Here is a 56654-nt window from a genome sequence, read left to right as displayed (position 1 = left end):
CGCGCTGCTCGCACCAGTTCGTCGATCAGTTTACCATCGAGGGCGCTATTACTGGCTCCGAGCAATCGCTTGACTTCTGTCTCGATTTCTGATGCGCTCGGCAAGGGGAAATCAACGACGGTTAAAACCTCGGTTAATTCGGAGGGAATGCTAATTTCTGGCGCGACGATAACGATATTTTTCGGTTGGGATTTAAGGCTGCGGGCAAAATTTCGTAATTTGCGAGAAATCGATACATCTTCGAGGAAACGATGGAAATCCCGCAAAATAAAAATGCCTGCGGCGGATTCAGGTAGTTTTTCTACCCATTCGAGGGCTTGCAAGGGATTGCGGCGACCAAAGCCTGTATTGTTGGGGTTATCGCGATAACCTTCGACAAAATCCCAGAGATAGAGGTTACGGGAACCGACTCGTTTGGCGGACTGCGCGATCGCAGCCTCTAAGCGTTCTTCTTCGGCTGTGGGAATGTAGAGTAAGGGATAACAGGCACGCAGCAGTAATTCAAACTCTTCGTTAAAATTCATCGCCGTTAGTTCTCCCAGTCTCCCTTATTTAACCCGATTGTTCGGGCGAAAATCGGTCTTTTAACGCTGCTAAACCTGCCCAGCGATTATCGATCTTGCCTTCATGTTCTGCGCGATCGACTTCAATCCCCCGACAGTTGTTGCCGCAAAGTTGTTGAGCGGGCATGGCAAGGCAAAACTGCTCGTAAAGCCAGCGATTTGGATCGAAATAACCTTGGGGCGGCAGGATTTCCGACAAGTCTTCTAAGGCGATTTCTCGTTCGGATGGTAACGAGTCGCCGTCCTCGTCCTCCAGCCAAATCAGTTCGCTGGTATTCAGCGCGAGACGGCGATTGTAATGTTGCAAGCAGCGATCGCAACACAAAGTTACAATCGTTTCCGCCTCGACTGTCACTTCTAAAAACGTCTTCCGGTGCGTCACGCTCAACTGTCCTCGCACCGGCGTTAGCGTCTCTAAATCGGGCAGAAATTCTTCAAACTGAAGGGTTTCCTTGCGATCTTTCGCGCTCTGGATTTGCGGAATATAAATCGCTTCCATTTTGCCTTTTATACCGTAGCGATAGGTTCCTCTGCTTCCTCCGCCAAGCTGACAACAAGACGGCGATGGGGTTCTACGCCGTGACTTTCAGCGATCAGATCGGCATATTCTTTAAACAAGTTATGCACCTGTCGCCGTTCTGCCGAAGAGAGGGACTCGAGGGTTTCCGGTTGTCCGGTCTCGCGGACGCGATCGGCAATTTCAACCACTAACGCTTGTAATTCGGTTTGCCGCTTCGCTCGGTAGCCATCCAGTTCGATGACAAATGCTTGTTGCAAGTCAGAAGAAACTGAAATATTTAAGAGCGTATTCGCTAGATACTGAATTGCGTCGATGGTTTTGCCGCGATCGCCAATTAGCGCGTTAATTCGTTCTGCGCTCCAAGCGCTTCCGTCAATTTCCAACCAAGGCTGCAATCCCTCAACGGTTTCCATATTTTTGACGGTGACGCTAGCCGGAAAACCCATGACTCCGAGCAGGCGTTCGAGCCATTGTTTCCCCCGTTGTTCTTGTTCGTTCATAGCCTAACCCGAAGTCTTTTCTTTCTTCTTAGAACGCTTGCTGCGCTCGAAGGGTAATTGATCCCGTCCGGCTTTGCGCTGTTCTTCTTTTTCCTGCTGGGCAACCAATTTTTGCAAGTTTTCTGGCAGTGGTTCCCGCATCAAAATAAAGGTTTGCACGGTTTGGAAAATATTCGCCACTACCATATACATCAGCACCCCTGCCGGTAGGGGGAAGAACAGAAACATCGCCGAGAAGATAATTGGTGTAATCTTGCCGATCGCTTGCTGCTGTTGTTGTTGCTCGTTGAGGGCGGCACTCGAGCTATCGGATTTATTCGTCAGATTTTGGCTGACATAGGTACTGAGTCCGAAGAAGATCACCATCCCGACAATATCCCAGTTAATACTACCGTCGGGAGCCGTTGCTCCTACTTGTCCGAGGGCTTTAATAAAGAGGAAGCCTTTGTTCGCTGCCAGTCCGTGAATCGTACCTTGTAAAGTCGCTTCGCCGGGGGCTAGGGCTTCGATAGTCCCGTCTGGCTGAACCTTAAGGCGTTCTTCGCCTTTAGTGACTTTCCAAACGGGTTTAACTTCCTCGTTCCCCTGCTGGGCGATTAAAGCTTCAAGGCTTTTACCCTCTGGCGTTTGGAATTCTGCTTGAGTTTTTTCGCCGACGACTAATTTGTTACCTGCGGGGAGGAGTGCGGTAACGGGATAGTGAAGGCCGTTATCGATATAGATGTTCTGGGGTTTTGTAGCGAAAACTTGGGGTTGAACCAGTTCGACTTGTTCTTTGGGAAAAATCTGTACGTCAACGGTGTAATTGATATCGGTAAATGGCGATCCCCGCAAGGTTGCGAAAAGGGCGAACAGGATCGGCATTTGCAGGAGAATTGGCAAGCATCCGGATAGCGGATTGCCGAATTCTTTGTAGATTTCTCCCATCTCCTGCTGGAGCTTCGCCGGATCGTCTTTATGGCGTTCTTGCACTTCTTTCACCCGCTTTTGCATTACGGGTTGAGCGATTTTCGTGCGTCTCATGCTGCGAATCGATTTCGCGCTGAGGGGATAGACGGCGAAGCGAATCGCAAGGGTGAGTGCGATGATGGCGAAGCCGTAGCTGGGAACGATCCTGTAGAAGAAGTCCAGGATCGGCAACATGATGTTTGTGGTAAGAAATCCGATACCAAAATCCATTGGTTTAGAAGTGAAGCCTCGGTACTAGGGGTGAACTGGGGGGGGTGAACTGGGGGGGTGAACTGGGTCGATGGTTTTAACTCGCGGCAATTGGGTGCTGAAAAGTGTTTTCTCGGCGAGGTTTAAAGCTCAAAGATTAACTCTTAATCTCTTCGAGGGAACGTCCGGTTTTATCAGCAGTGCGTTCGGCAATGTAGTCGTAGATTTCGCGATAGCGGGGAACTGCGCGCAATTCCAAACGACTTTTATCGCGCAGGGTGACAACCATATCGCCCCACAATCCGATCCCGCGCGGAACTTTAACGATTCTGACGATCTCTGAGTAAATGATATCGGTTCGATCGCGTCCCTGCCAGCCACCGGTAACGGAAATACGGCGATCGGTAATTTTATAGCGCAGCCATAGCGCCCGTACTATAGCTCCTACGGTCAGCGGCAAACAAATAACGGTAAAACCGAGCAGAATATTAACGATCAAGTCCCCAATATGGGGGCCGCCTTCATAAAAGGTTGTTTCTTTAATGCCCATCGATCGCCTCCGCTTGCGACAACAACTGTTCTAATTCTCGCAAAAAATGTTCATATTTGCACTCGGTGGCTCTGGGTTTCACCACAAAAATCATTTTCCAGCCTCGGGGAATTTGGGGGAGCAATTGCCGCAGAGCCGCTCGTAATTGACGTTTGACTCGGTTGCGAGCGACGGCTTTCTTGCTGATTTTTCGACTGATAGTAATACCAAACTGGCTCGCAGGAAGCTGCTGTCCTTCCTCTATCCCAGCGTTTCCACGGGCCGGAAGTGCTTTCAACTTCAAATGCGAGCTATGGCGGGAAAAGCCCTGTTGGTAAACGACCTGAAAATCCCGTCGATGAAGCCGATTTATTTTTGGCAATCCCACACTCAGTTAACGAGTTTTGATTAACTGAAGTGGATTAGACTGCCAAACGATGGCGACCTTTACGGCGACGGGCGCTAATAACCCGGCGACCGTTGGGGGTACGCATTCGAGCGCGGAACCCGGATGTTCTTTTGCGTTTGCGATTGGTGCCACCTAAAGTACGCTGAGTCACTGCCTCTCTCCTCGCGATCGTTAAAATAAAATAGAAAATTGTTGGCTAGCTTTTCAAAAAAAGCCACAGTCTTTTATTTTAACACAAAAGCGCGCTATCACACCATCTGCTAGCGAGTTATTGAATGCTGACAATCCAGGTGCCGAGGTAACGGGGGAGGGGAACGTCGCCGGGGGCAGCAGCGCGTCCTTCAAAGTAGTAGGTTCCGCCCCAGCGCGGATTGCGGACGTTGGAGAGGACAAGTTCGACGGATTTGCCAGCTTCGATTGGGTCGGCGAGGTAGATTAAGAGGACGCGATCGGGTTTGTTCCAAACGACTTCATCAATGGGAATCGATTGACCTTCAGCAACCACTTCAACGCTATCGACATCGAATTTACCGTCGTAGTAATCCGGATAGCTAATGGCGAAGGTTTTTACGCCGAGTTCCATTTTGTCGCTAGGGACGCGGAGGCGATAGCGATCGCGTTGGTCGCGGTTGCCGCCAAAATCCAGGTAGTATCCGAGTTGATTGGGACGCTCGACCCCACTAAAAATCGTCAATCCGGAGTTATTTTGGGCTAAAATCGGCGCGCTAAAGCCCGCTAAGAGGCAACCTGTCGCAGCGATCGCAGACACAAACCGAGAGGAGACTATTTTTGAGAAAAGCATAAATTTTAGTTCAGAACTGGAAATACTCGAATCACTATGTTACTAAACTTTAAGCGATTCCCAAGACGTAGAAATACTTAGCATTTGTTCCCTAGCGATTCCATTCCTTGCAATCCATAAAACAAGCTAAAGATCGCCGGTCGCGATCGCAAATCGAGATTAGATTAGGAGGCAGCTTAGGATGCAATTGAGTGTAACGCGCCGCGATTGGGGAGGGAAAGCAAGCCCCCAACATCGAAAAATTTTGCTAAAGGAGTCTTCATGAAAATAGCGATCGCGAAAGAAATTGAAGTCGGCGAACGCCGGGTTGCCTCGATCCCGGATACAATTGCGCGTTGGGTCAAACAAGGTTGGGAAATTTGGGTCGAGTCGGGCGCGGGAGACGGCTCGTTTTTTAGTAACGATGCTTATGAATCCGTCGGCGCTAAAATCATCGACGATCCCGCCCAACTCTGGGGCGAAGCCGACGTTATTCTGAAAGTCGCACCCCCTAAACCCGAAGAAATCGAACGCCTGAAACCAGGTGCAGTTTTGGTGGGATTCCTCAATCCCCTCGGCAATCCGGCGGCAATTCAACAGTTACAACAGCGCCAAATTACCGCCTTCGCAATGGAATCGATCCCGCGCACCAGTCGCGCCCAAAGCATGGATGCGCTTTCTTCGCAAGCCTCCCTAGCGGGATATAAAGCTGTTTTAATCGCCGCCGCAGCGCTCCCAAAATTTTTCCCGATGCTGACGACAGCAGCAGGAACAATTCGTCCGGCTAAGGTTTTCGTTATTGGTGCGGGCGTAGCGGGATTGAGTGCGATTGCGACGGCGCGGCGCTTGGGTGCAGTCGTCGAAGCGTTTGACATTCGCCCTGCCGTCAAAGAAGAAGTGCAAAGTTTGGGGGCTAAGTTTGTTGAGGCGAATCTGGAAGAAGACACCGTAGCAGCCGGAGGATACGCTAAAGAAATCTCCGAAGAATCCAAACGGCGTACCCAAGACGCGATCGCAACCCACGTCGCCAGTGCCGATGCGGTTATCTGTACTGCCCAAGTTCCCGGTAAAAAAGCGCCGATTATCGTCACTGAAGAAATGGTCTCCCAAATGAAGCCGGGAGCCGTCATTGTCGATATTGCTGCCGAACAGGGCGGTAACTGCGCCGTCACTGAAGCCGGAAAAGACATTCAATATAAAGGCGTTAGCATTATTGGCCCGATTAATCTTCCGGCTTCTATGTCCGTCCACGCCAGTCAAATGTATGCCAAAAATATCGCGACATTTTTAGCGTGTTTGGTGAAAGATGGGCAAATCGAGCTAGATTTCAACGATGATATTGTTGCCGAAACCTGCGTTACTTATGCTGGAGAGATTCGTAACGAACGGGTGAAATCTGCGCTGGAACAAACCGTCAATAGTTAACCGAGAAAGTCAAGTTCGAGACTAATGACCGTTCGCTAATAACTGATAGCTAATCACTAAAATCATGAGTGCCGAAACATTGCTAACTTGTTTGCTGGTCTTCGTGCTGGCAAGTTTCGTTGGTTTTGAGATCATTAATAAAGTCCCGCCGACCTTGCATACGCCCTTAATGTCTGGGGCCAATGCTATTTCTGGGATTGCAGTTCTCGGAGCAATTTTAGTCTCCGGGGCAACCAACTTCCATCTCCCTGTCATTTTGGGATTAATCGCCGTTATTTTAGCAACAATTAACGTTGTCGGCGGCTTTCTTGTGACCGACCGAATGTTGCTAATGTTTGCGAAAAAAGAGAGCAAGGCTTGACATTTTAACCACCCGATAGGGTGACTCCAAAACCTCACGATGAGCGGTTTGTGTACTATTCACTGTTGCAGCCCTCGAAATAACGGTGACTTGGTTTCCAAGACAACCGCTCGTCCTTCTCAAACAAAAACCGTTTTTCTAAGACGGGGTTTCACACTCAGGAGTTTTCGATGAACTGGAGCGAATTAATTCCAACCGGCATTCAAGCCAGTTATTTGATTGCCATCGGCTTGTTTATTGTCGGTTTGAAAAAGTTAGGTTCTCCGGCGACGGCGCGCTTTGGCAACCAATTAGCGGCAGCAGGGATGTTAGTCGCTATTGTTGCGACGATGCTCGATCGCCAAGTTTTGAGCTATGGAGGGATTCTCGGCGCGATCGCAGTTGGCAGCGCCATTGGGGCCGTTTCCGCCTACAAAGTCGCGATGACAGCTATGCCGCAGATGGTCGGCATTTTCAACGGTTTGGGCGGTGCGGCTTCGGCTTTAGTCGCGATCGCGGAATTCTGGCGAGTGCTATCGAGCGGACAACCCCTCTCCCTCACCTCCGAAATTGTCATTCTCCTCGGCATTCTCATTGGTTGCGTCACCCTCACCGGCAGTCTTGTCGCTTTCGCCAAACTGCAAGAACTCCTCCCCGGCGCGCCTATTTTATTTCCCTTCCAACAATCGATTAACGCGCTCTTACTCGCAAGTTTCCTTGGCGGTAGCATTTACTTCTGCCTCTATCCCGAAAATCTTGCTGTCTTCTTTGGCTTAGTTGCGATTTCCCTCGCCCTCGGTATCCTCTTCGTCATCCCCATCGGCGGCGGCGATATGCCCGTCGTGATCTCGCTACTCAACTCCTACTCCGGACTCGCTGCGGCGGCTGCCGGTTTTGTCGTCAACAATAATATGCTCATTGTTGCGGGCGCGTTGGTAGGCGCTTCGGGGATCATCCTCACCCAGATCATGTGCAAAGCGATGAACCGTTCGCTGACAAGCGTTCTGTTTGGCGGATTTGGGGGCGCAAGCGAAGTCGGCGGCGGCGGTTCTTCGGGAACTTCCGGCGGTTCGATGAAGAGTATCGATCCCGAAGAAGGTGCGATGATGCTGGGGTACGCGCGATCTGTTGCGATTGTCCCCGGTTACGGAATGGCAGTCGCTCAAGCACAGCACGCCGTCCGCGAACTCGCCGAAATGCTTGAAAAGTCGGGCGTTGAAGTGAAATACGCCATTCACCCCGTTGCCGGACGAATGCCGGGACATATGAACGTCTTGCTCGCCGAAGCTAACGTTCCCTACACCCAGCTTTACGACATGGATGATATCAACCCTCAGTTCGATCAAACTGATGTGGCGCTAGTGATTGGGGCGAACGATGTGGTGAACCCCGCCGCGCGTCACGATCGCGGCAGCCCGATTTATGGAATGCCAATTCTTGAAGTTGATAAAGCCAAGCATACCATTGTCATCAAACGCGGGACGGGAACTGGTTTTTCTGGCGTTCAAAATGAGTTATTTTTCCAAGACCGTACCATGATGTTATTTGGTAGCGCTCGAGACGTTGTTGCTCAATTAGTTAATGAAGTCAAACAACTCGAGTAGTTTTTGAGATGCAATCCGATCGATCCTAAAATACGCAAAAATTGGCGAACCACAGAGAGCCAAAATACATAAAGTAGGGACGTTACATTTAACGTCCCTATTCTCTTGGGTGTGGCTTTCGGCGATTTCAAATTTCAGGCTCAATTCCTAATGCTCTGAGTTGAGCCGCTAATCGTTCGGCGCGCTGGTGTTCTTGTTCGGCGCGCTGGTGTTCTTGTTCGGCGCGTTGGCGTTCTTGTTCGGCACGCTGTTCGAGTTCGAGAGTCGTTAAAAACTTCCGCCCGTCGGGACGATAAATTAAGAGCGTTTCCGGAGTCAAAACAAAGCGAATTCCCAACCTCGGACTCGTAAATCCGTCTATTTCTTCAATGAAATTCAACTCCCCTTGTTGGCGCAGCATTCCATCGAGTTCGTTAGAATCGGGGTCGTAGATGTAATATTCTTCTACCCCATAGTCCTCGTAAAATCGGAGCTTTTTCACCATCTCTTTGAGACGATTTCCGGGAGAAAGAATTTCAAAGACGACTTGCGGTGCAATGTTGTCTTCTTTCCACTGTTGATACGAACCGCGATCGCCTTTAGGTCTTCCGAAGATAACCATTACATCGGGAGCGAGGCGAATTTCGGGGGAACCTTCGACTGCGTACCAAAGTAAGTCGCCCGCCACAAAAATTTCGGGATTGTCGGCGAAGAGCAGTTCGAGATTTTCTTTAATTAAGACAATCCAGCGATATTGTTTCGTATTATCTGCCATTGGTCGGCCGTCGCTGTCGGGGTAGAGAATTTCGCGATCGAGGGAGAGAGTCATTTTAGTTATCAGCGCCTGATGGCGGAGCAGTGGGCAGTCGGGAAAATTTACGCCGAAACGAGCAGTGAGAAACTGGGTTTGAGTTTCAGCAAGAGTAATCCGTTTGTAGCCGATGCTTTTATCTTCAGTTATACTTATATGAGATTTTCGCGTTACTTTTTAATATTAATGCAGTTTTGAGATCGAGTGAACTCCTATGAATTTCAATAACGATCCAGAAAGGGAACTCAAACGTCTGGAACAAAACTTAAACAAGCGAGAACAAGATTTACGTTTACGGGAACTTGAAGCCGAAATCAACCAAAACGACTCATCTAAAAGGACGAAACCAAATTCACCTGCAGCACAATTGCAACGCTTGGGAAAGAAAACTGTTAATGTTGTTAAATTTATTTTCTTTACGATTGTTGGAGTTTCCCTGGTCTACGCTGTGCTGGTGGTGGGGGGTTTGCTCATCTATTTAGGGATTGGTAGCTTAATTGGTTGGATCGTTTACCAAATATTTTTTAAAGAATAATTTTCCTAGCACCTAAAATAGCGAACAGGATTCAATCAATGGAGGACGGACAACGTTTATCGCTCTCCCCATTGTTTTCTTTAACAACCGGTGTTTTCGAGTTTAAACGGTTAGCTTGTATTTTTGTACTATTTTAAAAACAAGAGTTCGATAAAAACCTGAAGCTCGATCGCGACCCTGAAGAAATGAGGCTTTCAACTTAAGATAAAATAGAGACTTGCGACTCCGTTGAACTCACAGTTTAAGGATATGTAGAACATGGGCTATGCAATCGAAGTCGATCGCGACAGCTACAGCACAGAAGTTCTGGAAAAGTCCTACAAAACGCCAGTCTTAGTCGATTTTTACGCGACTTGGTGCGGTCCTTGCCAGCTTTTAAAGCCAATTTTAGAAAAATTAGTGCAAGAGTACGATTTTATCCTCGCTAAGGTTGATATCGATCGCGAACCGGACTTGGCGGGACAATACGGAGTTGAAGGCGTACCTGACGTGCGCGTTGTTACCCAAGGAGAAACGATTCCGGGGTTTGTGGGCGCGCTTTCGGAAGGGCAGTTGCGGGAGTTTTTGGGACGGCTGAATTTAAAGTCGTCGTTGGAGTTGGGTTTGGAGGAAGCTAACGCTGCGATCGCCTCCAAATATCCTCAACGGGCGAAAGAAATTTTCGATGATTTATTCGCTCGCTATCCCGATAATACTCGCGTTATTTTAGCGGCAGCGCAGTTTTTGCTGCGCGTCAATCTCTTAGATGCAGCAGAACAGATGCTCTCTACTATTGGCGCGGATAAGGGCGAGGATTACGCCCGCGCCCAGTCGCTAAAAACCTTGATTCAATTCCAACAAATCGTACAGCAGCCCACCGAAAGCGAACTCGATCGCGCCTTTGCAGAAGCGGCACGTTTGACGCTGGCGGAGGATTACGAGGGAGCGTTGCAAGCGTTTCTTGCGATCGTGCAAGAAAGCCGCAAATATCGGGATGATGGGGCGCGGAAGGCGATGTTATCGATTTTTAATTTGTTGGGGAGCAATCACCTGTTAACTCGCAAGTACCAGCAGGAGTTAACGTTTGCGCTTTATTAAAGCGCGCTCGCGCAAGACTCACCAAAGCACATCAGTTTAAGGAGCAATTTCGGTAACGACTTGACCGCCGGTATTTCCCGCGACTTCAATCTGCTGGGTGTCGAGATTTCCCGTCGCTTTAGGACCTTCTAAATGCAACGGGGGATCGGCTTGATCGTAAATAACATTGCCTTCTGCAAACAGAAGTTTTTGCGGAATTTGCCAGATCAGTTGGTTGGCGTAAAGATTGGCTTTTTTGCGGAGATTAATCGCTTGCGTGCCGCCTTGCAAGCGCACGAGTTGGCGTTCGATGTCGATGAAGCCTTGATTCCCGGTAGCCGTAAATCCGGCTTGGTGGTGAAGAACGCGCGTCGGTTGGTTGGTTTGGACGGTACGATTTTTGAGGTTCCAACTGGCGCTGTTGGAAGCAATTTGCATTTTGGGTTCGAGGGATTTTAGCTCGACGTTACCCTCAACGGTTGCAATTTGCGTGGCGAGGTTGATTTGCCCTTTTTTCGCAACGAGGCGATCGCTAACATTTTTGCCTTGATAGCGATCGACGGCAATCGGGCGATCGCTGCTGACGACTTTAGTTGGAATTTCCCAGAGTAGCCGTTCGGCTTGCAATTGCAAGGCGGGATCTTTGGCGATCGCTTTGGCTTGTCCGAGCAGTTCTAAACGCTGAGAACGGCTTTGGTAGCGTCCTTCTGTGGCAGAAGCATTAATATTACCGTTACTACCGGTCAAATTTTTACGCGCGATCGCGACATCTTCCTCGGGCCGCCACTCGAACTCATCTGCTTTCATAACCGCCTGATTGCGAGGATCGATCGCCACAATTTGGTCTTTGAGCAGCACTTTTTTGCCGTTTTCTTCTAATTCGCCCAGCCGCGATCGCACCTGCAACACGATTTTGCCATCTTGATACAGGTTTCCCTTCACCCCTTCGAGATAGACGTATTTGCGCTCTTTGGAATATTTTGTTTTTGCCGCCTCTAATTTCCAGAGCGGTTGACCGTTCTTATCCTTCTGCTCCAGCGTTACATTTTCAGCAGTTAACCCTTCTTCGACGGGAGAAGCGGGCGAAGAGACTGCTGCTTGCTGCTGCGATTGGGGAGCGCGCTGGCATCCCAAAAATCCAACGCTCAACCCCAACAGCATACAGCCCAGCGCGCCGCTCGCTAACCTCATTCCTTTGATATCCTTCAGCATTCAAGCTCAAAATTGCCGTTTGCGATCGCCAGTTTAACCTGTTGACCCCGAACCTCCGGCGAAGTTCCGCGCCCGAATAGCCCTTATCGCTGGTTCTCTTCATTTAAAATTCGGATGCCGGGGAAGGTTCGGTAGTGAGGACTATGGGCGCTATGCTTTGGGTGTTTTTGAATATCTTCCTTGATTTGATCCAAGTCGATATAGCGATCCGCCACATTAATCAAGCTGTCGCTCGTCATCGAGCGCAAGCTTACCACTTCCACCCGCGCCCCGCGATAACTGACCGCATCGACAGCGTAAGCGAGATCGCCGTCGCCGCTGACGAGAACTGCCGTATCGTAAGCGCCCACTAAAGCCATCATATCGACCGCAATTTCGACATCCAAATTCGCTTTTTTCGAGCCATCGGGGAGTTGAACCAAGTCTTTAGCAATGACGCGATAGCCGTTGCGCCGCATCCACAATAGAAAGCCTTGCTGCTTTTCGTTGGTGCGATCGACTCCCGTGTAAAAGAAGGCTCGCAAAAGCCGCGATCCCGAGGTCAGGCGATACAGAAGTTTCGTGTAATCGATTTCTAGTCCGAGTTGTAAAGCTGCATAAAAGAGATTCGAGCCGTCAATAAAAATTGCGACTCGACCTCGGTTCTCCAAGACTTGTTCCGGCGGAAAAACCGGGTCGTCGCTAAAACTTTCTTCTAGCATGGCTATACCTCATTTATTATCTAAAAAATATGAAAAACAGGATGTTTTGAGAGATTTCGCTTCCGGAGGAATCACCTTACAGAAGGATAGTTCCTCTAAATAGCAAAGACGCTCAACTCGAAGCGGGAAGTTCCAGTTGGGGAAAAATCGGACGAGATTGACCGAGCGCTTGCCCTGGCGGTAAGATGCCCCATTGACTGTGATTCTGAAAAAGTTCTCTACTATTAACTAGATTTTTATTGTTAAAGTCAATCCCGAAGCCGAGTTGCTGGTAAACCGCATTGCTAAGGTTGGGAACAATCGGTGCCAGAAGATACGCTGATAATCTAACTGATTCTAAAACAGAATACAATATCTCTTCGACCTCGGCTTGTTTTTTTTGCTTATAGAGGCTCCAAGGCGCTTGCTCGTCAATGTATTTATTGCACCCTCGAATCAAAATAAAGATTTCTTCACACGCCTGTCTGAACGCCAGCGAGTCGTAAGCTTGTGAAACTCGCTCTCCCAATCCTAAACCCAGAGATTTAAGTATGCAATTTTCCGAAATTTCACTTCCCGATCGCTCTGGTACTTGCCCGCGACAATATTTTTTTGCCATACCGAGGGTTCGATTGAGTAAATTACCAAAGCTATCGGCTAAGTCCGCATTCAAAATATTAACAAATCGAACTTCATTGTAGTCGCCGTCTTGCCCTAGCTCGATTTCCTTAAGGAAATAATAACGAACTGCATCCGAGCCATAGCGCTTGACTAGCTCGAAGGGATCGACGGTGTTTCCCAGCGTTTTTCCCATTTTACGGCCATCTTTAGTTAGAAAACCGTGACCGAAAACTTTTTCAGGGGGGGAAATCCCTGCTGAGAGTAACATGGCAGGCCAATAGACCGCATGAAACCGCAAAATATCTTTGCCAATGAGATGTAAATTTATCGGCCACCCTTGAGATAAAGCGTTCTCTAAGGTCGGTTCGGCATCGGGTTCCAGGAGGGCGGTGACATATCCTAAAAGTGCGTCGAACCAAACATAAATAGTATGTTGGGGATCGGTCGGAACAGGGAAGCCCCAATCGAGATCGATACGAGAAATAGAGAAATCTTGCAGTCCTTGGCGGACGAATTTTAACACTTCATTGCGACGCGATTCCGGTTGAATAAAGCTGGGGCGATCGCGATAGAGGTCTTCTAGTTGTTGTTGGTAATTGGAGAGTTTGAAAAAGTAATTTTGTTCGTCGCGCCATTCAGCTTTTTGGTTGGTGTGGATTTGGCAGTTCCCCGTCTCTGTGAGTTCCCGCTTTTCTTTAAATTCTTCGCAGGCGACGCAGTACCAGCCTTGTTGTTGAGCTAGATAAATGTCGCCGCGCTCCCAAACGCGCATAAAAAATTCTTTGACGATGCGTTTGTGGTTATCGGCGGTGGTGCGGCTGAAGCGATCGTACTGAATTTCGAGCAAATTCCAAAGTTCTGCAAAGCGTGCAACAACGCGATCGCAATGTTCTTGCGGTGCTAATTGGTTCGCTTCGGCAGTGCGTTGAATCTTTTGCCCGTGTTCGTCAGTCCCGGTAATGAAGAGGACAGATAGCCCTTGGAGGCGTTTGAAGCGCGCGATCGCGTCGGCTGCTATTGTCGTATAAGCGCTCCCGATATGGGGAACATCATTGACATAATACAAAGGAGTCGTCAGCGCAAACGTTTCCGGGGGTTGATGAGAGGCGTTCATGAAATAATACTTAGATTTTTAATAATCTCTCTGGCGATCGCGATCGCGATTCTTGGAACTACGATCCCCAGAAATAGAGGCGTATATTTAATCGATAAACTTAACGGCTTGGCAAGTCGAGCGAGGCACTCTGTCTCAAGTTTTCCGCTCTACCGAGAGGCAGCCGTTTAAAGCGCTTCGTCGATTTTGGGAAGTTGAGAGACTCGATCTCGCTAACAATCTTGCACGTGCAAGTCAATTCTACAATCCCCTAGGATAACCTAAAAAGCTCTTGTAGAAAGACGCAATTCTATCCTTTCCCTCACCTCGATCGTGTTTTGCACCCCTAAGCTGTTCGTCATTTAAATTGCGATCTGGGACTGACGGGGAGAGAGGGAGAGATTGAGTTTACCCAATTTAAATGCGCCTTAGCTTAGCAATGGCTCGGGAATTCACCCATCTGCTTGCCTCCCCTTCCATCGCACCCGGCAACGTACAATGGAGCCATTGGGCAAGATTCCCAGAAATTGCCGCGCGATCGTCCAATTCAGCGAGAACTCAAATCAACCCGACTTCAATCGAATGTCCCGACCCGTTCGCCTGAATTTGAATTTTGGTCTTAAAACCGTGCCATTGGATCGCTGATAACTGATAACCGATGACTGATAACCGTAATGACTTATCTTTCCTTTTTGAAGCCGAGAAAAAGCAATCCCAACGCTCCTCTCTTCGTTTACCTGCCGGGAATGGACAGCACCGGGCAGTTATTGCACGCCCAGATTGGGAGTTTGGAATCCTGCTTTGACGTGCGTTGCGCTGCGATCCCCGCTGAAAATTTGCAAGACTGGGATGCCCTACAGAGGCAGGTGACGAATGCGATCGAAGCCGAACGGGGGCAAAGACAAGTTGTTTTATGCGGCGAGTCGTTTGGGGGGTGCTTGGCGATGAAAGTCGCGATCGCGCAACCCGAAGCCATTGATACTCTAATTCTAAGCAATCCCGCTTCGTCGTTTAGCCGCTATCCCCTCTACCATTGGGCGATTCCTTTGGTTGAATCCTTTCCGGAACCCCTGTATCGCGGAACAGCCGGAATCCTACTCCCCTTTTTAGCAGAGACGCGGCGAGTCGAACCTAAAAATAGCTCGGCGCTGCTAGCGGCAATGCAGTCGCTTCCCCCTAAAACCGTCAGTTGGCGTTTATCCCTATTGCGCGACTTTCAGATCGATCGCAAACAACTCCAGCGCTTTAACAAACCCGTCGTTTTAATTGCAGGAGCCGCCGATCGCTTATTACCTTCGGTCCAAGAAGCAAAGCGTTTAGCCGGACTGTTCCCCGATGCTCGGATTTGTATCCTACCCGACAGCGGTCATGCTTGCCTGCTCGAAAAGGAGATTAAACTCGATCGCATTCTCAAGCGCTACGGCACGCTCCCGCAGAACCTCTCATCTGAAGAATCATCTTTCTCTTCTACCCCAGCAGCTTAATAACTAATGATAAGTTCCTTTAGTTGTCTTCCCTCTGGGGTATAAGTCTAATGTCGTGTTACAAATCTTTATCATTGTACCGTTGTCGCTTATACTACCCAATGGACTTGTAAATAGAAGGAGCAAAAAGAACGATGTCGGAGGCAAAAATGCCGCTGACAGTCCCTAGAGAGTTTTTACAACCCCCGGGCGGTCTAAATCCAACGTTATTGATGCTAGTCGCTTCCATCGTCCTTTTGACGATTTCGACGTACGGCTACTGGCTGTGGGGTTGGCATCATTGGTGCAGTTTCTGGATGAACGTGCTGGCGCTTCACCTCGCTGGCTCTGTCATTCACGATGCTTCGCACAACGCAGCACATCGCAACAAAATTGTCAATGCGATTTTGGGACACGGCAGCGCACTAATTTTAGGGTTTGCATTCCCCGTATTTACGCGAGTTCACCTCCAGCATCACGCTAACGTTAACGATCCGGAGAACGATCCCGATCATTTTGTTTCCACTGGCGGTCCGTTATGGTTGATTGCACCCCGCTTCTTCTATCACGAAATTTTTTTCTTTAAGCGGCGTTTGTGGAGAAAATACGAGTTGCTCGAATGGTTTCTCAGCCGTTTGTTTTTAGTCGTTTTGGTTTATTGTTCGCTCCAGTACGGCTTTTATAATTACTTAATTAACTATTGGCTGTCAGCGGCGTTAGTTGTAGGGATAGCGTTAGGGTTGTTTTTTGATTATCTCCCTCACCGTCCTTTTCAAGAACGAAATCGCTGGAAAAACGCGCGAGTCTATGCCAGTCCGATTTTAAATATTGCCATTTTTGGTCAAAATTATCACTTGATCCATCACCTGTGGCCTTCTATTCCTTGGTACAAATATCAAGCGGCTTATCGGGCTACTAAACCGCTGTTAGAATCAAAAGGTAGCCATTTATCGCTAGGAATATTTCAAGGAAAAGATTTTTGGATTTTTCTTTATGATGTTTTTTTAGGCATTCGCTTTCACCCTAGGAAACCCAAAAATAATCCCTCAGATTCTTAGGGAATTCTGGATATTAAATCGAGCGGAGAAGCTTGACAGTACGGTGAACGGGAGCAGGTCAAACTTGCGCCGCGATCGCCCTCATCCCCCGGCCCCTTCTCTGCCCCCTCCTCATTCCCCCCGCAATTCTGGTGGGGATGACAGAGGATGCTTCGCTGTTTGTTGAACGGCGAAGGGGAGTAGCCTCAAAGTCGTCTCCCAAAGTTGGGAAAGGGATTTAGGGAGAGGGCGACAAAAGTGACTTGCTCCCACGGGGAACTCGAGTAGGGATATTCAATTGAATGTTCCTACCGATGAATAATTTTAAGGTCAATCCATTAAAATAGATTGCCGTCATTAGCCGTAAAATTAATTCATGGTGGGACGACCCTCCTAGCAGATCGGATCGCTCTTAAGCGTAGAGTTGAGATAGCAAAGGTCAAGCGCGTGGTATTTAACTAAGACTGAATTGACCGATCCTTAAACTCATGCTTACTGACCGTTCAAAATTTTTAAGATTTAATTTTTAATTTCGCGAAGCGATATTAGCCATGTCAGATTCCATGAAGTGGGCCAACGCCTTTTCGACTCGTCCTTCCCTAGAAGCGGCAGTCAATGAGGTTGTCGAAACCGCCCGAGAATCGCTCGCTTGCAAGCCCGATTTAGGAATTATCTTTATTTCTGCCGCCTTTGCTAGCGAATATCCCAGACTAATGCCACTTTTAGCAGAACAACTCCCCGAACCGATTCTAATTGGCTGCGGCGGGGGCGGTGCGATCGGCAGCGGGCCAGTCGGAGCGGAAGCGCAGGAAGTGGAACGCTCGCCTGCACTGAGTTTGACCCTTGCCCGCCTGCCGGAAGTTGAAATTACGACCTTTCATCTGTTAGAAGCCGATCTGCCGGACTTGGATGCGTCGCCCGATCGCTGGGCGGAGGCAATTGGGGTATTTCCCGAAGCTCAACCTAAGTTTATTTTGCTAGCGGATCCGTTCAGTTCCCAAATTAACAATCTGTTGCAAGGGATCGATTATGCCTATCCCGGTTCGGTGACGATTGGGGGACTGGCGAGTGCGGGGAGTAGTAATCTCGGGATGAGCTTATTTAGTAACAATCGCCATTATCAGGAAGGGACGATTGGCGTAGCCCTGAGTGGCAAGATTGTCATCGAAACCATTGTCGCTCAAGGTTGCCGTCCCATCGGTCAGCCCTATCGCATTATCCAAGGGGAACGCAACGTGCTGTTGCAACTGCAACCGGATAGCGAGCGATCGGCGACAACGGCTGCACAAACGCCGTTAGAGGCTTTGCAAAGCATTATCCAGACTTTGAACCCAGAGGATAGACAACTCGCCCAACACTCGCTGTTTATCGGGTTAGTGCGCGATGAATTCAAGCCAGATTTAGATCGGGGCGATTTTTTAATTCGGAACATCATCGGGATCGATCCTCGGCTTGGTGCGATCGCGATCGGCGATCGCGTGCGCCCCGGACAGCGCATCCAGTTCCACCTGCGCGACGCTCGTACCTCAGCCGAAGACTTAGAAATGTGGCTGCAAAAGCGTCAGGGCGATGCAGCGGGCGCGCTGCTCTTCTCCTGTTTGGGACGCGGCGAGGGACTTTACGGAAAGCCCAACTTTGAATCTCAACTCTTCGATCGCTATTTTAAAGACGTTCCTTTAGGCGGCTTTTTCTGCAACGGCGAAATCGGCCCGGTGGGTGAAAGTACGTTCTTGCACGGCTATACTTCGGTGTTTGGGATTTGCCACGAGATTGGGAATTACGCTTAGTTTGAATTAAGGGGCAAGGATACAATTAAGAGCGAAGCACCTGCAATTATTTAACGTCAGTTCGGGATAAGCCGAAAGCCTCATTCTTTCGTTCGCTCTAACCCCGATTCCTTCGTAAAATGAGTGTAAAAATAGCCTTAACCCGAACTCAGGTTATTTAGAACATCCCCAACTCTGGGCAGAAGTGCATAATCGGTTAATCGTTAATCTAGCCGATACCCTCGGTCCGCAGCTACGTCCGAAGTACCGCGTAGCAGTGGAAAAGCGAACTTACCTCGATCGCGTTGAATCGGTTTTTGTCGGCTTGCCCGATGTGACGATTTCTACCCCCATTCCCAAAATTGAAACTCCTAGCGAACCTCTTGGAGTCTTGGCGACAGCACCCGCAATTGCCGTGAGAACGCCGATGTCGGAAGAGGTGAGAGAATATTTTTTAGAAATTCGAGAAATTGCAACGGAAACTGTTATAGCGGCGATCGAGATTTTATCACCAAAAAACAAACGTTCCGGAGTCGGGCGAGAGAGTTATCTTCGCAAGCGTTGGGAAGTTTTGGGCAGTTTAACCCATTTCATCGAGATTGACTTGCTGCGAGAGGGAAAACCGATGGAATTAGTAGAAGAAAGACCGACGGGGGATTATAACATTCTCGTGAGTCGGAGCAATCGCCGTCCCTGGGCGGAATTGTATGTTTTTGGGGTGCGATCCCGAATTCCAGCCTTTGCCTTGCCCCTGTGCGCGGGCGATGAAGAACCCCTCGTCGATTTGCAAGCCGTATTGAGCGAAGTTTACCAGCGCGCGGGTTTCGATCTCGCGATCGACTATGCAGCAGAAGCAAACCCGCTACTACCGAAAGAAGATCGGATTTGGGCAGATGAAATACTACGACAGCAAGGAAGGCGTTAGCTTATTCTTTGCTCTCGCGTACTTATCCGAGTCAAGCAATTTGATGATTCTAATGCCGTTTGGCACTGCTGCGCGATCGCCCATAATTCTTCCGAGTCATTAACGTTTTGCGTTGCGTTTTGCAGCATTAAAATCGCTTGTTCTGCTGCTTGAAAGTCAGGAATTCCTCCCACCACAGCAACAATTTTTGGATGCGGAGTTATTTCCACTGTTTCCACCTTGCAAACCAAAGATTCGTGTAATTTTTCGCCGGGACGCAAGCCAATAATCTCAATGGGAATATCGACATGAGGAACAAATCCTGCCAGTTCGATCGCTTGTTCTGCTAGGTCGTAAATTCTCACCGGCTGCCCCATATCTAGGATCAATGTTTGCCCCGACTTCCCTACAGCTAAGCTTTGAATCACCAACTGCGAGGCTTCCGGTGCTGTCATGAAATAGCGCGTCATCTCTCGATCTGTCACCGTCACCGGACCGCCCCGCGCGATTTGTTCCTGGAAAATGGGAACGACGCTGCCGCGACTCCCTAAAACATTGCCGAATCGTACTACCAAAAAGCGAGTATTGCTCTGGTGCGCCTGCGCCTTAACCAGCAGTTCTGCTAGGCGCTTGCTTGCTCCCATAAAGTTACGGGGATCGACCGCCTTATCGGTAGAAATCATCACAAAACTTTTAACCCCGTAGCGTTGGGCGAGTGCGGCGAGTTGGGCGGAAGCGAGGCTGTTATTTTCCAGCGCTTCCGTCGGGTTGTGCTGCATCAAGGGGACGTGCTTGTGGGCGGCAGCGTGGAAGATAATATCAGGTTGCCAGGTTTTGAGAATCCATTCGATGCGATCGCGATGGCGGATATCAGCGATGAGGGGTGTCATCTCTACCGTCGGAAATTGGCGTTTAAGGCTCCGTTCGACGTGAAAGATACTGTTTTCCCCTCGACCCAGTAACAAGAGGCGCTGCGGGGCTAAACGGGCGATTTGGCGGCAGATTTCCGAGCCGATGGTTCCTCCTGCGCCGGTGACGAGGATCGTTCGTCCGGCAACTTGTTCTTGGGCGGAGGAGAAGAGAGTATCGAACTGCTCGGCAAAGTCAAGATGGATTTCGGCGCGTCCGAGGATGTCTTGAATTTGGATTTCCCGCGCTTGGGGGGCAAGGGAGCGATCGCGCAGTAGTTCGCCGTGACTGGGGATAATCTTAAGGTCAAGGGACGTACCGCGCGCCAGAGCGACGATGTGGCGAATTTGCTCTGCTCTGGCTGAAGGCATGGCGATCAGGACTTCTTTGACCTGATGGTACTGCGCGATCGCGACCAGTTGAGAGGTCGTACCGAGAACTTTAATCCCTTCTACCGTGCGTCCGACTTTGGTGCGATCGTCGTCCAGAAAACCCACAACTTTGAAATTGAGACTGGGATTTTGCCGAACTTCTTGCGCTACCAGGGATCCCGCTTGTCCCGCGCCGATGAGCAGTACCCGCTTTTGCGGTTCGTTACGCTGCCTTCGCCGCCACAAAGGTTGCTGTGCAGAACGACGGCGGGCGTAGCGCAGGGCGACCATTCCCATCAAGCAGAAGCACCAATCGATGACGGACACGCCGAGGGGAACGCCAACGAAATTGAGCCACCAGCGCGGGAGCAAGAGGCGAGTGAGGACGAGGGTGAAAAGAGAGAAGAAGGTAACGGCGTTGAATAGGCGAATGAAGTCCTTGAAGCCAAATAAACGCCAGACTTGTTGGTATAAACCAAAGGCAGCATTAGTTAGCAGTCGTCCGGGAATGGCGAGGAGGGGGAGGACGATGGCGATGGTGTCGTGGGGGGGGACGACGCTGCCCTCGAACCGTATCGGAAAGGCGAGGTAGAACGCAAACCCAGCAGTGAAGGCATCAAGTGCAAATTGTGCGAAACGGTAGGTGGAAGGGAAGGGAAATCGTTTGACCATAAGGGGCGCGATCGATTGCTCGAAACTTTAGAGGATTTTAACCGCTTGCAGGCAGTTTCCTAGCACGCGAGTGTTGAGTCGCGTCTATGGGATTGATTGAGTCAACCACGCAGCCAGAGCCTTTTCATCAATCTCTGCCGATGCCAATCCTTCCATCATCAGAACAACCTCCGGTTCTGGAACCGTCAAGCCATAGCCATTCAACCCTAAGAAAACGTACATTGCCATGAAAGCCGTGCGTTTATTGCCATCAATGAAAGGATGGTTATTACATAGGGCGAAACCGTAGGCGGCGGCTAAAGCGGGTAAAGAAACCTCTGGCTCGTAGGCAAAGCGATGGCGGGGGCGAGCCAAACTCGCACTCAGCATCCCACTATCCCTTAGTCCCGATAAACCACCGTATTGGGAGATTAAAGCCTCGTGAATTGCCAGAACTATGGGTTCTGTCAGCCATGTCGGTTGATTCACCGAGCTAATTCCTTGAGGGCGTGGCGGAACTTTTGGCTTCCTTGTCGGTAAATTGCCATCGCCCGCTCAAAGTCGGGATCGTAAGGACTGAGTTCGAGTCCTCGTTCGGTTTCCGTGACAAAGAGAGTGTCCCCTTCAGTAAGGTTCAGCCGCTCTAACCATTCTTTGGGGAAGGTTACGCCCACTGAGTTCCCAATCCGTCGCAGTTTTATTGTTTGAAGCATCTTTGGCTCTCCCCGTAACTACAAATGTAACTACTTTAACTCAAAAGCCCGACATTCGGTCATTTTCCCTCTTCTCTACTCAGTTCGGCTTTGATGTGGGGAATTTGCTCGCGGATAATAGCGGCGAGGGTAGCGAGCATGAAACCCGCGATGAGGGAAAGGATAGCAATTTGGAGTGGAGAGCGAGCTTTTTGGGTAACTTCCGAGAAAGTTTTGATCTCGATGGGGAGGACGATTTTGGCGATTTCGGCGATTTTGCCGCTAGCTTGTTGGAGGTATTGACGATCGACTTCTAGGGAAGCAATGGAAGATAAGTAGGCAGCACGTTGGACTTCGAGGGCTTCAAGGCGGGGCGTATTACTCGCTGGGGTTTTGGCAATGTCAGCTTCTACACTTTTGAGGATTTGGCGCGATCGCTGGATTTGGAGCGAGATCGTCTCTAAATAGGGTTTAATGGTATCGACGATCTCGTCTTGGAAGTCGGTTTGGAGTTGGGTTGCGATCGCGTTGGGAGTAAGCTGTTTAAGGGCTTCGGGATTCGGCGATCGCAGCGTTAGGGCGATTTCTTGTTTGGTGGCATCGTAGGTAGGCTGCGCGGAAATTTCCTTCCACTCTTGACTTTTGAGCTTCTCTGTGGCTAAAGTGTTGGCGCGGGCTGCATCCAGTCCTATTTGTTGATTGGCGGATAGTGCGATCGGTTTCGAGCCAACGCTCAAGGTCAATTGCCGTTCGTAGGCGTTGGGTTTGAGCAAGGTGAAGGGGAGCGCGATCGCGACGAAGCCTAGGGTGACGAGGCTAATGAAGCGCCAATTGCGGTGCAGAAAGCGGATGATATCGACCAGGGAGATTTCATCGTCGTCGATGGGGGCGGAGGTGGTCTGAATTTCTTGGGTCATAAGCTGAGAAATTGGGTATCAAACAGCTTACAGTATTCCAGAAATTGGAATTATTTCAGGAGATCGGGACAGCTTCACATCAATTCTGATATTCAGATGCCCCCAATCTCACGCGACAGCAAATCCGGTAAATTGTCGCACGTAAGGCGCTCTGAATCCCAGAATAATATCGCTTTTAGGGACTCCAAGCTCGACCAATTGCTGGGCAAGTCCTTCTTCAGTAAAATCTTGTTGAATCCAAATTTTGCCATCGATCAGATCGATGTGAATCGGACAGCCGTGAAAGCGCTCTTCTCCGCGCCATCCGATGTATAGAAGTAGGTAGCGATCGCGCCGTTCGTCAAAGAGCAGATTGGCTTGAATTTCATTATTTGGGGGATATTCGTTGGCGTGTTGCTGAATGACTGTTTGAATTAATTCTCGATAGTTTAGTCGATCCATAGTGCGATCTCCTGTTTTTCAATCTCAAACACGAGTAACTTAATTTTGTTTTGTGAAATTACTTTTTTGATGAATGGATCGTTAAAAAAGTTTTGATAAATATCTTTTGGTAGCGCTAAATATAAAATTCTTTCAATTTTCAAATCTTCTAGTGCCAAACGATAGTTAATATATTGACCAACAGCAGTGTGAAATTCGTAGATTGTCGATAAGCCAACAAAACTTTTGACTTCTACAGCGATTTTTCGCGTTCCTTTTTCTGCTGAAAGTAATTTTTCCGCAGCTAAGTCTATTTTAACAGTAGCCCGACGACTGGGACTTAAAGTCAGCGGATTGTTGGTAATCGTCCAGCCATCCTTTTCTAAAGCCAAGCGCACGGTATCGTGGAAAATGTCTTTAGCTGTCATTAGAGCGAGTTGTCAGCACGGAATCTAAAATTGATTTTAACTCAATGCTCTTAAAAATCTAAGGCTCTTTTAAGAGCATTCTGAAAAAAGTCTAAAGAATTTGTCACGATCGCGCAATTTGCAACTCCAGCGCCTCTAAACTGGGTTTTAGGGTATCGAGCAGTTCATCTTGGAGGTCGGTTTGGAGTTGGGTTGCGATCGCGTTGGGAGTAAGCTGTTTAAGGGCTTCGGGATTCGGCGATCGCAGCGCTAGGGCGATTTCCTGCTTAGTTGCATCGTAGGTAGGCTGCGCGGAAATTTCCTTCCACTCTTGACTTTTGAGCTTCTCTGTGGCTAAAGTGTTGGCGCGGGCTGCATCCAGTCCTATTTGTTGGTTGGCGGATAGTGCGATCGGTTTCGAGCCAACGCTCAAGGTCAATTGCCGTTCGTAGGCGTTGGGTTTGAGCAAGGTGAAGGGGAGCGCGATCGCCACGAAGCCTAGGGTGACGAGGCTAATGAAGCGCCAATTGCGGTGCAGAAAGCGGATGATATCGACCAGGGAGATTTCATCGTCGTCGATGGGGGCGGAGGTAGTTTGAATTTCTGGGGTCATAGATGGAGAGTTGGAGTGTTAATTCACGTCCAGTATTCCAGAAAGTAGAATGATTTCGGCAAGAAATGAATAAAGCTAATCTTTAATCTAGCGGAATTCTATCGATAAGTAGAGAATTAAAATCGAGCGTATTCTTGAGGATAAACCGGGCTTAGAAAGTCGAATCCAGGATGCAGTGAATCAGGGATATAAGTATGGACGCAAGAGCGCGAGCAAGAAGACGTTTTTAAACAAATATGTAATACTAAAAAATCGTAACGAGAAAGGATAATACTTGAGAACTTCAAAAATTATTAACTATTGGGATGCTTTTAAAAATAAGTCTACCAATCGTAAAATATTTGCTGCTGCTGTAGTCGTTGCTGCTATGACCATACTCGTCAACTTTGCGAGTATCTGTAAGCAACTTACGCTCGCTTGGAAATTTGGTAGAGGAGACGATATTGATGCTTTTCTGATCGCATTTATTCTCCCTTCTTTTCTCGTTAACGTTATAGGAGGTTCTTTGAATGCAGCTTTTATTCCAACTTATATTCAGGTTCGACAGCAAGAAGGAGTAGTCTCTGCTCAGAAGCTATTTTCTACCGTTTCCGCCTCAAGTTTGATTTTATTAACTTTGGCTAATCTCCTCACCGTTACTACTGCTCCTTTTTATTTAAAGCTTTTGGGGAGTAACTTTAGTCCTGAAAAACTCCATCTTACTTTTCAACTACTGTGCATAGTTAGCCCTCTTATAATCTTCAGTGGAATTATTACAATTTGGAGTGCTGTACTAAATTCAGGAGAGCGATTTGCCCTGGCGGCTTTCACTCCAGCCATTACTCCTATTGTCTCAATTGTTTTCCTTATCGCTTTCCCATTTCTTGGAATTTATGGGCTTGCTCTGAGTTTACCTCTAGGAACAGTATTAGAAATAATAGCTTTGGGAAAAGCATTACAGAAGCAAGGTATTTCATTTATTCCTCAACTCCGTTACTGGGGAGTGCATCTCAATCAAGTAGCCAGTCAATATATTCCTATGATTGCTGGCGCTTTTTTATTAAGCAGTACAAGTTTAATAGATCGCGCAATGGCAGCGATGCTGGAGCCAGGTAGTGTAGCAGCTTTAGATTATGGAAACCGTTTAATTGCTTTGCCGCTTGGGTTAGCTACTACAGCGTTAAGTACAGCTTTTGTTCCTTATTGTTCTCAGATGGTCGCACAAGGAAATTGGTTTGGTGCAATTGATACAACTAAAAAATATATTTTCCTGTCTTTCGCGCTCTCTATCCCCCTTACAATTCTTCTTGTTATCTTTTCTGTTCCCCTAGTAGAATTAGTATTTCAAAGAGGAGCTTTCACTGCTCGCGATACTCGGATAGTGGCACAAATACAATCATGCTATGCACTTCAAATTCCTTTTTATATCAGTGGAATTGTCTTAGTCAGGTTGATTTCTTCCTTAAAATCAAACCATATTTTAATGTATGGAGCCTTGATTAGCTTAGTTGTAAACTGTTTATTGAATTACATTTTCGCAGAAGTTATCGGAGTCAAAGGTATTGCGCTTTCTACAAGTTGCGTATACGTCATATCTTTTATTTATCTTCTGTTCTATAGTGTTAGAACTTTAAAGAACTACGTGGCGGGATAAGTTATGGACAAAGCTGGAAAAAAATACTGGGATGATTGTTGGTCAAATAGCGATCTGCCGAAGCCGATAGATCCCTACGATCGAAATTGGAACAACTATGTTAATAGACAGTTTCATGAGTATTTCTCAAAATTATTTACCAGTTTGGGAGCAGGGGATAAAAAGCTCCTCGAAATCGGTTGTGCGAGATCGGCTTGGCTGCCTTATTACCGTCGCGAGTTTGGCTACAGTATCACTGGGATAGACTATTCTGAAATTGGTTGCGAAGCAAGTCGTCAAATTCTAACGAGTGCTGGAGTAGAAGGGGAGGTCATCTGTGCTAATTTCTTTACACCCCCTGATAATTTAGTCGATTTTTTTGACATTGTAGTGTCTTTTGGAGTAGTCGAACATTTTGATAAAACTTCGGATTGCCTTTCAGCTTTTTCCAGATTTTTACATAAAAGTGGAATTATCATAACGATCGTACCTAATTTATCTGGAATTATCGGATATTTACAAAAACTCATAAATGAAGAAGTGTATAAAATACATATACCTCTTAATCGAGAAGAACTAAGACGATTTCATCAAGAAGCTGGCTTTTCTATAAGCCACTGCGATTATTTTCTAGCAACAAACTTTGGAGTTCTTAATGGAGAACAAATGGATGAAAAATCATGTTCTACCAAGCTTAAGCAAAAGTTTCAGGTTAATTTAAGTCGATTTTCTAAATTGCTAAATGTTGTAGATGAAAAAATCATTTCTCTGCCCAAGAGTCAATTCTTATCCCCCTACATTATTTGTACAGCCAAAAAGTTATGTTAAAACAGTTTTTTCTGTGAATAAACTAATAAATTGAAGTTCATATCGCAAAAATCATGAATTTAACTTTAGTGATAAATTCTCTTGGTGCAGGAGGTGCTGAACGAGTTCTATCTATTATGGCAAACTATTGGGCAGAAAAAAAATGGAAAATAACCCTGTTAACTTTTGATGATGGTCGAGAAGCACCATTTTATGAATTAGATAACCACATCAATCATATTCCCTTAAATATTGCAAGTAACTCCTTCGATTTTTTGGCGGCTATTGGAAACAATGTTAAACGATTAAAACGCTTGCGTTCAGCGATGTCTCATAGCAAACCAAATGCTGTAATCAGTTTCATGGATAAAACTAATGTACTGACATTACTGGCAACATATCAATTAAAGATACCAATTCTTATATCAGAACGTGTAGATACTTCAGCCTACAAAATTTCTAACAGTTGGGAAATGCTGCGTAGGTTGAGTTATCCTTTAGCAGATAAACTTGTGCTTCAGACCCAGGCAGCAAAAGAAAATTTTCCTCTGGCACGGCAACTAGATATTTCAATCATACCAAATCCAATCCTAGCTCCTCCTGATTCTAGAGAAATATTAGTTAGGCAGCTACTACACAAACCATCGCTTATTGCTATGGGACGACTCACGGCTCAGAAAGGATTCGATCTCTTACTACAAGCTTTTAACAAAATACAAAAGTCTTTTCCGGAATGGAAGTTGATAATTCTAGGAGAAGGGGAACTTCGCCAAGAACTTGAGAGTCTACGCGATCGACTGGGTTTACGAGATTATGTGAATTTTATTGGTAAAGTAAAAAATCCCTATGAATTCTTTCTACAGGCAGATATTTTTGTGCTGGCATCTCGTTTCGAGGGATTTCCCAACGCTCTCTGTGAAGCAATGGCTTGTGGACTTCCTGTTATCTCTACAGATTGTGCTAATGGACCTAGAGAAATTATTCGCAACGGTATTGATGGGATTTTAGTTCCCAATCAAGATGTTTCTGCGTTAGCCGAAGCGATGGAAAGGCTGATGGCAGATGAAAGGGAAAGAATACGGTTAGCTACTCGCGCCAAAGAAATAACAGAGCGATTCAGTCTTGAAAAAGTCATGTTAATGTGGGAAACTTTATTATTAGAGTGCGTTGGAGGTGATTGATGATTAATATATTTGAAAAAGAAATTAAGAGCGGAGAGCGATTTGAATTCGGCAAAAACTGGAGACGTTTTTTGTCAGTTCTTAATGAAGAACGAATTATCGAGGCAGAAAAATCTTTAAAAGATAAATTAGAAACTGTAAGTTTAGAAAATAAAACATTTCTTGATATTGGATCGGGTAGTGGATTGTTTTCTTTAGCTGCCCGTCGTTTAGGAGCCACTGTTCATTCTTTTGACTACGATCCAGACTCAGTAAGTTGTACCAAAGAGTTAAAGCGTCGTTATTTTATGGACGATCCTAAATGGAAAATTGAGGAAGGCTCAGTTTTAAATAAAGCTTATCTAACTTCATTAGGAGAGTTTGATATAGTTTATTCTTGGGGAGTGTTACATCATACTGGGTCAATGTGGGAAGCCTTAGAAAATATTGATTTAGTTGTTAAAAAAAATGGTAATTTGTTTATATCTATTTATAACGATCAGGGGGGAAAATCTGTCAGGTGGAGAAGAGTGAAATCTTTTTACTGTTCTAGTTTGTTAGGTAAAGTGATAGTTTCAAGTATATTTATCCCTTATTTTGCTTTAGGAGGATTAGCCGTAGACCTCGTAAAATTTAAAAATCCTACTTTACGTTATACTGAGTATTTTAAATCGCGGGGTATGTCGCGATTTCACGATTGGTTTGATTGGCTGGGAGGCTATCCTTTTGAAGTAGCAAAGCCCGAAGAAATTTTTATGTTTTTTCGCAATAAAAAATATTTATTAAAACAATTAAAAACTTGTAGCGGTGGATTGGGATGTAATGAATATGTCTTTATGAAGCAGACATGAAAAAACTTGTCTTTTTACTACGATCTTTGAATATCGGTGGAGCGGAACGTCAGTTAATTAATTTAGCTAAGTCTCTTCCTTTGAATGATTTTGATGTTACAGTTGTTGAATTTTATTCGGGTGGGGAGTTAGAGCAAGAAATAATAGAAAGTGAAGTTAAGCTTGTTTCTTTAAACAAGTTAGGGCGATGGGATGTTGTTGGTTTTTTCTATAGGCTATTTCAGTGTTTAAAGCAAATTAAACCAGATATATTGCATGGGTACTTAGGTGTACCTAATATCTGTACGGCTTGCTTAAAACCTTTATTTATCTCCACTCGTATTGTCTGGGGAGTTCGAGCATCTAATGTAGATTTTAATCATTATAACTGGTTATCTGATCTAGTATTTAAGCTTGAATGTTTGCTATCTCGTTACGCCGATCTAATTATTGTTAACTCAAATGCAGGTCATAAGTATCACCGAAAGCATGGCTTTCCAAAGGAAAAAATGACTGTTATTCCCAACGGCATTGATACTGAAAAGTTCAAGCCCGATCGCATAGCTAGGCAACGTATAAGAGCAGAATGGGGACTTACTAATGAGATTACTTTAATTGGTTTAGTAGGGCGACTAGATCCAATGAAGGATCATCCAAATTTTTTAAAGGCTGCCGCTCTTCTGTTGCAGTCGCGTTCGGATGTAAAATTTGTCTGCGTGGGTTCTGGAGAAGATAATTATACAAAAGAGCTTTATCACTTAGCTTCCACTCTTAACATCGAGCAACAAGTAATTTGGGCAGGAAAACGAGAAGATATGGTAGCTGTTTACAACGCTATAGATATTTTAGCTTCTTCTTCTTCTTGTGGAGAAGGATTTCCGAATGTTATTGGCGAAGCGATGGCTTGTGGAGTTCCCTGTATCGTGACTGATGTAGGAGATTCTGCTTGGATTGTTGGGGACACAGGTATAGTCGTACCCGCGAAAAATCCTGAATCTTTGAAAATAGCTATGGAAAAGTTAATAGGGAGCGATCGCAATAACATATACAAACAGGAAGAAATTCGTCAGCGAATAATAGAAAATTTTTCACTACTAAATTTAGTGACAAAAACCAAGTCTGTTTTGCTGAACCTGTAAAAAATTATGATGATTAGCACTCTCGCTCTTAGTCGAAAGGATAGTTTTCTTGACTTTTATCAAATTGTCTTGGCTATAATTGCCATTTTATTGTTCTTTACTAACTTAGATTTGTACTTGTATATAGCTGGCATAATTCCCTACCCGCCGACAATTTTAATTTTTGGATATGCTTTATTTTCTCTTCCGGTAGTTTTCTCTAAATATTCCTCCTTGCCTCGGTATTTTATATTTTGGGCTATTGCGTTTATTTCGATCTCAAGTCTGTCTCTACTAATATTTGATAATAGTAGGGTAAGTTATCCGATTGCTTTTCAAGAATTCAGATTGAGAATACTATCAACTATTTTTTTGGGACTGATGATCGTTGTCTTTTCTAAAGACGGTGTAATTCAGAAATGGGTAAAAAAAGCTATTTTATTAGCGGTCATATTAGCAGTATTTAATAATATCTATGATTTTTTTCATCCTTTTGTTTTTTGCTCGTGTAATCTTGGTCGCCCCGCAGGATTATATATTAACCCTAATCAATCAGGATATTCTCTAGTTTTAGGGATGATTTTCAGCATTGGTGTAGTTAAGCCAAAATACCGTTTTTATTTTTGGCTTTTTGTCGGCATTGGCTTAATACTTACTCTTTCTCGATCGGCGATAATTGGCTACTTATTTGTGACTTTACTACTAGCAAAGGAAAAAAAACTTGTAATTTATTGGAAGTCAACATTGGTTTTGATTTCATTGCTACTTATAACTTATCTTATTTTTTACTTAGGGAATTTAGGGAGTAATGGGATAAAGCTGACCGAAGTAGGGAATATAAATTCTTTTTATGATTACTCGATTTCTGTAAGAATGGAATGGCTTAATAATCCATTTTTACTCGATGAGTCTGACTCTTTACGATCGAGAGTGATTGAGTTAGGATGGATAATGTTTTTACAACATCCATTGTTCGGTAATGGCTTAGGTTCTACCTTGGATTGGCAAGAAATAGTATCGACCCATAATATGTACTTGTATTACATGGTGGATCACGGAATTATTGGCATCTTTATTTTTCCGATTTTGATATGGGTTGTAACAAAACACGCTCGTGGAGAGGCTAGATTTATAGGCTTGCTGTTTACGACTTTGATGCTATTCTTGGGATTGTTTAGTCATAATTTACTGACAGAACGTTATGTCTTAATTGGGTTTGCATTAATGTCAGCAATGAATTCTAACAGTCACAGAACAATATCCAAACATCTATACAGATGAAAATATTTCATATCATAACGGGTCTGAAAGTGGGAGGCGCAGAAATGATGCTTCTTAAGCTTTTGGAGAGGCGCTCGCCAAAAGTCAAAGCTAAAGTCATTTCTCTAACTCACACTGACTCTATTGGAAAACGCATTAATGACTTAGGAATTCCTGTAGTCGCATTAGAGATGCGTCCTGGTACTCTCAATCCATTTGCCTTACTTGGGTTGGTGCGATTACTACAAAAAGAGCGACCAGATATAATTCATACCTGGATGTATCATGCAGACTTACTAGGGGGACTTGCTGCGCGATGGGCTGGAATTCCATCTATCATTTGGAATATTCGTAGTAGCGATCTATCAAGGGAAAGAAATAAAGCTACGACTCGTTTAGTTGTAGCTTTATGTGCGAAGTTGTCTGTTCTAATACCCAATCGCATTCAGTGCTGCTCTAATGTAGCGAAAGATATACATTTATCCTGGGGCTACGATCGCGATAAATTTATTATTACCCCCAATGGCTTTGACCTAGAGCGTTTTGTACCAGATTCTCATGCGCGTCTAGCGGTACGTCAAGAGCTAGCTGTAGGAGTAGATACACCTTTAGTCGGTTTAATAGCTCGGTTCGATCCCCAAAAAAATCATAGCGGTTTTTTTGAAGCAGCTGGCTATTTACATAAAAAGAGACCGGATGTTCATTTCTTGTTAGCAGGCGATAAGATCGATACGAAAAATCCAGCTATCATAGCGGCTATCGAGCGAGCGGGAGTTAGCGATGTCACTCATTTACTAGGGCTGCGTGAAGATATCCCTCGTATCATGGCATCTCTTGATGTTTTAGCCTCTTCTTCTTACGGGGAAGCCTTTCCTAACGTATTAGGTGAAGCAATGGCTTGTGGGGTTCCTTGTGCTGTTACAGATGTCGGGGACTCAGCCTATATTGTTGGCAATACAGGAAAGGTTGTTGGGTCAGGCGATATGAAAGCTCTCGCTGAAGCACTAGAATCTTTCCTCGATCTTCCCAGCGAGGAACGCGAGCAGATCGGGCAACAAGCCCGCCATCGGATTCAAGAGAACTTTGACATTTCTCGCGTTGTTAAACTGTATGAAGCTTTGTACGAGGAAGTTTACGCAAGTTAAAAACTTTATGTGCGGTCTTACAGGTTATTGGAGTCAAGCAGGCAATCTAGAAAATTTAGAAGCGATTGCCTGCAAAATGTCGAATACTATTATCCATCGCGGCCCTGACAGCAAAGGGACTTGGGTAGACCCCACAACAGGTATCGCTCTCGGACATCGCCGCCTCGCTATTGTTGACCTTTCCCCCGAAGGTCATCAACCCATGCACTCCGCCAACGATCGCTATATCCTCGTTTTCAATGGCGAAATCTATAACTTCCGAGACCTCCAACAACAACTCCTCGCCTTCGGTCATTCCTTTCGCGGTCACTCCGACACCGAAGTGATGCTCGCTGCCTTCTGTCAGTGGGGAATCGAACCGGCAGTACAGAAATTTGTGGGGATGTTCGCTTTTGCGCTTTGGGATAGACAAGAGCGAGTTTTACATTTAGGGCGGGATAGGCTCGGCGAAAAGCCGCTCTACTATGGCTGGATGGGGGATACTTTTCTCTTTGGTTCCGAACTCAAAGCCCTCAAAGCGCATCCCCATTGGCAAGGCAAAATCGATCGCGATGTCCTGACACTCCTCCTACGTCATAACTACATTCCCGCTCCCTACTCTATTTATCAAAACATTTACAAACTTCCCCCCGGAACGCTCCTCACTCTCCCGACAGCAAACCCCAGCGCTCGCCCCACGCCTAAACCCTACTGGTCGATGCAGTCCGTCGTAGAATCGGGACGAGATAACCCTTTTCAGGGCAGCGAAAGAGAAGCCGTTGCCCAACTCGATAGCCTTCTCCGCGATGCCATCAGCCAGCAGATAGTTGCTGATGTTCCTTTGGGGGCGTTTCTCTCCGGCGGTGTTGACTCCTCAACCGTGGTTGCCCTCATGCAGGCGCAAAGCAGCCGCCCCGTCAAAACCTTTACCATTGGTTTTCACGAAGCTGCTTATAACGAAGCTAACGATGCCAAAGTCGTGGCTAGACATTTAGGAACCGATCATACAGAACTCTATGTGACCCCAGAAGAAGCCCTCGCGGTTATCCCCAAACTACCCGCGCTTTATGACGAACCATTCTCCGACTCGTCGCAAATTCCTACTTTTCTGGTCTCCCAACTCGCTCGCCAGCACGTTACTGTCAGTCTATCGGGCGACGGTGGCGACGAACTCTTTGGCGGCTATAACCGCTATTTCTTAGCTAATCGAATTTGGAAGCAGGTTGGTTGGCTTCCCCAAAACCTAAAAAGTACAATTGCCCGAGGTCTTACCCTTCGTTCTCCCGAAGCTTGGAACAAAACCTTCGAGCAACTTGCTCCTATCCTGCCTAAAAGCCTCCGACAACGCCTTCCTGGAGACAAACTTCATAAACTCGCTGCTGTGTTAGCAGTTGATAGCCCAGAAGCACTATATACTAATTTGGTTTCCCACTGGTCAAACCCCGCTGCCCTTGTCCTCGGTGCATCCGAACCGCCAACGGCACTCACCGACTCCACTCACTGGGCAAACTTGCCGGACTTTACCCAACAGATGATGTATCTTGATGCCGTAACCTACCTTCCAGGCGATATTCTCACGAAAGTAGATCGGGCGGCGATGGGAGTCAGTCTGGAAACCCGCGTTCCCTTTCTCGACCATCGGGTTGTAGAATTTACCAGTACCTTACCGCTCGCGCTCAAAATTCGTCAGAGTCAAAGTAAATGGCTGTTGCGTCAAGTGTTATACCAATATGTCCCTCCGAAGCTCATCGAACGCCCGAAAATGGGTTTTGGTATCCCCCTCGATCGCTGGTTGCGAAACGAACTGAGGGATTGGGCAGAAGATTTACTGAGCGAGCAGCGGTTAGAGCAAGAAGGTTTTTTCAATCCCCAACCGATTCGCCAGAAGTGGCAAGAGCATCTATCGGGTACGCGAAATTGGCAATATCATTTGTGGGACGTACTAATGTTTCAATCTTGGCTAGAGGCGCAATAGTTGGGTCATGAGCGATCGCATTACAGTTATCGGTCTAGGATATGTCGGACTTCCTGTCGCCCTGGCTCTAGCTGAAAAATTCCCCAACACTATTGGCTTCGATATCAATCCCGATCGCATCCAAGAATTGAAAGCAGGACGCGATCGCACCAAAGAAGTCACTCCTCAAGCCCTACAACAAACCTCCCTCCAGTTCACCGCTGATATTGAGGACTTATCGGCAACAAACTTCTTTATTGTCGCCGTTCCCACGCCTATCGATCGCAACTCTCGCCCCGATCTTAGTCCACTCCTCAAAGCCTCCGAGTTAGTTGCGAAAGTTCTCCAACCGGGTTCGGTAGTGGTGTATGAATCTACCGTTTATCCCGGAGTAACCGAAGAAATTTGCGGCCCCGCCCTCGCAAGAACTTCGGGCTTAAAACAGGGCATAGATTTCAAACTCGGTTACTCTCCCGAACGCATCAATCCCGGCGACAAAGCCCATACCCTCGCCAAAATCGTTAAAGTCGTGTCTGGCGAAGATGCGGAAACCTTAGAACGAGTCGCTAGCGTCTACGAAGCAATTATCGAAGCGGGAGTCTATCGCGCCCCCTCCATTAAAGTTGCAGAAATGGCGAAAGTGATTGAAAACACGCAACGCGATTTGAACATCGCCTTTATGAACGAATTAGCTTTAATATGCGATCGCTTAGACATCCGCACTCACGACGTTCTCCAAGCCGCTCAAACCAAATGGAATTTCTTACCTTTCACTCCCGGATTAGTGGGCGGACACTGTATCGGCGTTGACCCCTACTACCTTACAACAAAAGCAGAAGAACTCGGCTACAATCCTCAAGTCATCCTAGCCGGACGGCGAATCAACGATAGTATGGGAAATTATATCGCTCAACGGCTGGTTAAACTCTTAGTTAAAGCTAATTTACCGATTAAAAATGCCCGTATCGGAATTTTAGGATTAACGTTCAAAGAAAACGTCCCAGATTTGAGAAATAGCCGCATCCCTGACATCGTTCAAGAATTACAACAGTTTGGCATTAATCCCCTCATTCACGATCCGCTGGCTAATCATAAAGAAGCGCAAAGGGAATATGGAATTCAACTGGCAGTATGGTCAGAACTATCAAATTTAGATGGAATGATTTTTGCTGTAAATCATCAATATTATTTGGAATTACCCCTAGCTGAACTTTTAAAAAAATTGCGACCCTCTTCGGTGTTAATAGATGTAAAATCAGCACTCGATCCGAATAGTTTATTTCCTAATATATATTATTGGAGTTTATAGTCAATTTATTATTTCTCTGAGACGTAGCGTCAGTTATTTTACTACCAGAAGCGCAATGATTTCTATAAAAAAAAATGTACCTTGGCAACTAAAAATTCTCTTGAAAATAATATTTTCTAGGCTGCCACTACCTTATAATGTTTGGAGAAATATCTCAATTTTTAGACACGGTAGTATGCAAGATGCGGCTTATGCTTATAGGGTTTTCAAGAAACATTTTAATGAAAGCAAACTAGCTAAAGATTTTACTACACTGGAACTAGGACCGGGAGATAGTCTGTTTGCGGCAGCAATCAACTATTCCTTGGGCGGCAAAAAAAGTTATTTAGTAGATACTGGATATTACGCTAGCAGAAGTGTTGAATTCTATCGAAATTTTAATATTTTTTTAGAGTCAGAAAAGTTACCAACAAAAGACCTAAGTGCTTGTAGTAACCTTGAAGATATACTGAAGAGTTATGAAGCTTTCTATTTAACAAGAGGATTAGATTCTTTACGAAAAATCCCTAGTAATTCGGTTGATTTTATATTTTCTCAAGCAGTTTTAGAACACATCAAAAAAAGAGAATTTACTGACGTTATCAAAGAGTTGCGAAGAATTGTTAAAGATACAGGCTACTGTTCGCACACCGTCGATCTAAAAGATCATTTAGGAGATGCCCTTAACAATCTTAGATTTACGGAGAAAATTTGGGAGTCTAATTTTATGTCAAGTTCTGGTTTCTACACGAATAGAATTCGATACTCAGAAATGATAGACATATTTAAAGAGGCTGGCTTTGAGATATCACATATTTATACGAGCCAATGGGAGCAACTACCAACCCCTCGTTCTAAGCTTGCATTTCCATTTAAAAATATGGATGAAAAAGAATTGTCGATCTCAGGATTTTCAATTGTTTTAAGTCCTGTATAATTAAATATTGAAAATTAATAATAAAGGTCAAAAAAGAAAACAGTGTAAGCACTTTCTTAACTTATGAAAATTTTATTTGTAATCACTAGAGCAGATACAGTTGGAGGAGCACAAGTTCACGTTAAAGATTTAGCTCTTAGACTAAAACAAGACAATCATTCTATTAAAGTTATAACAGGCACATCCGGAAAATACATTGATCTTTTAAATTCTCTAAATATTGATGCTATTTCTTGTCCAAGTTTGAAGCGTTCAATTAGCCCGATGAATGATTTTAAAGCCATGAAAGATATTCAAAAGAAGATTGAAGAATTTATCCCAGATATTATAAGTCTTCATTCTAGTAAAGTCGGAATATTGGGCAGATTAGCTTGTTATTTTTCTAATCGCAAGCCTTGCATTTTTACAGCACACGGTTGGTCATTTACCGATGGAGTCCCTGAACCTCAGAAAATAGCTTACCGAATAGTCGAGAAGTTAATACAGCCTTTAGGCTCTAAAACTATTTGTGTTTCAGAGTACGACCGTAGTTTGGGAATTAGTGCAGGAATGAATCCTATTCATTTAGTGACGATTCACAATGGAATGCCAGATATTGAACCTTCCCTTCGGGCAAACCCTGCTCAAAGCAATCCCTTAAGACTGATTATGGTAGCACGAATGGATGCTCAAAAAGATCATTCAACCTTACTTCAAGCTATTACAGGAATTCCAAATATCAAACTTCAGTTTGTCGGAGATGGCTCAAATTATACAGAAATTTATAATCAAGCTAAATATTTAGAATTGCTCGATAAGGTAGAGTTTTTGGGCTTTCAGACTAATGTAGCAAAATTTTTGTCCAAAGCACAGATTTTTCTGTTGATTTCAAATTGGGAAGGTTTTCCACGTACTACTTTAGAGGCGATGCGAGCAGGATTACCGACAATTGTATCCGATGTAGGGGGAGCTTCTGAAGCCATAGTTGAAGGTCAAACAGGTTACTGTGTTCCTCAAGGGAATGTTGAAATACTGAGGACTAGAATATTAACTCTTGTTAATAATGAAAATATCCGCAAGCAGATGGGAGAAGCGGCAAGAAGATACTACGAACAAAACTTTATGTTTGAGGAAATGTATCAAAAGACGCTTGCCGTATACAAAAGCGTTTTAGATAAAAACTCTAAGGTTTGCGATAATTAGAGATGAGCCTTGTAACTAAAGTTTTTTATGAGTATCGTTATTACAGGAGCAACCGGCTTAATGGGAAGCCTTTTCCTCGAAGCCTTAACCCGCGAACAGCCAAAAGCGGAAGTCCATTGTCTAGTTCGTCCGGATAGCGATCGCTCCATAATCAATAGCCTCGCTCTAAAACTGTATTATTCTGTCGGCGATAGCTCGACTCCTCAAAATTGGGAAAGTCTCCTCAGCGAGAAAACGCTCAACACAATCATTCATCTTGCTCAACTCCGTCACGTTCCAGTTATTCTAGACTCTTTAAAGAAGGCTCAACAGTGGCCTCGCCTAATTATCATTGGAACGACAGGCGTTTATTCTCAATACAATCAATACTCGCAAGACTACGAGCAAGCAGAAAGCACACTCCAAACCTATAGAGGTTCATACTGCCTGCTCCGCCCGACGATGATTTACGGTTCGCACCGCGATAAAAATCTGCATAAATTGATAAAATTCTGCGATCGCTACGGTTTCTTCCCCGTCTTCGGCAGCGGTAACTGCCTCCTCCAACCCGTCCACGCCGACGACCTCGCAAAAGCTCTCCTTTCCGTCCTCCTCAACCCTAATATCAAAGGAAGCTACGACCTCTCTGGCGGAACGGTTGTCACCTTTCGCGAACTCCTTGCCCTCGTTGAAAAACTCCTCGAAAAACCCGTGCGTCCCCTATATGTTCCCTACAATCTCGGTTTGGGAGCGGCAACCTTTGCTGAAAAAATTCTTGGAGCGCGATCGCCTGTCCGCCGCGAACAAATCCTGCGCCTCCAGGAAGACAAAGCTTACTCCCACGAAGCAGCCCAACGAGATTTTGGTTACGAACCGCGATCGCTTGAAATCGGACTCGCCCAAGAAATTGAAATCTTGCGTGCCGAAGGCATCATCTGAAAGCAATTTAAAGACTAAATCGCTATCTTTTCGGGCAAAGAGTTCAATCGCACAAATTTCTGTTGCCTCGCAAACTGCGATCGCGACAATTACAGCCAAGATTCCATCTCAAAAGGCTCGACAGCTTGAATGCGTCGGAAATCTCGATCGCTCGTTACGAGAGTGAGTTGATGCTGAAGTACAACCGCAGCAATCCACAGATCGTTCTCTCCAACTCCCAACTGTTCAAGATTTGTTCTCCGGCGTTGTGCTTTATCCTTGGGAGCGTAGCGAGCGAAGATTCCTGCTTTGAGAGTCCCATAAACTTCAGCGGTGATATCGTCGAGCGGATAAATGTAGAGTCCTTCCAGAAAATGCCGAACTAAATCCGTATTTGCCTGTCGCTGTTGAGAGCGGGCAGCCATATCAAATAACTCACTCTCGACAATCGTACAAGTGGCGATCGCGCCATCTCCAATGCGATTAAGGCGATCGCGAACTTGAAGATTGCCGAGAATCGCAGAACTACAATGATTCGTATCGAGGAGAAACATTAATCGAAAGGATTGACACCATAGTCAAATCGTGCTGACCCCTGTGAATTCTCAACCGCTTCCAGGCAGTCCTGGAGATCGTCGCCCGACCAAGCATTCAGCGTTTGGAGATGAGCTAAAAACGATCGCGCGGTTGTCTTCGTCGGTTGTCCCGAAAGGGAATCAACAAAGCGGAGAACGATCGCGAGGCGACTATTGGGTAAAGCATCGATCGCGTGGAGGAGTTGTTCTCTAAGACTCATTTCAGTTTATCGCAATGACGCGATCTGCCACTAACTACGCTATCTCTAGGATATCTCGATCCTCCCAGAGCTACAATGCCGCTACAGCAAAAATTTAGTGCAGTGCGATTGGGCAATTGGTATGCGCTCTTAACTCACTATATAGGCTATAATCCGCTCGCATCTGCAACCCAATCTTCCGGGAATCGATCGCGCCGGTCGAAAAACCCTAAATGCGCCTGCGCGAAACGTAAAATGAAATGGTGTGATGTGTGTGTGAGTGATAACCGATGACTGAAATACCCCTTATCCCTTTAATGGCGTTAAGTTGCGCCCTCGCCCTAGTCTTCACCGGGCTCCTCAAGGCGAACTTCCAAACCCGATTCCTCGACATTCCAAACGATCGCAGTTCCCACACCCGCCCGACTCCACGCGGCGGCGGACTGGGCTTTATCCTCGCCTTTGCGCTAACGGCTGCCTTCACCCATCCAAACCCCCTCGCAGTCGGACTGGTTCTCGCGCCCCTCGCTCTCATCGGCTTTCTCGACGATCGCGGTCACGTTCCCGCTTCAATCCGCTACCTCGTTCAACTGCTCGCTGCTGCTCTCGCCATTGCCCAGTTCGGCACTCTGCCACTTTTCGCAATTCCCTTTATCGCGATCGCCTTTACCGCCTTTATCAACTTCTACAACTTTATGGACGGCCTCGACGGTCTCGTTGCCAGTACCGCCGCCCTCCAACTCGCCTTCCTTGCCGTTACCCTCAATCAACCGCTCTGGTGGCTGCTCGTCGCCGCCCTCCTCGGCTTCCTCTACTGGAATTGGTCGCCCGCGAAAATCTTTATGGGCGATGTCGGCAGTACCGTTCTGGGTGCTAGTATCGCGATCGCGCTTCTCAACAGTCCCACGCCTACCCACCTCTGGACTGCCCTTCCCATTACTTTCCCCCTTATCGGCGATGCCACCTACACCCTCAGCCGCCGCCTCCTTAAGGGCGAAAATATCTTCAAAGCGCACCGCACCCACCTCTACCAACGCCTCCAGCAATCCGGTTGGACGCATTCCCAAGTCGCGATCGCGTATCTGTTGGTTACGGGCGCGATCGCGGTTTTGATTAGTACCCTTGGACTCCTCGGCAGTGTTATGAGTACAGGACTAGCGATAAGCGCGATCGCTGGAGGGGAATTTTATCTGTACCGCAGAAACCAGCACGACCAAGGCCCGAATTCAGCAGATCGAGTTTTAGAGGCATTGAATTGAATAAAATAAAACCATGCTCGGTTAACCAACTCTTTAACTCGAGGCTCCCCAATGGTTAGTTTTGCCCAACGTATCCCCCCACTCGAAAACGGCGATCGCCTGAATCGCTATGAATTTGAGCGCCGCTACAATGCGATGCCCCATCTCAAGAAGGCAGAGTTAATTGAAGGAGTGGTTTATCTAACTGCGAGCGTAAGGTTTAAGAGTCACGCAGAACCCCATGCTCATCTGATAAGTTGGTTTGGGATTTATCAAACTTTTACTCCGGGAGTTCTGCTGGGCAATAATCCCACAGTGCGTCTCGATCTCGACAACGCCCCTCAACCCGATATTGCTTTATTCCTCGACAAACAACGGGGCGGACAAGCCCGACTGAGCAAAGATGATTATATTGAAGGTGCGCCCGAATTTATTGCTGAAATTGCTGCCAGTGGTGCCGCGATCGATTTAGGGGATAAGAAACGCGCTTATCGGCGCAATCAGGTGCAAGAATACTTTGTCTGGCAGGTCTTCGAGCAAAAATTGGACTGGTTTGTTTGGCAGGAAGGGAAATATGTGTCCTTACCGATGGATGAGGCGGGAATCATTCGCAGTCAAACTTTTCCGGGTTTATGGTTAGCCACGCGGGAATTATTAGCCGGAAATATGCAGCGCGTACTATCGATTTTAAACGAAGGATTAGCCTCAGCAGAACATCAAGCTTTTCTGCGGAAACTTTCTGAATCGTAGCCCATTGCCTGTATAACGCATACCACAGCAGTTAATTGTTGCTGCAAACAGCCTCGCCCACTACCACTCCCAAATCGCGATTATCCTCCGATAAACCGCTCGTCTTCGGATTTAGCGTCGAACGGGTTCCAACCCGCACTAAATACCATGCCAAATCTCTTTTCCCTTCAACGCCGACGCTTAGGCGTTCTTCGGGATTTTGTAACTGGAACTGCTGCTGGGCTAACGGTTGTGGCAAACTGGCTAGCGTCTGACTGGAAAAAGTACCGCCAGTCGGTAGCGGGTAAGTCGTAACCTCAATAGAGAGCGGTGTTGCTGCCGTTAAATCCTTTCTCGGAGCGAATAGAGAAAAATCCAAGCGATCGCGATGGCCGCAACTCTTTGCTAAAAACCAACATTCTTTCCCGCACCAACGCCCCAAAGTTCCGCCAAAATCCTCCCACCAAAATAAACTTTTCGACCAGGAAATGGCTAAGTTAGATTGTATGAAAGGATAGTTAATTCCGGCGCTAATCCAGCGAGCAGTATCAGGCATTCCTTTAGAAAAAGATACGGGGTGACGTTTTGGAAGCCATTTAGAACCATTTTCTAAGGCTAGAGATATGCTTTCATCTGAATTTACGTCAATCTGTAAATCTTTAAAGCGAACTGCGATTGGTTTTTCAAAGGGTTGTAGTTCTGACAATGAATAAGCTCTGTTTTCCGCAGTTCTAAAAGTGGCAATGTTAGCTGATTGCCCTAGCCATCGAAAAACCGATCGACTGGGTTGAGCTAAATTAGCTTCAAAAGCGGAACCTCCCCAGGTAAAGTTAAGAAAACAAAATATTATTATCAGTGCAGCCATTATGGGAACAATTAAAATTACTTTCTTATTGAAGATATTATAAATCCGTATCTTTTCATTCTTATGAATAAATTTATAAGCATTTTTTGCCTCAAGATTTCTATCACTATATTTTCCAAGCAGAGTCGCCCATGAAATAATATGAGCATAAAATACAGGTCTGATGTCATCAAGATTTCCTAAAAAAGAAGGTACAATAAAAGCTATTGTCAGTAAAATAACTAATATTTTTTTGCTTGCAGTATCTTGACAACGCAAAGCTACCAAGAAAATGAGGAGGATTATAGAAAAAAAGATAGTAGAGTGACATAAACCAAATTCTACAGGAAGTTGTACAAACCAGTTATGAGCGCTATGAAATACGCCGATCGAAGAGTTTGATTTAAAAGCTTGCGAATTCAATTGAAACCAACTCGCATACCCGTGTCCCAGAAGGGGCGATTCTCTAAATATATTCCAAGCTGCAACCCAGAGTTTATAACGCATATCATCAAAGAACATCGGAGCGCTCTTCCAGGAATAGCCAATTTTTCCAGCAGTTTCAGAAATCAATAAAGGATTGCGTACCAAGCTGTATACACTACTACCTACGCCTGCTAATATTACTCCTCCAATCATTAAAATCGGAAAGTTTCGTTTTTTCCAACCTTTAATCGAGGAGTAAATGCTGCAAATTGTTAGATAAAGCAGGCAGAGTAAAAATCCTCCTCGTTGACCCGTCGCTAAAATTCCTAATGTAAAGAAACAGGATAACGCGATCGCTAAAATTCTCCTATACAGATCGCGCATTGAAAGACTCAACCATAATGTAATAGCTAAACCGGGTGCTAAATACGTCCAAACAGGACCCGGATTATCAAATATCTGCGTCATTTTATAATCGTAGGAGCCGTAGACGCTGTTGACTAAACTTTTAGGTAGAAACTGGTCTATCTTTAACATCTCTCCTAAAAAACCAGTTCCAGTAACGATTGTAGCTCCAAATACAATAGAACTCAGTAAGAATTTCCAAGCCTCTCGCACTGTTCGTCCTAGGAAAAAAACCAGCGTAGCTAAAATAACACCTGTAAAGAAAATAAAAAAGTTTCTAATTCCATAGTGCTGGTTAACCGCAGCTTGCATAAGACACTCTAGCTTAGGAGCAAACCCTGGAATAATCTTGCAGGGAATCCATTGCTGTCCCGGCGTTTTAAATAATGATAAAAATGCTCTAGGAGCAATTAAAATCAAAAGATTAAACCAAATCAATCCAATAACAATAAGCTCGCTGCGACGCAATACAAAAGGAAGGGTTAACGGTTTGCCAATTTTCCAAGCAGTAGCCAGTAGAGCGCTAACGACAGCAACTCCAAATAAATCTGGAGTAACGGGCAAAGTATAAGCGGGATAGACAGGAACTAATAAATAAACAATTGTAATGGCGGCAAGTCCAATAGTTAAAGCTACATAATAAAGCTGCACTCTTTGAGCCTTCATGTTCGTCGATAAAAAAGGGATTGTGGCGGATTTTGGGGGCGATCGCGATCGCGCTTCGTCTAATATATAGAGAAATAACCCCGCTGTAAGGAGGATATCTGTCTAAATTATCGAATCTTGCGAGCAAGTTACCCTTGAAACCTGCATGGAAAGCTAAGTTCGGCTTACTGCAATCCTTAGTACGACGAGACTTAGAAGCACGTTACAAAGGTTCTATTTTGGGGAATTTGTGGCCCCTCATCAATCAACTGTCTCAGTTACTCATTTATACCTACGTTTTTTCAATCGTCCTGAAGGTCAAGCTCAGTTTAAAAGGCTTGCCGGAAGATAATAACATTGCTTTTGGTCTGTGGCTCTTTGCCGGATTGCTCCCTTGGATTGCCTTTACCAGCGGACTGATACAAGCGACGGGTTCTGTGGTCAATCAGCCAAATTTAGTGAAAAAAGTGGTGTTTCCGCTAGAAATGCTGCCCGTGGTTCCCGTTTTATCTGCATTAATTGAAAGTGCGCTGGGTTTAGCTGCTTTAATCGTATTATCTGCAATTTCTTCTGGACGTTTGCCGGAAACGTTAGCCCTTCTTCCTCTCGTCTGGCTACCGCAATTCCTTCTCACCGCAGGACTGAGTTATTTTTGCGCGGGATTGACTGTATTCCTGCGGGATATTCCTCAAACACTTGGCGTGGCGTTAAATTTGGGCTTTTACTTGACTCCAATCGTGTATCCAGCTAATGTAATTCCCGAACAGTTGCGAGGTTGGGTATTTTGGCTCAATCCTTTGGCAGCGATCGCGGAGGTTTATCGAGATTTGGTTCTAGCAGGAGAGGTTAACCATTTGGGCGAATGGGGGGTAGCTTCAGCCGTTTCCCTCGTCATTTTTCTTGGCGGTTTTGCTCTTTATCAGCGTTTGCGTCCGGGATTTGCCGATGTACTCTAGTAAGATTTTTAAAATACTGTCCTGTTGCTATGGGTGATATCGCGATCGCGCTCGATAATATCTCTAAATGTTACCACTGCTACCAGCGTTCTCGCGATCGCTTGCAAGACATTTTGCTACCGGGAAGCAAACGCGGCAAAGAGTTTTGGGCGCTGCGAAATATTAACCTCGAAGTCGCCCGAGGCGAAACCCTCGGCATCGTCGGGCAAAATGGTTCGGGTAAAAGCACGCTACTGCAAATTATCGCGCGAACGCTGACTCCTACAACGGGGACTATGGAAGTGAAAGGTCGCGTTTCTGCCCTGCTCGAGCTCGGTAGCGGCTTTAATCCAGAATTTACCGGGCGACAAAACGTCTTTTTCAACGGTCAGATTTTAGGATTGACCAAAAAAGAAATCGAAGCCAAATTTGATAGTATTGCTGGATTTGCGGATATTGGCGATTTTCTCGACCAACCGCTCAAAACCTATTCTAGCGGTATGGCAGTCCGCCTCGCTTTTGCTGTTGCCACGCACATCGACGCGCAAATTGTCATCGTCGATGAAGCTCTAGCGGTGGGCGATGCAAGATTCCAAGCTCGCTGCATGAAAAAAATCCGACAACTGCAAGATGAGGGGATTTCGCTGCTGTTCGTATCCCACGACTTATCGAACGTCAAATTTCTGTGTCAGAGCGCAATTTTGCTCCATAGCGGGGAAATTTTCGCTCGAGGTACGCCCAAATATGTCGCGGATCGCTATATTGCTCTGTTAAGTTCGGATAACTCCAGCGAATATACCCAATCTCCGACAACTGATGAGCCGTCCGCTCGGGAAGCTGATGATGGACGGAGTGAAGAGTATCACCGACATGGTAACGCGATCGCGATGATTAAATCCGCGATCGTTACCGATCTTGTGGGTGTTAACTTAAAAGGAAAAGTGGCAACCGGTTCGAGTTTTAAAATTCAAGTTACCTTAGAAGCGAACTCTCCTATTGACGACCTTATTGTTGGTTTTTCTTTAAGAACATTAACTGGAGTTATTCTTTACGGAACAAACACTCGCCTTTTAGGAATGACGATTCCTTGCTTAACTCAGCAGGAAACGATGGTCGTCACCTTTGAAATGCCTTGTTTTTTAAATAAAGGACTCTATTCAGTTTCGATAGGGCTGCATTCTTCTGAAGGAATTAGTTATGACTGGCTAGATGATTTAGTTTTGTTAGAAGTCATTAATCCCACGCAATGCGATGGCTTGATTGATTTAGATGCTCGCGCTTCAATCGAACCGCAAAATTCTGCACTTTTGGGAGTGGGAATACAAAAAAAATTGGGAAAAGATGAGCAAGTGCTCGCTTCTTTTAACAGAGACGAAAACCCTTTATGATAGATAATAATAATTCGGAAATCAATGTAGACGAGTTGATGGAGCAAGTAAGGGAAGAGGTTGCTCGTCGTAAGTCAAAACAAATTACTTCTAACGATACTTCGATAGGAGACAATTCCTTGCTCGCTCGATCGCTCTCTATGAGTCGATTTGAATCATTGCTAGAAGATGCCAGAATAAATTCTCAAAATCTCGAGAAATTACCCAATAAATTCAATCGATTCCCTTTCAATCAAGAAAAAATCAGAAAAACTTTACTAAAGCTTTATAACTTTACTTTTAAAAAGCAGCAAGTTGTTAACCAAGATTTAATTGAGGCGATTGGAGAGCTAGAACGGATTGCTAGCGAAAAAAATCGAGCCTTAGAGCAAAAACACGAACAAAGACATCAAGCCTTAGAACAAAGACATCAAGCCTTAGAACAAAGACATCAAGCCTTAGAACAAAGACATCAAGCCTTAGAACAAAAGCTAAATCATCAAATCAAAGCTCTTCAACTCGAACTTTCGCACAGTCAACGAGCTTATGCTGACCTACTCAAATCTCTCCGTTCCCAAACAGGTGGAGAAGCAACAACATCGTCTGTTTCCTCATCTTCGGCTGGGGAAGACCATTTACTCGATGCGTTCTACGTTGCGTTTGAAGAACGATTTAGGGGAAGCTATAATGCGATCGCCGAACGTCTTGCAGTGTACCTGCCGTATATCGAGCGTGCAAACCCAGCCCAAGCGAATGAAATATTGGATTTAGGATGCGGGCGCGGCGAATGGCTGGAATTGCTGCAAAATAAGGGCTATAAAGCTAAAGGAATCGATCTCAATCAAGTCATGTTGGAGGAGTGCCGCAGTCGGAATTTGGAAGTTTATGAAGCCGACGCGATCGCGCACCTCCGTAACTTACCCGATAATAGTCTGAGTGCCGTAACAGGCTTTCACATCATCGAACACCTTCCCTTTCCCGCCCTTCTACGCTTGCTGCAAGAAACCCTCCGCGTCCTCCAACCGGGCGGTGTTGCCATTTTTGAAACCCCGAATCCCCAAAATGTCCTCGTTAGCAGTCGTACCTTTTACCTCGATCCTACACATCGCAATCCCTTACCCGGAGAGCTCGTGCAGTTTGTATTGGATAATGCGGGCTTTGATGCCGTCGAAATCTTACCGCTGCATCCCTATAATGCAGCTCTAAAAATTGAAGGTGCCGAAGAACTAACTCAGCGATTCAACGAATACTTCTACGGGCCGCAAGATTACGCTGTCATTGGATATAAACCATGCAACCCATTGCTGTCGTAACTCCTTGGTGGGGCAAAGAATTAAAAGGCGGCGCAGAACAACAAGCCTATCAAGTCGCCACGCGCCTTGCCGCCCGGGGGCATCGCGTTGAAGTTCTCACCACTTGCTGTCGCGCCTTTCAAGACAATTGGGAAAAGAATTATTATCGGTCAGGCGTGACGCGCGAAGCAGGTCTGAAAGTTCGTCGCTTTCCGGTTAACAAGCGCGATGCGGGTGCTTTTGACCGAGCGAACAGCGTCATGCTAGGGATAGAGCGCCATCGCCTAAAAATTGGCGTTTCCCCCGTTTCCGCCGCCGAATCCGCCATCTTCGCCGCCCAAAATATTAACTCCGATAAACTCCTTCACTATCTCCGCCAACACGCCCGCGACTATCGCGCTTTCATTTTTTTACCTTACCTTTACGGCATTATCCTAAACGGTTTACCCTTCGTTGCAGAGCGCGCCTATCTTCAGCCCTGCCTGCACGATGAAGTTTACGCCTACCTTCCTGAAGTTGCCGACATTTTTCATCGTGCCAAAGGTTTGCTTTTCATCAGCGAAGGAGAAGCTCAACTCGCTCGCAAGCTTTTCGGTCCGGGCATCCATAATAAAAGTATTGTCGCTGGAGCGGGGGTAGAAGTTAACCTAGAATCGCGAGACATTATCGAAAAGATCGGTAATTTTGCACCTCAACAGGAAGCATTTATTCTCTGTCTCGGTCGTCGCGACTCTACCAAAAATACCGATCTCCTCGTTCGAGCTTACACGATTTTTAAAGAAAAATATCCCGATTCACTGCTCAAACTTGTTCTAGCCGGTCCGGGTAATGTATCGTATCAAGATTTAACCGTAGGAATTGTCGATTTGGGGTTAGTTGAAGAAGCCGAAAAGATAGCATTACTGGAAAATTGTCAAGCCCTATTTCAACCGAGCCGCAACGAAAGTTATTCCCGCGTTATTATGGAAGCGTGGTTTAAAGAACGCCCTGTAGCCGCCCATCGAGATTGCTTAGCAACAGCAATGGCAGTTTCAGCCGCCGGTGGGGGTTGGTTGGCAGAGACGGAGGCAGAATGGGCGGAGGTATTTGCAACGGTTGACTGTTTAAACCCTTTAGAACTGTCAGAGCTTGGGAAACGAGGTTATATTTACGCTGAAAATTGCGCCGTTTGGGATAAGGTGATGGAGCGCTACGAAGGCGCGTTAGGATTGCTCGATGAAAGTGCAAGTTCTGATAGTAAAAGTATTTTATTAAAATTAGGAACGCATTTCTTCGGGGACAGAACTCCTATTCAAACAGTTTCTTCTGTGCCGCGAAAGCTTCAAGCTATTCACCAACTTCTTCCTAACTTCAGCTACGGCGATGCGATTTCCAATCAAGCGCTGAATGTGCGCCAATATCTTCGCAATCGGGGATATGAGTCTGAAATTTTTGTTCGTTACGTCGAAGAACGAGTGTTGAGCGAAGTTAAACTATTAACCGAAACTAAACTGGATGCAAATGCAGGACTTCTCTATCATCATTCTATCGGTTCGGAAGTCACGCCTTTAGCCATCAGCCATCCCGCACCCAAAGGCTTGATTTATCACAATATTACCCCTGCCGAATTTTTTCACCCCTTCGACCCTCAATTTGCTCAACTGCTCGAAGGAGGTCGTCAGGAACTTTCTGCCCTCGCGACGGCTTTTTCCTTATCGGTGGGAGACTCCGCCTACAACGCTTCCGAACTCGCGGCTGCGGGCTTTCAGGAACCGAGCGTCCTTCCTATTATTGTAGACCCCGGTAAGTGGGATATTGCGCCGGATACGGAGTTAATGGAACGACTCCAAGACGGTGAGAGAAATCTCCTATTTGTTGGTAGAATTGCTCCTAATAAGAAACAGGATGACTTGGTGCGCGCATTCGCCGAATACCTGACGATGGATTCAGGAGCGCGTCTGATTTTGGTTGGGTGGGGGAGCGAACGCGAACCCTACTACTGCTATCTGCTGAAGTTAATTGAAGAGTTGGGATTGCAGCAGCGCGTTTGGATTACCGGGAAAGTTAACGACGCGCAACTGCTTGCCTTTTATCGCACTGCTCACCTATTCTGGTCGATGAGCGAGCATGAAGGATTCGGCGTACCGTTAGTGGAGGCGATGTGGTTCGATATACCCGTTCTCGCTTATAAAAGCAGTGCCGTTCCGGAAACGCTGCAAGGTGGGGGAGTAATGTTTTTTAGTAAGGACAATTTGCTGGAGGTGGCGGCGCTGGCAAAAATATTGGTATGGGAGAGGGAATGGCGCGATCGGGTGGTAAAATCTCAGCGAAAGGAGCGCGATCGCTTTTTACTCGCTAACGTGCGCCAAGACATAGACCGACTGATCCATCAATTAGAACAAAGTTAGAGTATGAAGCCTAGTTTTGTCAGTAGCTTTCGTCGCTCCCTAGGGAAAGCCAAACGAAAATTGAAGGAAAATCTCGCAGGAAATTCAGAAGATATGTTCCCGCTTTGCCCCCCACTTCCCCTGCCTGAAGGGGTTAGCGAAGGGCAACTTTTTCAGTTCCTTCAATCCGTGTTAGTTTCCGATGCACCGCCCCAGGAAATGGCAAATTACTGCACTCAAGACTTCAGGCGATTTGTTTATACCTATGGACTCGCTAGGAATTTGTCGGGGCAAGCCCTCGAACTCGGTGCAAATCCTTACTTTACCACCTTTTTGCTTCGAGAGTTTTCACCCCTACAACTCACATTAGCCAACTACTTCGGCTCTGAATTAGACTCGCTGGTTTCCCAGTCTGTAAATTTTCGAGATTTTAAGACTGAAAAGCATAATCGCGTTGAGTTAAAATCCTACCACTTCAATATCGAACAAGAAAAGTTCCCATTTCAAGAGAGCCAATTTGATGTCGTCTTTTTTTGCGAAATTATCGAACATCTCCTTCTCGATCCCGTTGCCGTTTTACGAGAAATCAAACGTATCTTAAAACCGGACGGAGCGCTAATTTTAACAACGCCTAACGTCAGCCGCTTAGAAAATGTTGCAAAAATGATAGCAGGCGCAAACATCTACGATCCTTATTCAGGCTACGGCCCCTACGGCAGACACAATCGGGAATATAATAAGCACGAACTTTATTTATTATTAACTTATTTAGGATTTGAGATCGAGACCTTATTTAGTGCTGACGTTCATCAGAATAATGCTGGAAATTATATTGCACTCTCCAAACTGAAACCCGTTCTTCAAGCACGAGAACAGGACTTAGGACAATACCTTTTTGTCAAGGCGATAAATTCCCAGCCCGGTCATTCCAAAAAACCTTCATTTCTCTATCGCAGCTATCCTCCAGAAGAATTAGAATAATGACCAAAGTTGCCTTTGTCGTTCAACGTTGCGGAACCGAAGTCGGTGGGGGAGCCGAAAATCTTTGCCTTAAAATTGCCCAGCACATGGCGCAACATTGGGAAGTCGAAATTCTCACCACCTGCGCTCTCGATTACATGACTTGGGAGAATCATTATCCCGTTGGAGTAGAAGTCATTAAAGGGGCAAAAGTTCGGCGATTCCGTGTCAGCCAAAAGCGTAACGTCAAAGCCTTTAACCGACTCTCCGAAAAGCTTGCTCCCCGTCTTAAAACCGCTTCATTAGAAGAACAAGAAACTTGGATGAAAACCCAAGGTCCCCTCTCCACAGACCTGATTGACTTTGTGAGCAAACATCATAACGATTACGACGCTTTCATTTTTTTTGGTTATCTTTACGCCACAACCTACTTTATCCTTCCTCTCGTCGCCGAAAAAGCCTACCTCGAACCCCTCGCCCACGACGAATGGACGATTTACATGACGATGTGGGACGAATTTTTCAAAAAACCGCGCGGCTTTATTTTTAATACTCCCGAAGAAAAAAGCTTCATCCAAAAACGCTTTCCGCACCTCGGCATCGACGGCCCCGTTATTGGAGTCGGTGTTGAACCACCCGATAGTTACAACGCAGAACGATTTCGCCAAAAATATAACATTCGCGATCCCTTTTTACTGTATATTGGCAGAATTGATCCATCCAAAGGCTGCCAGGAGTTATTCGACTACTTCATCTACCTCCGCAGTCAGGAGTCTCAGCCCAGAAAGTTAGTCTTGTTAGGGAAGTCAGTCATGACAATTCCCGAACACCCCGATATTATTGCTTTGGGTTTCGTGGACGAGCAAACGAAATGGGATGCTCTTGCTGCCTGCGATTTACTCGTTATGCCTTCGCCCTACGAAAGCCTGTCGATTGTTTTATTGGAAGCCTGGACGATGGGGAAAGCTGTATTAGTTAATGGGAGGTGCGATGTTTTAGTGGGGCAATGTCGGCGCGCGAATGGTGGGCTATGGTATTGCGATCGAGAAGAATTTACTGTTTGTTTAGAAGTAATCAACGGTGTTCTCAAAAAGAAAATGGGAAACCAGGGTGACAGCCATGTGAAATCGAGTTATTTATGGTCTAAAGTTATCGCTCAATTTTCAGAAAAAATATGAGTTTTATTAAGTTAGATAAAAAAAAGAAATTTATATTTTTCTTGCTTTTAAGTCTTATAATTATACATATTTTAATTGAAAAATTAATATGTACCGGAGACGAACCAACATATATATACCAAGGCTTAGGGATTTTTACCAATCTTAAGTTTTATCCAAGTGAAGCTACTTGGGCGAACTTTCTAGAAAAGCATGAATTCAATTTTTTTACGTTCGGAAAGCTCGATAAGCCCAGGCAAACTATCGCATCCAGTTTACTATATGGTTCTTTACTAGCTAATTTCAATTTAGAAATAGCTCGTTGGGCTAATTTTACATTAGGCATTATAGGAATAATTTGTTTATACAATTTACTTAATTCCTACTTTAATGATTTCAAAAATAATAATAGCTATTTTAGTGAACTTACAATTGCTTCTATTTCGTTTTCACTACCTTTAATTGCATATTTGAAGCTTATTTATCCAGAAGTTATGCTAATGAGTTGCATCACTCTATCTTTATTTTTTATAAATAAAGATAAAAAAGAAGAATTTGAATTATTTAATCAATATTTATCACTTTTTTTTGCTATATTACTACCTTTTATTCACATTAGATGTTTATTGGTATCTTTAGGATTAGTAGGATTTATCTTTGCATCCAATATTTTAAATAAACATCAGAAATCAAAAAGTACAGACAAGTTACAAATAGTTATTCAAGTAATATTGGTATTTCTAGGTTACAGTTGTTTTGTGAAGTATCAAACTTATTTATTTGGTTCAATCACTGGCAGTGCAAGTGCGCCCTTTTCTCCAGCTATAGATACTTTTTTTGAACGCCTTGGAATGCAACTTTTTAGTTCACAACATGGACTTTTAGCGTATTCTCCTATTCTCTTGTTCGGATTTCCTGGATTAATCATCGGTTGCTTAAAGAAAAATAGACTAGCCATTCAAGCATTGTCGCTACTTTTCCTATATGTCATCACTTTTATTTGGGGATTAGCATCAGAATCTATGACAGCTAGATTTTGGGTAGCGGCCATTCCATTCTTAAGTATTGGATTATATTGTTGGATGTACTATAATTCAAAAAAGAATTTTTTCTATTTACCAATAATTCCATTGTTTATCATCAACATCATTAATTTTATATTTTTCATAACTAGTCCTAATTCGTATTTAGAAAACCGATTAAATTCGTTAACTTACATTAAGTTATTTAAAATTATACCAATTAACTTCGGACTAATTTTACCCTCGGATATCACAACTCTAGGAACGTTTGGATACAACCAAACAATTACTCAATTATTAATAGGAACTTTTTTGCTAACAACAATTATTGTTATTAGTTCGGTAATACAATATAAAATTACATATAAAATCTTAATTGTTTTATGTTTGATAATAAGTTTATCACCTTTTTTTACTTGCTACTCTAAAGTCGTAAGTTCCGAGCAATACACAATTTTTAGAGAAGCATCAGGAAACGCACCGGCTTGTTTAAAGATTGATTTCAAAAATAACAACAAGATAAAAGCGTTACAGCTAATAAATTCTAACTCATTATGGATTCCTCCTAACTACCCAACTTATTTCAAAATACTAATTAATAATGATGAAAATATTGTTCAAGAAATTGATAAACAGCCGGTTAGAAATTTAGTCACCTTTAAAAAATCTTTAAAAATTTCATCGATTAGATTAATTGAAGAACCTCAAACTTTTGACTCTCCTTGGCTAGAGAGTCAGATTACAATAATTCAATAAGATTTTAAAAAGTTACTTTTATAAGTTTTAGTAGATATGAGACAAGTTTTCTAGATAAGCTTGGGAGGCATACTCATACCAATTCTTACTGATATTGCACTAAATAAATCTCATCTTAACTAGGCTTAATTGATTTAGCAAAGGTACGAGCATTTTTCGGATCCTTCCAACGATGCGAGCACGATTTCATAATATTTCTATCCCTAAAATCCCGCTAAAAAGGCTCAGTATGTTTTCGAGCAATCTGAACCTGAAAGGCTTACTCTTTTCGGCTTCAAAGGTGCTTGTCCCCCCAGCAGATTTTCTAACTTTTTCTGGCTAATAAAATCAACGATATTCCAATAGGACTGCCAAATTTGGCTTCCAAATTGAGAATGCTTTTAATTAACTTTGTCGGCAAGGACTTGTACGAAACTCGCTCGACTGGATACTGTTTTTTAAGCAAACAACTGTAGAGCATAACAATAGGTATGAGAACTAGTCCGAAATAACGGATTTTCCGAATATCAAAAAATTTGGATACTCTGTTAGCCAAAGTTTCACAACTATATCGACGATAATGCCCTAACATTTTATCGTGATAGCCAAAAAGAATTTGGAATGCTGGAACAGAGATGCAGAGATAACCATTGGGTTTCAGCAATGAATGCAGTTTTTCTAAAGCACGCGCATCATCCTCAATATGCTCTAAAACATCGTTGGACACAATAACGTCGTAGAGATGGGGAGACTGAAAATCTTCTATGCTAGAGTGAAAGACTTGAAGGTTATCAATTCCTGCTCTTTCTTTGAGAACTTTAGAGAGGCTAACTGCTGCTTCATCAATATCTAAAGCATCGATTTTCCAAGACTTGTTTTGAGCAAGAAGCAAGTTCATTTCGCCAGAGCCACAGCCCGCATTAAGAATTCTTAATTCTTTTTCTCGAGGCAGCCAGTTTAAAACCAGTTGGTATTTAGTTAAACTATAAAAATCCTTCGACCGTGCTAGATAGTCTTTTACTTTATAGTTTCGATCTTCAATTTGTACTTGCATAGCCTTTATCTCACCGTTCGCTCACACCTGCGCGCCATTGTAAGCCACTCGTAAGTGAATGTCAATAGAATTGATAAAGGTGAATAATTATACATTCATCTCCTTTTACACGACTGTATTCACAGGCTCAAATTCTAATTGATGTTTTATTGCACAATTGACGTGACTGCTCTTACTCCTCGTCCTAGTGGAGTTGGTTTATATATTGCAAATTTAATTTATTTTTTTGATGCTATCCAAACAAAAGAAAACTTTGAATTATCGATCGCCTATCAACCCGGTCTCAAAAATTGGCTGCGAGGGAAGCTTGAACTTCCTAATTTTCTCGATGCCTATTCTCACCGTTATTTGCTGCCCCTGCCGGTCAGAATTTCTAATCTATTGCTCGATCGCGCCCCATTCATATTCCCCCTCTGTTTCGAGTCTAGTCTTAACTCACCTGACATTTTCCACGGCACCAACTACAACGTTTATCCATACAAGTACCCGCTTAAGGTGATGACGATATACGATCTTACCTGTGCGAAATACCCCCAATACATTAACTCTGTTGTCAAAACCTACTTTAAACGCATTCAACGCTGTCTAGAGTGGACGGATTTGGTAATTACCATCTCCGAAAGCTCCAAGCGCGATATTGTAGAATACCTCAACTTCGACCCCGATCGCATATGGGTAACGCCCCTCGCCAGTCGCTACTCCGGCGAACAACCCCTCCTCGCCTCCCTCCCCCAACCCCAAGCCCCCTACAACTTCTCGCGCCCTTACCTCCTCTTCGTCAGCACTCTCGAACCGCGCAAAAATATCGTCGCGATTGTCGAAGCGTTTAACTATCTCAAACAAAAATACCGCATCGAGCAGCAGTTGGTTCTCATCGGGCAGAAGGGATGGAAGTACGAACCGATTTTAGACGCGATCGCGCGTTCTCCCTACTCCCACGAAATCCATCACCTCAACTACCTCAGCGATAACGATGTCGCCTGGTTCTACCAACACGCCGATGTCTTCGTTTACCCCTCCCATTACGAAGGGTTCGGCTTGCCAGTCCTCGAAGCCATGACACTGGGCGCGCCCGTCGTCACGGCGAACACTTCCTCCCTCCCCGAAGTAGCGGGCGATGCAGCCCTACTCGTCAACCCCGACGAACCTTTAGAGTTAGCTGAGGCAATTTTTAACGTTCTCCAAAGTTCGCAACTGCGACAAACTTTAATTGAGAAAGGACGAGAGAGAGCGAAACTCTTTTCTTGGGAAAAAACCGCCCTAGAAACTTTAGCCGCTTATCGCTCGATTTTATAATTTCATTCTCAAAAAAAACGGCTTTTAGGTTTCCCCTCTCAAAGCCAAGCGCGTCATCCCCATCCCAATTTCCCCGTATCCCACGCCCGCTCAGCATTTTCCTACTTCGTTCTCTGCTGCGATAAACTGGAAGCGAAGAAGTTCGAGTGTCCTCCCTCCTAGCGCGAAAGCTTGCGTGAAATGTTGCGGCAAACTCGACTGGGCTAAAATCGACAGAATTAACGTAAGTGCTATGAATCCAAATGCAGAAATATTCACTTGGGATAACTTTCAGCAGAAAAATCAACAAGAGATTCAATCCATTGCCTGTGCGATAGAGCGGATTACAAATCGTACCTCTGCCCAAGTTAAGCCTTTACTAAACTCTTTGTTAGAGCAGTTAGTTGTTAATGTAGATTCTCCTTTTTACGCGACTGCGACTCCCCAAGAATGGTCGCTTGCCTTTAGGGATTGGGTAGAAAGTCACAGAATATTGAATCTCCCTACTCTTCCGGATGAAGCTATCAGTCGGGAGAGTATTTATGGAGAAAGAGGCTAGATGTCCTTTTTAGTCGATACTAATGTCCTGCTGCGAAGCATTGATATCATTCATCCGATGAATTTTGATGCAGTTAATTCTCTCACCACACTACGAGATAGAGGAGAAGAAATTTATATTGTACCCCAAAACTTGATAGAACTCTGGAACGTTTGTACTCGCCCAAAAGATAGAAATGGACTAGGGTATAATACGGTTCAAGCTGAAGCCGAAATCAATCGCATAAAGACCCTGTTTCCTCTTTTGTTAGATACGCCTCCAATTTATCGAGAATGGGAGCGTTTAGTAATAACTTACAAAGTCAGTGGTGTTAACGTTCATGATGCCCGATTAGTCGCAGCGATGCTGGTTCGCGGCATGACTCATATTCTGACTTTTAATGTTGATGATTTCACTCGATACTCTGAAATTATAGTTGTGTGTCCGACAAGGGTTTCTTCATAAAAATGGGTTTCTAGTTTTCCTATTCCCGAATATTTTCGATTTCTTTAAGGACATCAATTAGAAAGGGGGCATCTGAGCCGATAACATTGTCTTCGCTGCGATCGTGTTTATGATGGGGGAAAGTCGGAAGATTAAGTTTGCGGTGATGTTCGGTATTATCGTAACGAAAAATCAAGTTATTTTCAGAATCTATAGCAATTTTCACGTGAGTGAGGTACAGTCAAAGAGAAGGTTAGAAATGCCATTATGAAAGCCTATTCGACGGAGTTTCGTCAAAAAATCCTGGAGACT

The 56654-nt window shown here is 45.2% G+C and carries 57 protein-coding genes and 1 pseudogene (1 of these 58 running past the window's edge); 34 read left to right on the top strand and 24 right to left on the bottom strand.

Translation table 11 applies throughout. The features are described 5' to 3' along the window. The 8 genes from H6G50_RS05985 to H6G50_RS05950 form a co-directional block, all read right to left on the bottom strand. Window positions 1-524, bottom strand: partial view of an AAA family ATPase gene (locus H6G50_RS05985; RefSeq protein WP_190714269.1) — the 5' end (the start) only. 997 nt of this gene lie to the left of the window's left edge; only the first 524 of its 1521 coding nucleotides appear in the window; the start codon lies at window positions 522-524; its stop codon lies beyond the left edge, outside the window. A gap of 28 nt (window positions 525-552) precedes the next feature. Further along, window positions 553-1062 carry a YceD family protein gene (locus tag H6G50_RS05980; protein WP_190714267.1) on the bottom strand — a complete coding sequence of 170 codons (510 nt, stop codon included), beginning with the start codon at window positions 1060-1062 and terminating at the stop codon, window positions 553-555. Between the two features lie 8 nt (window positions 1063-1070). Further along, a complete protein-coding gene (locus H6G50_RS05975; RefSeq protein WP_190714265.1) occupies window positions 1071-1583 on the bottom strand; it encodes a R3H domain-containing nucleic acid-binding protein in 513 nt (170 codons plus the stop codon). Between the two features lie 3 nt (window positions 1584-1586). Beyond that, window positions 1587-2762, bottom strand: a complete 1176-nt coding sequence (gene yidC / locus H6G50_RS05970; protein WP_190714264.1) for a membrane protein insertase YidC — start codon at window positions 2760-2762, stop codon at window positions 1587-1589. Between the two features lie 136 nt (window positions 2763-2898). Beyond that, the gene (locus tag H6G50_RS05965; RefSeq protein ID WP_190714263.1) at window positions 2899-3291 is read right to left on the bottom strand and encodes a PH domain-containing protein; all 393 of its coding nucleotides are present in this window, start codon (window positions 3289-3291) and stop codon (window positions 2899-2901) included. Further along, a complete protein-coding gene (rnpA, locus tag H6G50_RS05960; RefSeq protein ID WP_190714262.1) occupies window positions 3281-3658 on the bottom strand; it encodes a ribonuclease P protein component in 378 nt (125 codons plus the stop codon). The genes H6G50_RS05965 and rnpA overlap by 11 nt, the downstream gene beginning before the upstream one ends. A gap of 34 nt (window positions 3659-3692) precedes the next feature. Further along, the gene (gene rpmH / locus H6G50_RS05955) at window positions 3693-3830 is read right to left on the bottom strand and encodes a 50S ribosomal protein L34 (RefSeq protein ID WP_190714261.1); all 138 of its coding nucleotides are present in this window, start codon (window positions 3828-3830) and stop codon (window positions 3693-3695) included. 117 nt (window positions 3831-3947) lie between these two features. Continuing rightward, window positions 3948-4448, bottom strand: coding sequence for a DUF2808 domain-containing protein (locus H6G50_RS05950; protein WP_347239884.1), 501 nt, complete (start codon window positions 4446-4448; stop codon window positions 3948-3950). 294 nt (window positions 4449-4742) lie between these two features. On the opposite strand from H6G50_RS05950, the gene H6G50_RS05945 reads away from it, so the two are divergent. The 3 genes from H6G50_RS05945 to H6G50_RS05935 all read left to right on the top strand — a co-directional run bounded on the left by H6G50_RS05945 (window position 4743) and on the right by H6G50_RS05935 (window position 7829). Then, complete coding sequence (locus tag H6G50_RS05945; protein ID WP_190714259.1) at window positions 4743-5885, top strand: Re/Si-specific NAD(P)(+) transhydrogenase subunit alpha; 1143 nt, start codon at window positions 4743-4745, stop codon at window positions 5883-5885. A gap of 64 nt (window positions 5886-5949) precedes the next feature. Beyond that, window positions 5950-6246 (top strand): NAD(P) transhydrogenase subunit alpha, encoded by a 297-nt coding sequence (locus H6G50_RS05940; protein WP_190714257.1) that lies wholly within the window; start codon window positions 5950-5952, stop codon window positions 6244-6246. Window positions 6247-6416: 170 nt separating this feature from the next. Continuing rightward, window positions 6417-7829, top strand: a complete 1413-nt coding sequence (locus H6G50_RS05935; RefSeq protein ID WP_190714255.1) for an NAD(P)(+) transhydrogenase (Re/Si-specific) subunit beta — start codon at window positions 6417-6419, stop codon at window positions 7827-7829. A gap of 127 nt (window positions 7830-7956) precedes the next feature. Here H6G50_RS05935 and H6G50_RS05930 read toward each other — a convergent pair whose 3' ends face one another. Next, window positions 7957-8637, bottom strand: coding sequence for a Uma2 family endonuclease (locus H6G50_RS05930; protein WP_190714254.1), 681 nt, complete (start codon window positions 8635-8637; stop codon window positions 7957-7959). A 196-nt stretch (window positions 8638-8833) separates the two neighbouring features. On the opposite strand from H6G50_RS05930, the gene H6G50_RS05925 reads away from it, so the two are divergent. Next, window positions 8834-9154 (top strand): hypothetical protein, encoded by a 321-nt coding sequence (locus tag H6G50_RS05925; protein ID WP_190714252.1) that lies wholly within the window; start codon window positions 8834-8836, stop codon window positions 9152-9154. A 258-nt stretch (window positions 9155-9412) separates the two neighbouring features. After that, window positions 9413-10231: a tetratricopeptide repeat protein gene (locus H6G50_RS05920; protein WP_190714250.1), complete on the top strand. Its 819-nt coding sequence runs from the start codon at window positions 9413-9415 to the stop codon at window positions 10229-10231. Between the two features lie 36 nt (window positions 10232-10267). Here H6G50_RS05920 and lptC read toward each other — a convergent pair whose 3' ends face one another. The 3 genes from lptC to metG form a co-directional block, all read right to left on the bottom strand. Next, on the bottom strand, window positions 10268-11422 hold the full coding sequence (lptC, locus tag H6G50_RS05915; protein ID WP_190714247.1) for an LPS export ABC transporter periplasmic protein LptC: 1155 nt from the start codon (window positions 11420-11422) through the stop codon (window positions 10268-10270). A gap of 83 nt (window positions 11423-11505) precedes the next feature. Next, complete coding sequence (locus H6G50_RS05910; RefSeq protein ID WP_190714245.1) at window positions 11506-12123, bottom strand: NYN domain-containing protein; 618 nt, start codon at window positions 12121-12123, stop codon at window positions 11506-11508. Between the two features lie 112 nt (window positions 12124-12235). Further along, a complete protein-coding gene (metG, locus tag H6G50_RS05905) occupies window positions 12236-13837 on the bottom strand; it encodes a methionine--tRNA ligase (RefSeq protein WP_190714244.1) in 1602 nt (533 codons plus the stop codon). A 400-nt stretch (window positions 13838-14237) separates the two neighbouring features. Here metG and H6G50_RS05900 point away from each other — a divergent pair, with 400 nt between their 5' ends. From H6G50_RS05900 to H6G50_RS05880, 5 genes and pseudogenes are all read left to right on the top strand, one after another. Continuing rightward, window positions 14238-14420: a hypothetical protein gene (locus tag H6G50_RS05900; RefSeq protein ID WP_190714242.1), complete on the top strand. Its 183-nt coding sequence runs from the start codon at window positions 14238-14240 to the stop codon at window positions 14418-14420. Window positions 14421-14490: 70 nt separating this feature from the next. Then, on the top strand, window positions 14491-15300 hold the full coding sequence (locus H6G50_RS05895) for an alpha/beta hydrolase (protein WP_190714240.1): 810 nt from the start codon (window positions 14491-14493) through the stop codon (window positions 15298-15300). Between the two features lie 134 nt (window positions 15301-15434). Then, a complete protein-coding gene (crtR, locus tag H6G50_RS05890; RefSeq protein ID WP_190714238.1) occupies window positions 15435-16337 on the top strand; it encodes a beta-carotene hydroxylase in 903 nt (300 codons plus the stop codon). 542 nt (window positions 16338-16879) lie between these two features. Beyond that, entirely contained in the window at window positions 16880-18103 is a 1224-nt protein-coding gene (locus H6G50_RS05885; protein WP_199302743.1) for an FIST N-terminal domain-containing protein, read from the top strand. A gap of 166 nt (window positions 18104-18269) precedes the next feature. Beyond that, window positions 18270-19007, top strand: a pseudogene (locus H6G50_RS05880) (DUF4058 family protein); the annotation flags it as partial. Here the strand turns inward: H6G50_RS05880 and H6G50_RS05875 are convergent. The 7 genes from H6G50_RS05875 to H6G50_RS05845 all read right to left on the bottom strand — a co-directional run bounded on the left by H6G50_RS05875 (window position 19004) and on the right by H6G50_RS05845 (window position 23966). Continuing rightward, a complete protein-coding gene (locus H6G50_RS05875; RefSeq protein ID WP_190714232.1) occupies window positions 19004-20938 on the bottom strand; it encodes a nucleoside-diphosphate sugar epimerase/dehydratase in 1935 nt (644 codons plus the stop codon). The pseudogene H6G50_RS05880 and the gene H6G50_RS05875 overlap by 4 nt on opposite strands. Before the next feature lie 84 nt (window positions 20939-21022). Then, on the bottom strand, window positions 21023-21406 hold the full coding sequence (locus tag H6G50_RS05870; RefSeq protein ID WP_190714230.1) for a type II toxin-antitoxin system death-on-curing family toxin: 384 nt from the start codon (window positions 21404-21406) through the stop codon (window positions 21023-21025). Next, on the bottom strand, window positions 21403-21630 hold the full coding sequence (locus H6G50_RS05865) for an AbrB/MazE/SpoVT family DNA-binding domain-containing protein (protein WP_190714228.1): 228 nt from the start codon (window positions 21628-21630) through the stop codon (window positions 21403-21405). The genes H6G50_RS05870 and H6G50_RS05865 overlap by 4 nt, the downstream gene beginning before the upstream one ends. Window positions 21631-21689: 59 nt before the next feature. Continuing rightward, window positions 21690-22526 (bottom strand): Wzz/FepE/Etk N-terminal domain-containing protein, encoded by an 837-nt coding sequence (locus tag H6G50_RS05860; protein ID WP_190714226.1) that lies wholly within the window; start codon window positions 22524-22526, stop codon window positions 21690-21692. A 108-nt stretch (window positions 22527-22634) separates the two neighbouring features. After that, window positions 22635-22967 (bottom strand): XisI protein, encoded by a 333-nt coding sequence (locus tag H6G50_RS05855; RefSeq protein WP_190714225.1) that lies wholly within the window; start codon window positions 22965-22967, stop codon window positions 22635-22637. Beyond that, window positions 22955-23374 (bottom strand): element excision factor XisH family protein, encoded by a 420-nt coding sequence (locus H6G50_RS05850; RefSeq protein WP_190714223.1) that lies wholly within the window; start codon window positions 23372-23374, stop codon window positions 22955-22957. The genes H6G50_RS05855 and H6G50_RS05850 overlap by 13 nt, the downstream gene beginning before the upstream one ends. A 103-nt stretch (window positions 23375-23477) precedes the next feature. Then, window positions 23478-23966, bottom strand: coding sequence for a Wzz/FepE/Etk N-terminal domain-containing protein (locus H6G50_RS05845; RefSeq protein WP_190714220.1), 489 nt, complete (start codon window positions 23964-23966; stop codon window positions 23478-23480). 274 nt (window positions 23967-24240) lie between these two features. Between H6G50_RS05845 and H6G50_RS05840 the strand changes: the two genes are divergently transcribed. The 12 genes from H6G50_RS05840 to H6G50_RS05785 all read left to right on the top strand — a co-directional run bounded on the left by H6G50_RS05840 (window position 24241) and on the right by H6G50_RS05785 (window position 38156). Further along, window positions 24241-25599, top strand: coding sequence for a lipid II flippase MurJ (locus tag H6G50_RS05840; RefSeq protein ID WP_242032729.1), 1359 nt, complete (start codon window positions 24241-24243; stop codon window positions 25597-25599). 3 nt (window positions 25600-25602) lie between these two features. Further along, window positions 25603-26406 carry a class I SAM-dependent methyltransferase gene (locus H6G50_RS05835; RefSeq protein WP_190714218.1) on the top strand — a complete coding sequence of 268 codons (804 nt, stop codon included), beginning with the start codon at window positions 25603-25605 and terminating at the stop codon, window positions 26404-26406. Window positions 26407-26459: 53 nt separating this feature from the next. Further along, window positions 26460-27566, top strand: coding sequence for a glycosyltransferase family 4 protein (locus H6G50_RS05830; protein WP_190714216.1), 1107 nt, complete (start codon window positions 26460-26462; stop codon window positions 27564-27566). Then, complete coding sequence (locus H6G50_RS05825) at window positions 27566-28396, top strand: class I SAM-dependent methyltransferase (protein WP_190714214.1); 831 nt, start codon at window positions 27566-27568, stop codon at window positions 28394-28396. Before H6G50_RS05830 ends, H6G50_RS05825 begins: the two co-directional genes overlap by 1 nt. After that, complete coding sequence (locus tag H6G50_RS05820; RefSeq protein ID WP_190714212.1) at window positions 28393-29514, top strand: glycosyltransferase; 1122 nt, start codon at window positions 28393-28395, stop codon at window positions 29512-29514. Before H6G50_RS05825 ends, H6G50_RS05820 begins: the two co-directional genes overlap by 4 nt. A 6-nt stretch (window positions 29515-29520) precedes the next feature. Then, a complete protein-coding gene (locus H6G50_RS05815; RefSeq protein ID WP_190714210.1) occupies window positions 29521-30774 on the top strand; it encodes an O-antigen ligase family protein in 1254 nt (417 codons plus the stop codon). Beyond that, entirely contained in the window at window positions 30771-31898 is a 1128-nt protein-coding gene (locus tag H6G50_RS05810) for a glycosyltransferase (protein WP_190714208.1), read from the top strand. The genes H6G50_RS05815 and H6G50_RS05810 overlap by 4 nt, the downstream gene beginning before the upstream one ends. A 7-nt stretch (window positions 31899-31905) precedes the next feature. Then, a complete protein-coding gene (asnB, locus tag H6G50_RS05805) occupies window positions 31906-33852 on the top strand; it encodes an asparagine synthase (glutamine-hydrolyzing) (protein WP_190714206.1) in 1947 nt (648 codons plus the stop codon). A gap of 7 nt (window positions 33853-33859) precedes the next feature. Further along, window positions 33860-35140: a nucleotide sugar dehydrogenase gene (locus tag H6G50_RS05800; protein ID WP_190714204.1), complete on the top strand. Its 1281-nt coding sequence runs from the start codon at window positions 33860-33862 to the stop codon at window positions 35138-35140. 55 nt (window positions 35141-35195) lie between these two features. Beyond that, a complete protein-coding gene (locus H6G50_RS05795) occupies window positions 35196-36056 on the top strand; it encodes a methyltransferase domain-containing protein (RefSeq protein WP_242032728.1) in 861 nt (286 codons plus the stop codon). A gap of 63 nt (window positions 36057-36119) precedes the next feature. Continuing rightward, a complete protein-coding gene (locus H6G50_RS05790; RefSeq protein WP_190714202.1) occupies window positions 36120-37238 on the top strand; it encodes a glycosyltransferase family 4 protein in 1119 nt (372 codons plus the stop codon). A gap of 27 nt (window positions 37239-37265) precedes the next feature. Beyond that, window positions 37266-38156 carry an NAD-dependent epimerase/dehydratase family protein gene (locus H6G50_RS05785; RefSeq protein ID WP_190714201.1) on the top strand — a complete coding sequence of 297 codons (891 nt, stop codon included), beginning with the start codon at window positions 37266-37268 and terminating at the stop codon, window positions 38154-38156. Between the two features lie 89 nt (window positions 38157-38245). Here the strand turns inward: H6G50_RS05785 and H6G50_RS05780 are convergent, their stop codons facing one another. Together H6G50_RS05780 and H6G50_RS05775 are read right to left on the bottom strand one after the other, a co-directional pair. Continuing rightward, the gene (locus tag H6G50_RS05780; RefSeq protein ID WP_190714200.1) at window positions 38246-38689 is read right to left on the bottom strand and encodes a type II toxin-antitoxin system VapC family toxin; all 444 of its coding nucleotides are present in this window, start codon (window positions 38687-38689) and stop codon (window positions 38246-38248) included. Further along, a complete protein-coding gene (locus H6G50_RS05775; RefSeq protein ID WP_190714198.1) occupies window positions 38689-38931 on the bottom strand; it encodes a hypothetical protein in 243 nt (80 codons plus the stop codon). The genes H6G50_RS05780 and H6G50_RS05775 overlap by 1 nt, the downstream gene beginning before the upstream one ends. 269 nt (window positions 38932-39200) lie before the next feature. On the opposite strand from H6G50_RS05775, the gene H6G50_RS05770 reads away from it, so the two are divergent. Both H6G50_RS05770 and H6G50_RS05765 read left to right on the top strand, forming a co-directional pair. Continuing rightward, window positions 39201-40169, top strand: coding sequence for a glycosyltransferase family 4 protein (locus tag H6G50_RS05770; RefSeq protein ID WP_190714196.1), 969 nt, complete (start codon window positions 39201-39203; stop codon window positions 40167-40169). 51 nt (window positions 40170-40220) lie between these two features. Continuing rightward, window positions 40221-40898, top strand: coding sequence for a Uma2 family endonuclease (locus tag H6G50_RS05765; RefSeq protein ID WP_190714194.1), 678 nt, complete (start codon window positions 40221-40223; stop codon window positions 40896-40898). A gap of 31 nt (window positions 40899-40929) precedes the next feature. Here H6G50_RS05765 and H6G50_RS05760 read toward each other — a convergent pair whose 3' ends face one another. After that, on the bottom strand, window positions 40930-43218 hold the full coding sequence (locus H6G50_RS05760; RefSeq protein ID WP_190714192.1) for an O-antigen ligase family protein: 2289 nt from the start codon (window positions 43216-43218) through the stop codon (window positions 40930-40932). A 134-nt stretch (window positions 43219-43352) separates the two neighbouring features. Between H6G50_RS05760 and H6G50_RS05755 the strand changes: the two genes are divergently transcribed. Genes H6G50_RS05755 through H6G50_RS05725 form a run of 7 tightly spaced genes read left to right on the top strand, consistent with a single transcriptional unit; the run spans window position 43353 to window position 53052 of the window. Further along, complete coding sequence (locus H6G50_RS05755; protein WP_242032727.1) at window positions 43353-44153, top strand: ABC transporter permease; 801 nt, start codon at window positions 43353-43355, stop codon at window positions 44151-44153. Between the two features lie 29 nt (window positions 44154-44182). Next, window positions 44183-45520, top strand: a complete 1338-nt coding sequence (locus H6G50_RS05750) for an ABC transporter ATP-binding protein (RefSeq protein ID WP_190714190.1) — start codon at window positions 44183-44185, stop codon at window positions 45518-45520. Continuing rightward, window positions 45517-46812 carry a class I SAM-dependent methyltransferase gene (locus H6G50_RS05745; RefSeq protein WP_190714188.1) on the top strand — a complete coding sequence of 432 codons (1296 nt, stop codon included), beginning with the start codon at window positions 45517-45519 and terminating at the stop codon, window positions 46810-46812. Before H6G50_RS05750 ends, H6G50_RS05745 begins: the two co-directional genes overlap by 4 nt. After that, window positions 46791-49178 (top strand): glycosyltransferase, encoded by a 2388-nt coding sequence (locus tag H6G50_RS05740; protein WP_190714187.1) that lies wholly within the window; start codon window positions 46791-46793, stop codon window positions 49176-49178. Before H6G50_RS05745 ends, H6G50_RS05740 begins: the two co-directional genes overlap by 22 nt. Window positions 49179-49181: 3 nt before the next feature. After that, window positions 49182-50138 (top strand): class I SAM-dependent methyltransferase, encoded by a 957-nt coding sequence (locus H6G50_RS05735; protein WP_190714186.1) that lies wholly within the window; start codon window positions 49182-49184, stop codon window positions 50136-50138. Further along, window positions 50138-51295, top strand: coding sequence for a glycosyltransferase family 4 protein (locus tag H6G50_RS05730; protein WP_190714185.1), 1158 nt, complete (start codon window positions 50138-50140; stop codon window positions 51293-51295). The genes H6G50_RS05735 and H6G50_RS05730 overlap by 1 nt, the downstream gene beginning before the upstream one ends. Continuing rightward, window positions 51292-53052, top strand: a complete 1761-nt coding sequence (locus tag H6G50_RS05725) for a hypothetical protein (protein ID WP_190714183.1) — start codon at window positions 51292-51294, stop codon at window positions 53050-53052. Before H6G50_RS05730 ends, H6G50_RS05725 begins: the two co-directional genes overlap by 4 nt. 304 nt (window positions 53053-53356) lie before the next feature. Here H6G50_RS05725 and H6G50_RS05720 read toward each other — a convergent pair whose 3' ends face one another. Further along, on the bottom strand, window positions 53357-54085 hold the full coding sequence (locus tag H6G50_RS05720; RefSeq protein ID WP_190714181.1) for a class I SAM-dependent methyltransferase: 729 nt from the start codon (window positions 54083-54085) through the stop codon (window positions 53357-53359). A 162-nt stretch (window positions 54086-54247) separates the two neighbouring features. On the opposite strand from H6G50_RS05720, the gene H6G50_RS05715 reads away from it, so the two are divergent. From H6G50_RS05715 to H6G50_RS05705, 3 genes are all read left to right on the top strand, one after another. Then, window positions 54248-55381 (top strand): glycosyltransferase family 1 protein, encoded by a 1134-nt coding sequence (locus H6G50_RS05715; RefSeq protein WP_347239883.1) that lies wholly within the window; start codon window positions 54248-54250, stop codon window positions 55379-55381. Between the two features lie 232 nt (window positions 55382-55613). Continuing rightward, window positions 55614-55919: a hypothetical protein gene (locus H6G50_RS05710; RefSeq protein ID WP_190714176.1), complete on the top strand. Its 306-nt coding sequence runs from the start codon at window positions 55614-55616 to the stop codon at window positions 55917-55919. After that, complete coding sequence (locus tag H6G50_RS05705) at window positions 55920-56363, top strand: PIN domain-containing protein (RefSeq protein WP_190714174.1); 444 nt, start codon at window positions 55920-55922, stop codon at window positions 56361-56363. A 19-nt stretch (window positions 56364-56382) separates the two neighbouring features. Here H6G50_RS05705 and H6G50_RS05700 read toward each other — a convergent pair whose 3' ends face one another. Then, window positions 56383-56568, bottom strand: coding sequence for a DUF6516 family protein (locus H6G50_RS05700; protein WP_190714172.1), 186 nt, complete (start codon window positions 56566-56568; stop codon window positions 56383-56385). Window positions 56569-56654 lie beyond the last annotated feature (86 nt).

Origin of the sequence: Oscillatoria sp. FACHB-1406 (assembly GCF_014698145.1) — a bacterium.
GTDB lineage: Bacteria > Cyanobacteriota > Cyanobacteriia > Cyanobacteriales > Spirulinaceae > FACHB-1406.
The sequence above is the reverse complement of the archived record's forward strand: the minus strand, read 5'-3'. Positions and strand labels throughout refer to the sequence as shown.

What these genes read in the sequence shown, in the direction of transcription:
- H6G50_RS05785 (WP_190714201.1), top strand. Translation starts at nt 37,266, where the DNA reads ATGAGTATCGTTATTACAGGAGCAACCGGCTTAATGGGAAGCCTTTTC.
- H6G50_RS05710 (WP_190714176.1), top strand. Translation starts at nt 55,614, where the DNA reads ATGAATCCAAATGCAGAAATATTCACTTGGGATAACTTTCAGCAGAAA.
- H6G50_RS05945 (WP_190714259.1), top strand. Translation starts at nt 4,743, where the DNA reads ATGAAAATAGCGATCGCGAAAGAAATTGAAGTCGGCGAACGCCGGGTT.
- H6G50_RS05825 (WP_190714214.1), top strand. Translation starts at nt 27,566, where the DNA reads ATGATTAATATATTTGAAAAAGAAATTAAGAGCGGAGAGCGATTTGAA.
- H6G50_RS05780 (WP_190714200.1), bottom strand. Translation starts at nt 38,689, where the DNA reads ATGTTTCTCCTCGATACGAATCATTGTAGTTCTGCGATTCTCGGCAAT.
- H6G50_RS05940 (WP_190714257.1), top strand. Translation starts at nt 5,950, where the DNA reads ATGAGTGCCGAAACATTGCTAACTTGTTTGCTGGTCTTCGTGCTGGCA.
- H6G50_RS05790 (WP_190714202.1), top strand. Translation starts at nt 36,120, where the DNA reads ATGAAAATTTTATTTGTAATCACTAGAGCAGATACAGTTGGAGGAGCA.
- H6G50_RS05885 (WP_199302743.1), top strand. Translation starts at nt 16,880, where the DNA reads ATGAAGTGGGCCAACGCCTTTTCGACTCGTCCTTCCCTAGAAGCGGCA.
- H6G50_RS05895 (WP_190714240.1), top strand. Translation starts at nt 14,491, where the DNA reads ATGACTTATCTTTCCTTTTTGAAGCCGAGAAAAAGCAATCCCAACGCT.
- H6G50_RS05765 (WP_190714194.1), top strand. Translation starts at nt 40,221, where the DNA reads ATGGTTAGTTTTGCCCAACGTATCCCCCCACTCGAAAACGGCGATCGC.
- H6G50_RS05865 (WP_190714228.1), bottom strand. Translation starts at nt 21,630, where the DNA reads ATGCTTCAAACAATAAAACTGCGACGGATTGGGAACTCAGTGGGCGTA.
- H6G50_RS05735 (WP_190714186.1), top strand. Translation starts at nt 49,182, where the DNA reads ATGAAGCCTAGTTTTGTCAGTAGCTTTCGTCGCTCCCTAGGGAAAGCC.
- H6G50_RS05815 (WP_190714210.1), top strand. Translation starts at nt 29,521, where the DNA reads ATGATGATTAGCACTCTCGCTCTTAGTCGAAAGGATAGTTTTCTTGAC.
- H6G50_RS05720 (WP_190714181.1), bottom strand. Translation starts at nt 54,085, where the DNA reads ATGCAAGTACAAATTGAAGATCGAAACTATAAAGTAAAAGACTATCTA.
- H6G50_RS05920 (WP_190714250.1), top strand. Translation starts at nt 9,413, where the DNA reads ATGGGCTATGCAATCGAAGTCGATCGCGACAGCTACAGCACAGAAGTT.
- H6G50_RS05800 (WP_190714204.1), top strand. Translation starts at nt 33,860, where the DNA reads ATGAGCGATCGCATTACAGTTATCGGTCTAGGATATGTCGGACTTCCT.
- H6G50_RS05835 (WP_190714218.1), top strand. Translation starts at nt 25,603, where the DNA reads ATGGACAAAGCTGGAAAAAAATACTGGGATGATTGTTGGTCAAATAGC.
- H6G50_RS05795 (WP_242032728.1), top strand. Translation starts at nt 35,196, where the DNA reads ATGATTTCTATAAAAAAAAATGTACCTTGGCAACTAAAAATTCTCTTG.
- H6G50_RS05845 (WP_190714220.1), bottom strand. Translation starts at nt 23,966, where the DNA reads ATGACCCCAGAAATTCAAACTACCTCCGCCCCCATCGACGACGATGAA.
- H6G50_RS05775 (WP_190714198.1), bottom strand. Translation starts at nt 38,931, where the DNA reads ATGAGTCTTAGAGAACAACTCCTCCACGCGATCGATGCTTTACCCAAT.
- H6G50_RS05770 (WP_190714196.1), top strand. Translation starts at nt 39,201, where the DNA reads ATGACTGAAATACCCCTTATCCCTTTAATGGCGTTAAGTTGCGCCCTC.
- H6G50_RS05855 (WP_190714225.1), bottom strand. Translation starts at nt 22,967, where the DNA reads ATGGATCGACTAAACTATCGAGAATTAATTCAAACAGTCATTCAGCAA.
- H6G50_RS05900 (WP_190714242.1), top strand. Translation starts at nt 14,238, where the DNA reads ATGCGCCTTAGCTTAGCAATGGCTCGGGAATTCACCCATCTGCTTGCC.
- H6G50_RS05830 (WP_190714216.1), top strand. Translation starts at nt 26,460, where the DNA reads ATGAATTTAACTTTAGTGATAAATTCTCTTGGTGCAGGAGGTGCTGAA.
- H6G50_RS05965 (WP_190714263.1), bottom strand. Translation starts at nt 3,291, where the DNA reads ATGGGCATTAAAGAAACAACCTTTTATGAAGGCGGCCCCCATATTGGG.
- H6G50_RS05910 (WP_190714245.1), bottom strand. Translation starts at nt 12,123, where the DNA reads ATGCTAGAAGAAAGTTTTAGCGACGACCCGGTTTTTCCGCCGGAACAA.
- H6G50_RS05930 (WP_190714254.1), bottom strand. Translation starts at nt 8,637, where the DNA reads ATGACTCTCTCCCTCGATCGCGAAATTCTCTACCCCGACAGCGACGGC.
- H6G50_RS05975 (WP_190714265.1), bottom strand. Translation starts at nt 1,583, where the DNA reads ATGAACGAACAAGAACAACGGGGGAAACAATGGCTCGAACGCCTGCTC.
- asnB (WP_190714206.1), top strand. Translation starts at nt 31,906, where the DNA reads ATGTGCGGTCTTACAGGTTATTGGAGTCAAGCAGGCAATCTAGAAAAT.
- H6G50_RS05750 (WP_190714190.1), top strand. Translation starts at nt 44,183, where the DNA reads ATGGGTGATATCGCGATCGCGCTCGATAATATCTCTAAATGTTACCAC.
- yidC (WP_190714264.1), bottom strand. Translation starts at nt 2,762, where the DNA reads ATGGATTTTGGTATCGGATTTCTTACCACAAACATCATGTTGCCGATC.
- H6G50_RS05860 (WP_190714226.1), bottom strand. Translation starts at nt 22,526, where the DNA reads ATGACCCAAGAAATTCAGACCACCTCCGCCCCCATCGACGACGATGAA.
- H6G50_RS05875 (WP_190714232.1), bottom strand. Translation starts at nt 20,938, where the DNA reads ATGGTCAAACGATTTCCCTTCCCTTCCACCTACCGTTTCGCACAATTT.
- crtR (WP_190714238.1), top strand. Translation starts at nt 15,435, where the DNA reads ATGTCGGAGGCAAAAATGCCGCTGACAGTCCCTAGAGAGTTTTTACAA.
- H6G50_RS05740 (WP_190714187.1), top strand. Translation starts at nt 46,791, where the DNA reads ATGCAACCCATTGCTGTCGTAACTCCTTGGTGGGGCAAAGAATTAAAA.
- H6G50_RS05760 (WP_190714192.1), bottom strand. Translation starts at nt 43,218, where the DNA reads ATGAAGGCTCAAAGAGTGCAGCTTTATTATGTAGCTTTAACTATTGGA.
- H6G50_RS05850 (WP_190714223.1), bottom strand. Translation starts at nt 23,374, where the DNA reads ATGACAGCTAAAGACATTTTCCACGATACCGTGCGCTTGGCTTTAGAA.
- H6G50_RS05745 (WP_190714188.1), top strand. Translation starts at nt 45,517, where the DNA reads ATGATAGATAATAATAATTCGGAAATCAATGTAGACGAGTTGATGGAG.
- metG (WP_190714244.1), bottom strand. Translation starts at nt 13,837, where the DNA reads ATGAACGCCTCTCATCAACCCCCGGAAACGTTTGCGCTGACGACTCCT.
- H6G50_RS05810 (WP_190714208.1), top strand. Translation starts at nt 30,771, where the DNA reads ATGAAAATATTTCATATCATAACGGGTCTGAAAGTGGGAGGCGCAGAA.
- H6G50_RS05935 (WP_190714255.1), top strand. Translation starts at nt 6,417, where the DNA reads ATGAACTGGAGCGAATTAATTCCAACCGGCATTCAAGCCAGTTATTTG.
- H6G50_RS05725 (WP_190714183.1), top strand. Translation starts at nt 51,292, where the DNA reads ATGAGTTTTATTAAGTTAGATAAAAAAAAGAAATTTATATTTTTCTTG.
- H6G50_RS05925 (WP_190714252.1), top strand. Translation starts at nt 8,834, where the DNA reads ATGAATTTCAATAACGATCCAGAAAGGGAACTCAAACGTCTGGAACAA.
- H6G50_RS05980 (WP_190714267.1), bottom strand. Translation starts at nt 1,062, where the DNA reads ATGGAAGCGATTTATATTCCGCAAATCCAGAGCGCGAAAGATCGCAAG.
- lptC (WP_190714247.1), bottom strand. Translation starts at nt 11,422, where the DNA reads ATGCTGAAGGATATCAAAGGAATGAGGTTAGCGAGCGGCGCGCTGGGC.
- H6G50_RS05705 (WP_190714174.1), top strand. Translation starts at nt 55,920, where the DNA reads ATGTCCTTTTTAGTCGATACTAATGTCCTGCTGCGAAGCATTGATATC.
- H6G50_RS05820 (WP_190714212.1), top strand. Translation starts at nt 28,393, where the DNA reads ATGAAAAAACTTGTCTTTTTACTACGATCTTTGAATATCGGTGGAGCG.
- H6G50_RS05730 (WP_190714185.1), top strand. Translation starts at nt 50,138, where the DNA reads ATGACCAAAGTTGCCTTTGTCGTTCAACGTTGCGGAACCGAAGTCGGT.